Consider the following 57,179-nt stretch of genomic DNA (forward strand, 5'->3'; position numbering starts at 1 on the left):
CTGTAAGCCAGAAAAGATCAGACATGTTCACCGCTCGTTTTCGAACCGTGAATCACGCCGCTATACGGAAATCAATGGGTCCTGAGCCTAGGGGGAAGTAAATACTTCACTTCGCATGCGATAGGATCGAAAATCGCATGCCCAATCTCGGGAAAAAGACCCGGGTCAATTGGATGTTTTGCCGTTGGGTTGTGAAATAGTGTTACCGTGTCACCCCAAGCCTCGTCATAATTCTCACCATCCACGTCTTCGGCGAACGGGACAGTTGTCACTCCGTCGGTATCAACCCAAATTCCAGTTCGGATCATTTTCACATCAGCGCCGCCTAAACCAGATATCTTTCCCATCCTGTTAAAGGTAGTAATCGTCGCGCCGTTGGAGAAAAGGACGCCACTTATGTTCTCCGCATTGGGTTGGTCGAAAAACCGACTCGGTATTACCTTGTGTTTGAACCTGTGCTCATGAATCACCCGGCGCGCAGGTTCCAAACCATTACGCCCCACAATCATCTTTGGGCCAACAACTTCATCCTCCCGTATTTCAACTTCATCCCTTACCCCATAGAGGTAGTTTACGAGGCCAGCTCTCGTCCAAGTCATTGATCCTAGATTTAGACCATCGGCTAAACCATGGTAGTCGTGAATAGCCAATACAAACGGTTTCCCCGCAACGTGTGGTAGTTCCCAATACTGGCGTCTGCGATTTATCTTCGAGAACAGGGCGCTGCCAAACTTGATTGGCGCGTAGTCTTTCGAGAGCTCCGCAACCATCGCAGGGGTATCCGCGACAGCATCGAAATCTGGGTTCGCACCGACGGTAACAGCTTCAACAAATAGCTCTTGGCCAAACTTCTTTAGGTGGAAATCGGGAGCACTATAAGTGTTGTCAATTTCAAAGAGCCCCTTGTGGAAAAGAACATACAAGAATAGCTCCCACAACCTTTGGTCAAACGCGGTAGATTGAAATTGTTCGATATAGTTTCCGTCTAGGTCTATGAAGGAAAACGCGATTTCTTGAATGATTTTTCGAGCTGCTTCCATACGCGGCTCTTCAACTAGAACCCTGAAGTACTGATGCTGTTTCTCAGGGGAAACATGAGCTCCATAGATGTCATGCGGGTTTCCCGTTTCGTCGTCTTGTGGATAACAAGATTGGCCGTCGGCTTCGTACTTCTGCATTGCAAGTGCAAGCGCTTCTTCTGCCAAGTCTGGATTTGAAAACCAATCCGAACTGACTTCAATTGCTCGAAAGAGCTCCCGTGTATCGCGACCCAAAATAATGAAACCGAAATCGCGATCAGTGTAGTCAAGAACAACTATCGCAAGATTTGTCCGGTCGTGAGACTCGTAATGCCGAACCTCCCTCGCCATCAAATGCATATGGGGAGCACGGACATAACAAAGTGCATCAAATCGTCTTGGTGAAATACGGCGCATTCGAGACACCTTCTTTGTTTAATAGCATTCTTAAAATGTGAGAATTTGCGATTCTTATTCGTGTATCGCTGTCCGAAGTTCTAAAGCTCTTGCTGTTGCAATCGCAGATTTTTTTACTCATGAAACGCTGAAGAACCCAATCTTTTAGTAGCCACAAATTCTACCGCCCATTTTCCCTCCGCCCGTACTGCTGACCTCTGCTGTAATTCTTCAATGTCATTGGGTCCAGTTGAGTGAAGTTCTCGTCAACCCAGAAGCTTGCAAAAGCCTGCGGTGAGGTTGTCCGTCTTCCAAATACTGTCGGTACGCCGTGATATTTCACTCCAACCACGTTGCCGTTGCCGACCTGATCCAACTTAACCAATTGTGGGTGACCTCCGGTCAGGTACGACGCCCTAGGAATGCCCTTAACCAGATCGCACAGAGACCAGAAGCAAGTTCTGGCCACGTTCCCTTGGTCACCTTTCGAGATCCAAACTTGCCGCTCTTTGTTTGCACCACCGCCTTTGCCAGAACTGTACACATGCGTCGATACGTCTGATGCCAGTTCGTCCACACCCACCTGACAAACCTTCCACTTGCTGCGTGCTGCGCCCGAATGGTGCAATCGGAAGAGCTTAAATGGGGCATTCATGTTTTTACTGGAACGGACACCGTACAAAACTTCGAGTTCGCATATTGCAGAAGTCGGAGGTCTGGCGCAGGAAAGCGCACTAATCTCATTAGCGCGAGCCATCGAGCCGATTGGTGAAACCAAAGTTCTATTGCCAATCTCAGACAGCAAACGGCGCAAGAAGGAAGCACCCCAAGTGAGGTCTCCCGATAGAGTGAAGATTTCAGGGGTCGATAAGCTGTTAAAAACCTTCTTTTCGCGCAAAGATACGGCTTGACCACTGAAAGGAGAGGTGCCCTGACTATCTGCGCCAAAATAAAGTGTCTTTGTTCCGGTCGCCGATATAGACATCCACGTGGTCACGGTCGTCATGACAACTTCAATCCCCTAATCTACTGACCGCAGACACTACGGCCAATCAAAACTATTTCTAGAAACTCATGTGCAAGTTTTTTTGACAACTTTAGAGAATGCCTGCCATCAGAGCTTTCTAGCTATTCTCGTTTAGATGCTTTCGTCAAAAAGGTGGTGCTATTTTTCCATAATCAGGCCGCATCTGAAAATACGTGCTCATTGGTTCGAATGTGTTGATAAACAGCTTTTCCAATCGCAAAAGCGAGCGGTACGGGTACTGCATTTCCAACCTGAACGTACTGCGGCCCGATTTTTTCACCAGCAAACCTGAATGAGTCAGGGAAGCCTTGAAGTCTCGCGGCCTCTCTTACAGTGATAGTTCTGTCCTCAATCGGATGAATGTAGGCACCCCAGTGCGGGTCGCATTTGGTTAGAATTGTAGATGCAAAACCATCCTGATGAAGGCGGCCATACCGCTTTGTATGGTCTGTCAGTTTCGCGCGGCGCATTCCCGCTGGTAACAACTCTCTTGGTACGTTCCTCCAATTGCCGCCTTGGGGAATATGAACGACGCGAGCGAGATTGACTTCAGTTAAAATGTGGCCCGCATGGTTAAAGATCACCGGGGCTCGCTTCTGGGCCTCTCTTTGGAAAGCGGTCGTCGCCCGCTTCCAATCTCGGGGCGACTCCTGCGACCCCGGCCCATTGCTCAGAAGCGGCAGGTCTCCAATGGCTTGCCAAACAGTAACTGGTCTTTTGGTCGCGCCTTCCGGTCGTTTTTTGGGATAGCCAACGTGCTTGAAACGCGGAGACCAATGTGTTGGCGAAGGAAGCAATTCGGCTGAAGGTCCAATTCGACTAGCGACGATGAATGCGCGTCGGCGAACCTGCGGTGTCCCAAATTCTTCGGCCGAGAGGACTTTTACGCAAGGTTCAAAATAGCCTAGATTCTTCAATCCATTGGTGATTTCGTCAACGACCGAACCACTATCAATCGATAGAATGCCGGGAACATTCTCCATGACAATCGTCTTAGGGCGCATGTCCTTAACGATTGAGAGATAGTGCTCAAAAAGGCGGGCCCTGTCATCGACGGCATTTCGCTTATGATTATTGTGACTGAATGACTGACAGGGTGGCCCTCCAATCAGGCAATCCAATTCGCCCACTTCCACCGATGCTTCGGTCAGCATGTCTTTCGCCAGGACACCAGAGATCGAACCTTCAAAAAACGACGACTCTGGGAAGTTCAGGCGAAAGGTCTCGGATGCACCTGCATCCATGTCGTTGCCGCACGCAATACTCCAACCCGCTTGACGGAAGCCAACTGCGAGCCCCCCAGCACCTGCGAACAGGTCAATGCACCTAAGTCCATCAGCGAATTGATTCCTCCTTTTGTGCAGTGTGACACCTGACATGCTCGATCTTCTTTTTTGTCAACATCTTTTGGCGCAACCGCGCAGGATAACAATATCTCGGAACAACACCAAAGCACAGCAAAAACATCTCCTCTTGATATTTCGCCAAATGCTTGCTAGAGCTTGCTCAGGCAAGTTATGCAAGGAACCAAAAGATGGATGATAGCAGCAAGAATTTGGAAAGCCTCCCGCCAAGTGGTGAGAGAATCCTCTATGAGCGGATCGGCAGCGCCGAATGGGAAATGCGCGAGGTGAAGCTTAATGTTAATGACCAAGTAGCGCTTTGGGATGAAAACCCTCGCCTGCAGACAGCGAGAATGGATGGATTCTCGTCTGAAATAGAACTTGAAGAAGCGCTGAGAAGCTCCCGCGGCTATGACGGCCTAAGGAAGTCGATCCAAGAAATCGGCCAAATGCAGTCGATCTACGTCAAGCAAACCTCAACTGGAAAATTCTTGACGCTTGAAGGAAATACCCGAGTTGCTGTTCTTCGTGAACTTGACCGGAAGCATGATACAGGAAAGCTGGCTGGCACTTTTACGCAAGTTACTGCCAAGATCGTTCCACAAAATTTTGGGGATCGAGAAATTGCAATTCTGCTAGCCGGAATTCACGTCCGAGGCTCTGGCGTGAGAGATTGGGAGCGGTACGTTCAGGCTCGTTTTGTCTACGAGACAGTGATTGGTCGTCCAGGCAAACCGCCGATCATGAACCAAACGCAACTTGCCGAGAGCATGGGTAAATCACTTACTTGGGTAAATCGACTGAAGGACGCTTATAGTTTTGCGTTAAAGTTCGTCGAGCACTGCGATGGCGAGGAAAATCCTCGTAAGCTTGCAGCTGAAAAATTCTCTGTTCTCGAAGAAATAAGTAAAGCCCGCGCGATAGGCCCTCAGCTGCGCGACTTTGACAATCCAGCCCATGACAATCTTCGGGACGAAGTCTTTGATATGGTCCGTAACAACGCATTCAAAGAATACCGAGATGCCCGCTTTCTGAAGGAATTCCATGATGATCCTGACCTTTGGCATCAACTCAACTCCGGAGAGCAACACGTCGCGAATAAGTTGGCTAAACAAGTGGAAACCAAGAGCAGCAGCCCAAAGGCAAAGATCTCAGGTCTGCCGCAGTTGATCCGGCGATCATTCGAGCGTGGAGAGACGGTTTTTGATGATGATGACGTCTCTCAGTTGCAGCAAGCGATAGATCTAATCGAAGATCGGGTTCATGATGGTGTCCATCCTTATCGTCTTGCTCTCAAGAAAGCGACAAGAACGCTCAACAAGGCCAGTAGGGCCGATGTGTTGGACCTTGAACCCAAAGATATTAACGAGTTCCGTGACGCCTACGACTATTTTGTTGGTCTGCTAGGTCAGCATTCCCAGCACGGGGGGGCGTAATTTGGGGTTTGAACTTCTTCAACACCAGTCTGACGGCGTAGAGTTCCTAACTGACCGTGGCGTTGGACTGCTTGCGTTCGAACAGGGCCTAGGAAAGACCTTCGTTGCGATTGCAGCTTTCCAAAAACTCCTGCGAAAAGGGCGAACTGACAAACTACTGGTCATCTGCCCCAACTCTTTGAAACGCAATTGGGTCGCAGAATTCGTCAAGTTTGCACCCGAACTGACGGTAGAAGTGGCTGAAGGACCGCCCAAGGTTCGGCGGGCAACGTTTCGGGAAACTAACGCCGACGTGATTGTGACAAGCTACGAAACCGCCCGTTCGGAAACTACTTCACTACTTGCCTTTGCCCAACGCCAACGAACTGTTTTAGTTTTAGACGAGTCGCATGCGGCAAAAAACTGGCAATCGCAGACTTCAAAAGCTGCCAGAACAGTAGCGCCATTCTGTCAGTTTCGTTGGCTGTTGTCGGGAACCCCTGTCACCAACACTGCGACCGACCTATTCACTCAAGTGGAAATCATCGAGCCTGGACAAGGCGCGCTGGGGTCACTTGAAGCATTCAAAGCGCGCCTCGAGGATGATCCAAATGCGTCCTTCGCACAGCCCGTAATAGATCGGTTGGTCCTTCGCCGCACCAAGGAGCAGTGCTTGGATCTTCCCGAGAAATCGTTCGTCGACGTGCGTGTGGAACTTCCCTCTTGGCAACGTCGCCTTTACGACAAAATGCGTGATGAGATGGTGTGCGAGATCGAGTCCATGGACGGCGAACAGTTCCGTGCATATGCAACGACTGCGCTTGCAAGGCTGACACGCCTTGTTCAGCTTGCCTGCAATCCTTCACTGGTTTTCCCCGAGGCCAAGGGGTCTCCAGCGAAATTCGACTCCCTCGACGGGATAATCGAAGACATCCTTTCGGTGCCTAGCCGGAAAGTCATCCTATGGTCGAACTACATTCGAACTATCGAAACGCTTTTGGAAAGGATACCGGGTTCAGTCGCCATTTACGGTGGCACGCCGACAGCTGAACGCCAAGAAATCGCTGCAAGTTTCCAAAACGATCCTACCGTCCGTGTTCTCATCGCGAACCCCGCTGCCGCAGGGACTGGCTTCACACTCACGGCCGCAAGTTACACGATCTATGAGTCACTGTCCTGGCGGTACGATCACTATGCTCAAAGCCAAGATAGGAACCATCGCATCGGCCAGACCAAACCTGTCACCTACCTTCGGCTAATTGCCGTAGACACGATCGAAGAAGCCATCATTTCGGCGCTGGAAAGAAAGTCGGCGCTCGCCCGCAGCCTTCTCGGAGATGAAGGCGCAGGAGATGTCATTTCACAGCTGTCGCAAGTTCAGATGTGCGAACTTCTTCGGTCAAACCGGCTCCCCAAGGAACATTAGTAGTGGATAGGATCAGCCCGGAGCAAAGGTCGCGCAACATGTCCCGCATTAAGTGCCGGGACACTAAGCCAGAAATCCGGCTTCGCTCGGCGTTGCACCGGGAAGGTCTTCGGTTCCGCGTTTGTCGAAACGACCTGCCGGGACGGCCAGACATCGTGTTTCCCCGACAGAAACTGGCAATTCAGGTGCGAGGGTGCTTTTGGCATCAACACAACGGCTGCAAGGCGGGGCGCATTCCTAGCTCAAATCAGAAGTATTGGAAGGCGAAGCTCGAGGCGAATGTTAAGCGTGACGCCGAAAAAGATTCTGAGCTGCGCTCACTAGGTTGGCAGGTGCTGGTTTTCTGGGAATGCGAACTTCAAAAAGTCAGCGCAGTTGAACAGGTAGTCGGGCACGTAAAGACCCAGTTGCGCCCCTCTTTCTCGACGGACGCCCCCAACCTTTAAAGAAGAAAATGAGAAAAAATGATAACGGATACGTTTGCAGCCATAGCCGAAAACACTCCAGCAGTCGCCTCACTTGTATCCGCTCTCGTCGCCGCAGCCGTCGCCTTGCTTGTTGTCATTCTCAATCAGGCATTCACCCGACGGCAGCAACGCGTACAGTTTCTTCAGCCGAAACTGGAGGAACTCTATCTCCTGATGAATGAAGTTTCTGAGCGAAACACACGGCTTTTCAAGCTGCTTGTTGCAAGCATCCATGGCGACATTGATGCCAAGAATGAGTTAGACGCCATGGACGAGCTGTCTGCCTACGGCCACCTAACCGCAAAAAAGGTGGTAATGTTGGTTAGGCTATACTTCCCCCGACTATCCCGCACCCACCAGTTTTTGTTTGCCGCTGAAAAACAGGTTGGACAGTGCATTTGGGAACTCTCAACGGACAGTCCCCCAAGCCTAGAAACAATTCTTGAAGCGTCGGGAGCCGTTGGGCACATGCTTAGACTCATGGAACAGGAAATGGTTGGCAACCAAGACAAACTTCTAAAAATGAACACGTTTCCTAGGCGCTATCGGGCTGTATCCCTCCGAGATATCGAGGATGTCCCTCCGCCGCCAGAGGGGCCTCCGCTCGCTGGCATGAGGGCGTAGGATGAAACTATTTATTACACGTGTCTGGGGATTTGACCCGGAAAGATGGCCCGTCATTACCTTTAGCTTGGAAGGCAATCGGGACAGGCTACTGAAGGAATCTGCCGCCGGCGACCGAGTTGTCTTCGTGGGTACGCTCCGTGATCCTACTCCTGAGCCCATGCGTGGCAGGCTCATAGGCATGGCAGAAATTGGACGCATTCCCGTGGACACAGAAGACATCATTGGTGACCGCGTTCGCAGTTCTCACGATTACGGCGAAACAGGTAGGTTTCACTGGCCAAACGCTATACCAATGGTTCGAGCTTGGCGTTTCGCTCCACCTCCTATGCTTCTCGAAGTGCTGGAAGAACAGCTTCCCTACCATGCCACTTCGCAAGCTGTTGCTCTTTCTCAAGTTGACGCAAACGCTGTTTTGAGTCTGGGCACAACGCAGGCAACTTTGCCTAGTATGGAGGCCCTAGCCAATGCAAAACTACTTGATCAGGCATTGGCACCGAATAATCCAACAACTGGCCCAAGGCCGAGTTCGTGGAGCAGGGAAGCAAGCCGCAACGTGGACAGGGACGCGTTTACCTATGCATTTAGGTTCGGTTCATCTGATATTTGGAAGATCGGCCATACTGTAAATGTTAACGAGCGGCTCAAACAGGTGAACTGCCATATCCCTACAGAACTGTTAACTGAGAAGTGGGACGCCAAGTTTCGGCAGCGCTGGAATTGCGAAACTGACGCGTATGACATGGAGCAACGAGTTCTCAAAAACCTCAAAGATCGTCGTACTGAGGGCGAACGGGTAAGGTGCACGGAAGGGGCGCTTTGGTCAGCTTGGCTGAAAGGTATCGGCGCTTGATTTTTAGAGATTCTTGCCGCTCGCTTTCCGTTACTGGCTGTGGCCCTCGGACCATCGGCAACGTTATGCTGGAACACCGCAAACCGGACAGACTTTCATTCCATCGCAAATCGTCTCTTTTGCTTTCATAACTCGATGAAAAGTCGAGCTTTTTATCTAGACGTGCTTATAATGACTTGTGGCCATAAGGAGGGTCACAATGCCAAATCTACGTCTTACACGTCGTGCCGTTGACGACATCCCATTTCCGCACAGCGGTCAGGTTTTCTACCGCGACACATTGCTCTCAGGTTTCGGCCTGCGGGTCGGTGCCAGTTCTAAGGTTTTCTTTGCCGAAGGTCAGGTGAACCGACGCACACGGAGGGTCACTATTGGCCGTGCAGATGTGTTCGCCCCCGAGATCGCGCGCAAGAAAGCATTGGTCATTCTGGGCGAGATGGCCGAAGGGCGAGATCCCAATGCCGAAAAGCGGAAAGAGAAGCAGGAGCGGGTCACCTTGGAATTGGCAATGGAACGGTTCTTCGAGACGCGTAACACGTTGTCACCCAGCACCGTCGAACACTACCGGCGGACAGTGCAACTGTATCTTAAAGCGTGGCGCAAATTGGAGGTGAAGGAGATTTCCCGTCAGATGGTGCTTAAGAAGCATCAGGATATCGGCAAGAAACATGGGAAAACCACCGCCAACAACGTGATGCGGCACTTTCGCTCGCTCTACAATTTCACGTCTGCAACGCAGGACGAATATCCACCTAACCCGGTTCAAATCCTGACCCAAGCGAGGGCATGGTTTAAGGATCAGCGCCGTCAGACTGTCGTAACTTCAACCGATCTACCCGCATGGTGGAAAGCGGTAATGGCGGAACCGGACTACTCGCGGGACTTCCTGCTAACGACCCTGTTCACAGGAATGCGCCGTAGCGAAGTGCTTAAACTGCGCTGGGAGAACGTTGACCTGTCTGCCAAGACGCTTCACCTGCCAACGACCAAGAACGGCGACCCGTTGACCCTGCCTCTGTCGGAATTTCTGGCGAACCTGCTGGACCAACGGTGTGAATTGAACAAAGGCTCCCCTTGGGTGTTCCCGGGACCGGGTAAGACCGGTCACCTTGTCGAAACCAAGAAGTTCCTCCAACGTGTCACTGCAGGGTCTGGCGTCAGTTTCACCCTGCACGACCTGCGACGCACCTTCATCACTATCGCTGAGAGCCTTGACGTGCCCTACTATGCGCTCAAGCGCCTGCTTAATCACCGGACCAATGGCGATGTGACCGGCGGCTATATTGTGGTGAACGCTGAGCGTCTGCGGGAACCGGTCGAACTGGTGGCCAAGCGCATCCTCGAACTGAAAGAGCCGCGCAACTGATCGTGCGGTAACCCCACCCCATCGACGGCAGTGGTGCTGCGCCCACACCACTGGCCTCCGGTTCAGATCGATTCCACGAGCGCTGTTCGATTGGCCATGCTTAATGATGGAATTGCGTCAAAGTGTTTAACTAGCGTTCCTGTGGTTGCACCTTCGCGCGTGCGCGTGTGTGATAGCTTCAAGCAACTCGCTAGATTTCCACGGGGCCTGACATGTCTATTGAAGATTTCTTGAACTCGGACGACGACTACGAAGGTGTTTTTCAAAAAGGAACATATGACCGTCCATTTCTGGAAAAGCTAGCACTGGCCATTATTGATGCACACCCCACCGGTAAAGACACCAAACAAACCCGCCTTAACAAAGCCATGCAGGCCCTTACTGGGGAAAGCGCCACAAAATTGCCCATGCGGGACGACTTGGACGCTAAGGCCCTAGTTTTGATGGGTCAGGAACATTACGCAGACAAGGCGCGTGTAGGGCTCCATAATTGGAAACACCGCAAGGACCCTAATCCCCCCGATCCACCAAAACCCCGGTCTTTTACTGCCCTCGCCAGATACGCGGTCAACCGGTGTTTTTCTGAACGTCTATCGGAGGAAGAAATAGAAGTTAAGGTCAGTAAACTGAGAAACAAATTTCGTGGCTCCTACGGAGGGGGAACTACGAAAGATGGCCATATCGATTGGCCTGCCACGTATGAATTTTTGGCAACCCAACGAGATTACGTGACAGAAACACTGGAACATCAGGCGCTGGAAGAGATTTGCAAGATTTTGTCAAAGCAGGGAATCAAAACGAACCTCTGAACTGCGCTAAGCGTTCCCTATCTTGCAAAATCTTTACTAAATTGTTTGCAATCTTTTCCTCCACAACGCTCGCAAAGTCCCTCCATACCTAAACGTAACGGAGGGCTAAAATGTCCAATCGCTCAGAACTTCTAACTACGAAGCAGTTGCCTGAAATCACCGGTTTCAGCACCAGCTACTTCGAAAAGGGCCGCATTCAGGGATATGGCCCGCGCTTCATTCGCTCCAAGTCCGGTGGTCGGACTGGCAAGATTCTCTATCGCAGGGTCGATGTAGAAAACTGGATGTCCGCAATGACCTGCGAACCGCAAGGTGGCGCGAATGTCCTTTAATCCTGATCCCAACAAAGCTGTCCAGTTTGTCAACTGGCTCACACAAAACGCACCACTCTATCTGGAACAAATGAGCAGCCGGGGAAAAGCCAACCCAAAACATAAATCCTATGGCGCTGGTGAAACCGCATCCGCTGTTCAGTTCGTATCCGGCAACAACAACGACACCTACCAGCGCAACCTCTATTTTCTGCCGAATGCTGGATATCTTGAGGGTAAACGCAACAAAGCCAACCTTAAGGCGGTTAGCTTTTTGCACGCCGATCTGGACAACAAGGATTACCCCGGCGACGAAAACCAACAAGAAGAACGCATTATCAATTTGCTGATGGAAGAAGGTATTCGGCCCAAAGGAATACCGCATCCATCCGCTATCTGGTTTACCGGTGGTGGTTTTCAGGCGGTTTGGAAACTCAAAGAACCAATCAGCGTAGACGCTGCAGAAGCGCTGAACAAATCTTTGCTGGTCGCACTGCAAGGTGGTCCAGGAACGCATGACGCCAACCGCCTGTTGCGCCTGCCCTGGACTACGAATTGGTTGAACGACAAGAAGCGCAAAAGCGGTCGGGTGCCGAAGCTGGCGCACCCCATTCATCCAATTAACCTCAAGTCTCCTCCGGTGTCTTTCGCCGTGGACGACTTCCAGATGCGCCGCGCAGACCCTGAACCGAAGCTTCCGCAAGCGACTGGTGGCACAACCAACGTGCCGCTGGACTTCGAGGCTCTGCCGTTGCCGGACGACCTGAGTTCTATCATCCCGTTGGATCAGAAATGGGTAGAAGTGCTTATGACCGGTCAGATTCCACCTGACAAAGCATACAGTTCCCGGTCTGAGTTGGTCTTTGCGGCCACACTTTGGATGCTGGGGAAAGGTATGGACCCCGGCCACGTGCTGTCAATCATCACTGACTCTGATTTCGGCATCAGCGCCCATGTGCTCGAAAATCCGAACCCGCTGAAATATGGCCGCCGTCAGATCAAGAGGGCTTACGAACTGCTGGAAACCAAACAAAGTGGCTGGCCCGTGGTTGATGATGACGGAAAGCCAATCCCCCGCGTGCCTGAGAACATCCGCTATGCATTTACTCAGCTAGGGATTGATGTTCAGCGCAATGAATTCACCGAAACAAACGAAGTAACAGGATACAAACTTGAAAATCGCGACCTGAATGAGGTCGGTGACATCCTGTGGAGCGTTTTCAGCCGCGAATTCAATTTTAGTGCTAACCCGGATCTCATTCGGCGAGAAATTGCGGCCGTCGCTCACGAGAATACCTACCACCCCGTCGAAGACTATCTCGAAGGGGTGTCGTGGGATGGCATCCCTCGCATTGATACTTGGTTGGCATCGTATTGCGGGGCAGAAGACACAGAACTGAACCGTGAATTCGGCAGCAAGTTCCTTGTCGCAGCAGTGCGCAGAATAAAACAGCCCGGCGTCAAGTTTGACACCATGTTGGTATTGGAGGGCGCTCAGGGTGCAGGGAAATCCCAACTGGCGGCCATGTTGGCGGTCCGCAGCGAATGGTATTGTGGCAGCCTTGACCTTCGTAGTGATGACAAAACCAAAGCTGAGCTTCTTTCCCGTGCATGGATCGTCGAATGCCAGGAATTGGATGGGATGAATAAGACCACCAGCCAAGGCCTGAAGAAATTCCTCAGCACGAGTGTTGATCTGTTTCGCCCTGCGTATGGAAGAACGGTGCTATCCTTCAAGCGTCACTGCGTCATCATAGGTACCACCAACGAAGACACATATCTGCGTGATCGTACTGGCAACCGCCGGATCTGGCCTGTCAGGGTTGGCGAGATTGATTTGGAGGGATTCAGTGCCACCGTGAACCAACTTTGGGCCGAAGCTGTGGTGCGGGAAAGAGAAGGCGGATCTATCGTCCTGTCCAAACATCTCTGGGGCGAAGCTAGCCGTGTTCAAGATTTACGGATGGTAGAGGACGAATTTGCCGAGGTTCTTACTGACAATTTTGCTAACCGTACTGGCAGAGTTTCGATGGACAGCATTAAGCTTTTGTTGAACCTCGACACATCCCGGATGACTAAAGATAATGCCCACCGCATCAAGGCGGCTATGGATCGTCTAGGCTGGGAATATGGTACCCATCGCCTGCACGATCTGTCTGGTGGGGATAGACGCCCCAAAAAGGGGTTCGCTCGGGGTAGTATTAACGAACGTGCCACTGAACTATTCGCAACCCAAAAGCATGGTGTAGTGGTCGTCGTCGAAGGTCGAGTGACACCGCCGGATACGCCGTTTTGAGGTTAGTGTTGCGGGTGGCGTTACCTGTTACCCGTAACTTGGCCATGTGCTGTTAGTTGTTCCAAAACGGGGGGGTGTTGCGGCCCCCCCGTTTTGTTTGTTACTGTTCAACCTAAAGTTACAGTTACAGGTAACATCCTTAGCCAAACATCAGCAGCGTATTAGCGCCGCGCTGGGCGCTTAATATCGTTTGCTGTGTGCAACCCCTGCCATTGGGCTGCCTACAGACTCAGCGGACGCCAGAGGACGCGCTGGGCACCTCTGCGCCGTGGTGGCCTGCCAACTAGGTTCATTGTCAGTTGGCCAACTAGCCCTGCACGTCCAGAGTCAGGGTTCGCCAACTACCACGCTCGGGATAATACTGAATTGTTCCAGTGAAACTGCCTCGGATCATCGCGCCAAATCCGTTCTGTGCATCGAAGTTTCCGATAACCTGATAAACGCAATCGCCAATGTGCCCGGTTCCCGAACCGTATCGACCGGGAAATTTTGCCGTAGACGGTGAGCGCAGAGAATTTCGCACGTCGGTTTGGATCATCACATATGCATGGCTTTTATTCTTGTCTGTACATTTGGAAAGGCGTTCTGCTTTGGCTTTTCTTGCGCGACGCTCGGCTTCCGCTGCATGGGCATCAGGGTCCAAGGTTCGGGCTTCAGTAAACCAGCGGTTTTCGTCAATGCTGCGAAGCTCGGCGAGATACGCAGCGGGATCAGTCTCACGAAGTTCGGCGAGACGAGCCTCTCGTTGTTCGCTCACTATCCCAGCGCCTTGGAGCGAAAAGAATGTCGCGACCGCCAGAAACAACAGAGCTTTTCCGCGATGCCGGAAGTGAGGGATACCAATGCCTGTTATCAAGGTGAATAGAAACAGTACGAAAAGCAGCATCGCCACAGCGGTTTGGATATCAGCGTCCTGTTTTTGCAATAGGTGAAGCGCAAATCCAAAGGCAATAAGTTCCAAGATCAGTATCTGGAATCGGATGAACCCGCCCACCGCAGACTTGCCAAGTTTTACGGCTCCATGATGATCTGCTGGCTTGGTGATAACCGTTTCAGTGTTTTGGTTGCTCGTGTTAGGTGCCGAAAGATCGTCAAGGTTGCTGCCACAGTGTTTGCATATAATGGCGGCGGCTTTGATTTCTTCCGCACAGAACGGACAGACTCGTGTTGAATTCTTCATGTGGCTCATTCTCTTTAACGAATTGAAAATTAACGAAACACTTCGCCGGTGGAGGCGTCGAGATACAAACGATTGGCGACTGTAGGTCCACCGCAATACATGAAGTATACGGGCCTCGGCTCAAATGAACCCGACCTCACCCATCCTCCATGTTCCATAAACTCGTTCGGTGTGCATGTGCCGTTCTGTACCAACTCGGTGGCAGCGATCAGGAATGCTTCGTAATGTCGCTCCAAATCATCCGACTTGGCGATCCAAGGTTCGGCATCCAATGCATGCGCTGCGTCTGCATACATCACGCCTGCAATCAAATACGAAAGTGCAATTATTCTGCTCATAGCGGCTCCTCAGCTCACGAAATCGGCCACCAGAGTTTCCTCTGGCAGCCGGGGAGTTCGTAAGCCGCCGTCAGACGACTGCGCTGGCCTTTAGGCCGGAGCCCTGGACATACGCCAGTGCCTCCCCGACCATAGGGTTCGAGGAGGTGCATCACGGTCTGCACCGACCGCTGACGGAGGGGTTACGACACCCCGAGATTGGAATTTTACCAATCCTGAACGCAGCCTAGCCCGGATGTCTGAAAATCGAAAGCGCAAACGTCACCTTGCGGGCTTGCCGAAGGTGTTGATTCCAGTGCTAAAATCGGTGTGCTGTCGAAGAAGGGTGGTGCCGCTGATAGGACTCGAACCTACGACCCCATCATTACGAATGACGTGCTCTACCAGCTGAGCTACAGCGGCATCCTTCTTTTTCCGCGGCCCTACTATGGCCCTACTAGTTACTTTGCGCCTTATCTAACCTGCTGGCTTCAAACGTCAATTGCGGATGGACCCGCTACTTACGAAGGACCTGCTCTACCAGCTGAGCTATTGAGGCAAGCGATGGTCCGTTTAAACGGTCGGGGTAGCGCGCGCAAGTCTTGATCTTTGTGATTTTTCCAGCAGCGATTCACAGTATCACACCGCCAACGCAACCAGATCTTTTGACCCGAGCCACGACGCCTGCAAGTTCTGACTGTGAAATTTCTGTAACGGCGCATTTCCCGGATTGTCGTGTCATCATTATTTCTATATTTCATGAAATATGATAGAACAAGTAACTGACCAACTTGCCATCCTCGGGCACCCGCAGCGCATCTCGGTGTTTCGCATGTTGATGCGACGTTTTCCTGACACTGTGCCCGCCGGAGAGCTGGCGGCAGAGCTGGATATCAAGGCCAGCACCCTGTCGAACTACCTGAACGCGTTGCAACGCTCGGGGTTGGTGACGCAGGAACGGTCGGGAACCTCTCTGCTCTATTCGGTCGATATGAAGAACGTGCAGCATATGCTGGATTTTCTGGTCCTCGATTGCTGCCGTGGCCGCCCTGATATCTGCATGCCTTTCAGCCAAGGAAGTGACACCATGACGGACCGCAAGTTCAATGTACTGTTTCTGTGCGTGGGTAACTCTGCCCGCTCGATCTTTGCCGAATCGCTGCTGCGCGAATTGGGCGGCGATCGGTTCAATGTATATTCCGCTGGAACCCAGCCAGCGACCGAGCTTAATCCAATTGCTGTTCAGGTGCTGAGCGACAAGGGGCACGATACCTCGGTCCTGCGTTCCAAGCATATGTCCGAGTTCGCCGCACCGGGCGCGCCCGAAATGGATTTTGTCTTTACCGTCTGCAACCAGGCCGCCAACGAAGAATGTCCGGCCTGGGAAGGCCAGCCGATCAGCGGCCATTGGGGCATGGTGGACCCGGTCAAAGCCACCGGTACCGATGCGGAAAAAAGCCTGGCTTTCCAGAATGCCTATGGCGCGCTGAAGCGCCGGATCGAGGCCTTTACCTCTTTGCCGGTCGAAAGCCTGGACAGGATCGCATTGCAAACTGCTGTCGATGACATCGGCAGAACGTCACTTGAGGACACGAAATGACGACTTACGCTGTAAACGGCCTGGGCCGGATGGGAAAACTGGTCCTGAAGCCGTTGCTGGAAAAGGGCGCAAAGATCGCCTGGACCAATGACGGGGTCGGCGACCCCGAGATGCACGCGCACCTGCTGGAGTTCGACACGGTACACGGGCGCTGGGACGCGGAGTTCTCGCACGACGCGGACAGCGTCACCATCAACGGCACCCGCCTGCCTTTTATCGGCACCAAGAGTCTGAACGATCTGCCACTGGATGGTGTGGACGTGGTGATCGACTGCACCGGTGTCTTCAAGACCGAGGCCAAGCTAGCCCCCTATTTCACAGCAGGTGTGAAAAAGGTTGTCGTCTCGGCTCCGGTCAAGGACGGTCCCACCGCCAATATCGTCATGGGCGTCAACGAAGACACCTATGACCCGGCCACGCATCACATCGTGACGGCAGCGTCTTGCACCACCAACTGTCTGGCCCCTGTGGTCAAGGTGATCCACGAAAACCTAGGCATCCGCCACGGCTCGATGACCACGATCCATGACGTGACCAACACGCAAACCATCGTGGACCGCCCGGCCAAGGACCTGCGCCGCGCGCGTTCGGCGCTGAATTCGCTGATCCCGACCACCACCGGCTCGGCCACCGCGATCACGCTGATCTATCCGGAACTGAAGGGACGGTTGAACGGCCACGCGGTACGAGTGCCTCTGCTGAACGCCTCGTTGACCGACTGCGTTTTCGAGGTGGAGCGCGAAACCACCGTCAAAGAGGTCAACGCCTTCTTCAAAGCCGCAGCCGAGGGCGAGTTGAAAGGCATTCTGGGATATGAAACGCGCCCGCTGGTCTCGACCGATTACACCAATGACGAGCGGTCTTCGATCGTCGATGCGCCCTCAACCATGGTGGTGGACGGGACGCAGGTGAAAATCTATGCGTGGTATGACAACGAGATGGGATATGCGCACCGTCTGGTCGATGTCGCGCTCAAGGTTGGAGCCTTGCTGTGACATCCCGGCCCGAAGGACTGTCGGCCTATTTTGCGGTCACGGCGGCCTATTGGGCCTTTATGCTGACCGACGGGGCGCTGCGGATGCTGGTGCTGCTGCACTTTCATACGATGGGTTTCTCGCCGGTTCAGTTGGCATATCTGTTTGTACTCTATGAAATCGCCGGGATGGGGACGAACCTTGTGGCGGGCTGGATCGCGGCGCGGTTCGGCCTGACTTCGACGCTGTATGCTGGGTTGGCTTTGCAGGTGGGGGCGCTGCTTGTTCTAACCCAACTAGACCCTAACTGGGCGATTCCGGCCAAAGTTGCCTTTGTGATGATCGTGCAGGGGGCCAGTGGGGTTGCCAAGGATCTGGCCAAGATGTCCTCGAAATCCGCCGTGAAACTGCTGGCGCCGACCGAAGGCAGCGGGCTGTTCCGCTGGGTCGCTGTTTTGACCGGCTCGAAAAACGCCGTCAAAGGCTTGGGCTTCCTGCTGGGGGCCGCTTTGCTGGCGACGCTGGGTTTTGTCTGGGCCACGCTGGCTATGGCGATCGTGCTGGCGATCATTCTGGTTGCTGTGATCCTGTTGATGCCACCCGGCCTGCCCAAGGGGCGCAAGGGAGCGAAATTCTCCGAGGTTTTCTCGAAATCGTCAAATGTGAACTGGCTGTCGGCAGCGCGGGTGTTTCTGTTCGGCGCGCGGGACGTGTGGTTTGTGGTCGGCATCCCGATCTATTTCTATGCGGTCCTGTCCGACGGCACCGAAGAAGGCAACCGCGCTGCGTTTTTTATGATCGGCACTTTCATGGCCGTCTGGGTTATCCTCTACGGAGCCGTTCAAGCCAGCGCACCCAAGATCCTGCGTGCGTCGGAGCGCAGCGAAGGCGACCTGATCTTCGCCGCCCGCAGCTGGGCCACTGCCCTATTCTGTGTTCCGGCAGCGCTGACGGTTGCAGTGCTGGTGTCCTCGGGTCCGCAGACATGGCTGACCGTCACGCTGGTTATGGGCCTGCTGGTGTTCGGGGCAATCTTTGCGGTCAACTCTTCGCTGCATTCTTACCTGATCCTGGCGTTTACTAAATCCGAACGGGTGACAATGGATGTGGGCTTCTATTACATGGCCAATGCGACGGGTCGCCTTGTGGGCACCGTGCTGTCCGGACTGACCTATCAGATCGGCGGGCTGGCATTGGTTCTGGGCACCGCCACCGTGATGGTCGCGCTGGCGGCGCTGACGTCGGGCAAACTGACCGATCAGACCACCGAGGCCTACTCATGAGCATTTTCGAACGCTACCTGACCGTCTGGGTCGCCCTTGCCATGGTTGGGGGCGTACTGATCGGTCTGGCCGCACCGGGTCTGGTCGGGTTGATTGCCTCGGCCGAGGTGTCCAGTGTAAATCTGGTGGTAGCTCTGCTGATCTGGGCCATGGTCTATCCGATGATGGTCAGCGTCGATTTCGGCGCGGTTGCGGGCGTGGCACGCCAACCGAAAGGGTTGATCGTGACACTGGTGGTCAACTGGTTGATCAAGCCCTTCACCATGGCGCTGCTGGCGGTGTTGTTCTTCGACTATGTCTTCGCACCGTGGATTCACCCCGAAGATGCAGCGCAATACATAGCCGGTCTGATCCTGCTGGGCGCGGCCCCCTGCACCGCGATGGTGTTTGTCTGGTCGCAACTGACCAAGGGGGATGCGACCTACACGCTGGTGCAGGTCTCGGTCAACGATCTGATCATGGTCGTGGCCTTTGCACCCATCGTCGCATTTCTGCTGGGGGTCACTGATATCGCGGTCCCGTGGCAGACTTTGGTGCTGGCGACCGTGCTTTATGTCGTGCTGCCCCTGATCGCGGGGTTGATCACGCGGTGGAAACTGGGCTCGCAAGACGCCATGGACGCGTTTTCGGCCAGGGTGAAACCGTGGTCGGTGCTGGGCCTGATTGCCACCGTTGTTATCCTGTTCGGCCTGCAGGGGCAGACCATTCTGGCGAAACCGCTGGTGATTGTCCTGATCGCCGTACCGATCCTGATTCAGAGCTATGGGATTTTCGCCCTGGCCTATGCAGCGGCCTATGCATTGAAAATCCCCCATCGTATTGCCGCCCCTTGCGCCATGATCGGCACGTCCAACTTCTTTGAGCTGGCGGTCGCGGTCGCCATCAGCCTGTTCGGATTGAACTCGGGCGCCGCCTTGGCCACCGTGGTGGGCGTTCTGGTCGAAGTGCCGGTGATGCTATCACTGGTGGCGTTCGCCAACCGCACGCGTGCCCGGTTCCCCGAACCTTCCGATTTCAACAGGCTGAGCACCAAGAAACTCAAACCTTAACGCGAGCACCGCAAGTGATCAGTGGGTCCCGCGCGGCACGAAATAGGGATCGATCAGAAGGGTTTCGCTCGCCTTGCCGGGCTCGGATAGCCGGCGTTCAAGCAAGTGGATCACGTGCTCGACCGACTGGTCGATGGGGTTGTTCACGGTGCTCAGATTGAAGGTGGGCCATCGGGCCATTTCGATATCGTCGAAGCCTACAATCGACAGCGCACCGGGTACATCCAGCCCGATTTCCCGCGCCGCGGTCAGCGCGCCGATTGCGCTGGCATCATTGGCACAGACCAGCGCATCCAGGCGGTGATCCCGCAGCAGTTTCATCGACGCTTTGTACCCGGCCTCGACGGTAAATTCCCCGGTCTCTTCCGCGATCAGGGATAACCCAACCTTTTCAAGGACAGCCAAAATACCCGCCCGGCGGTCAGCGGACGAAGCAAAGCAAGTCGCGCCTGCGATGTACCCGAAGCGTGTGCGTCCGCGATCAATAAGTGTTTGCGTCGCGATCCGCGTACCCTCGGCGTTTCGACAGCACACGTTATCGACCCCCGGCGCATCCACGATACGGCCGGATGAGATCATGGGGACGCCGAACTTGCTGCACTGCTCGACCAGCGGTCCGGGCATACTACCGCCGCGCAGAATCAGGGCGTCCAGCGGGTATCGCATCACCTGGTCAATTGCTGCTTCGGCGCGGTCATCACCGCCATCAATCAGAATCGGCCACTTGTTCAATGCGTTCAGCCGACCCACCAAACGGTTCACGAATTCGGAATCGTACGTACTGCGCATGTTGCCGACAAAAACTGCCACCAGATGCGACCGCCCCCCCTTTAACCCTGCCGCCAAAGCGTTGGGCTGATAACCCATGCGCGCGGCTATCTTATGGATTTTTTTTCTTTTGTTTACATCAAGATAAGCGCCCGGCGTAAAGGCGCGTGAGACGGCGGAACGCGACACTCCAGCCGCGTCGGCGACGGCTTGCGCCGTCACGCGGCGGGGCCTTTCGGCGGATTTGCTGCTGTCGTCTGTCACGCCAAATCTGTCCTCTTTTTTGGATTAATTTGTCAATATTGCTAGAAATCTTTCATCGAACTGTCATACGTTAACATTATGTGAGCACGTGTGCAGAATCCAGACACGGCTCGCCATGCAGGTCGGAGGGCTGCACGTTGAACAACGCTGCAGGAGAGCCTGCGCAACAACCTGGCATCTGTTGCCACCGGTCTCTTTGCTGCAAGGGGCCGAAATCGAACCGGAGGATCGAAATGACCAACCTGAAGTTTTGCGCAACAGCCGCAGCACTCGCGTTCACCGCGACTGCGGCCTTTGCAGAAACCGAAATCACCTGGTGGCACGCCCATGGCGGACAGTTGGGGGAAACCGTCAACAAGGTTGCCGAGAAGTTCAATGCTTCACAGGACGAATACAAAATCACTCCGATCTACAAAGGCAGCTACGAAGAGACGCTGACCGCAGGTATTGCGGCCTTCCGCGCCGGAGAACAGCCAAACATCATGCAGGTTTTCGACGCCGGTGCTGCCACCGTGATCGCCGCCAAAGGCGCGACCGTTCCGGTTCAGGACCTGCTGGCCGATAACGGCGTTGATTTTGATATCAACGACTACATCGCTGGTGTTCGCTACTTCTACGCCGACAGCGATGGCAAGATGATCGGCATGCCTTTCAACTCTTCGACGCCGATTTTGTATTACAACGTCGACGCGCTGGAAGCTGCAGGCGTGACGCCGCCGAAAACCTGGGAAGAGTTCCAATCGGCCACCGCTCCGGCACTGAAAGAAGCGGGTTACATTGCGCTCAGCCAGTCACACCTGCCGTGGATCTTTACCGAGAACTTCATGTCGCGTCATGACCTGCCGTTTGCAACCAACAACAACGGCTATGACGGTACCGACACACAGATTCTGGTCAATAACGATGCGATCAAGGCACATTTCACTGCCGTGAACGAGTGGAAAGACAACGGCCTGTTCGAATGGTACGGCACCGGTTGGGGTGACAACGCCAAGCCGTTCGAAGAAGGCAAAGTTGCCATGTGGCTGGGCTCGTCGGGTTCGTTTGGCGGTCTGCTGCAGAAAGACCTTGGCTTCGAATTCAGCGCAGTTGAGCTGCCCTATTGGGAAGCCGTGACCGCTGAGCCGACCCAAACCTTCATTGGTGGTGCTGCCCTGTTCGCGATGTCGGGCAAATCGGACGAGGAAAACAAGGCGACGGCCGAATTCTTCCGCTTCCTCACCGCGCCCGAAACCCAATACTTCTGGCATCAGGAAACCGGTTACGTACCGATCACCGAGGCCGCCTATGAGCTTGCCAAAACAGAAGGCCACTATGACCGTTTCCCGGCCGCCGAAGTTGGTGTGAACCAGCTGCAGGACAAAGCTGGCGAGAACACCAAGGGATACCGCATGGGCTTCTACGTCCAGATCCGCGACATCATGAACCGCGAATATGGCCGTATCCTGACTGGTGAAACCGACGTGGAAACCGCTTTCAAAACCATCGAAGAGGAAGCCAACGAACTGCTGGCCCGCTTCGCCAAGACCCAGGGTTAAGCTCCGGGATCACCCCCAGGGTGGTCGCGTCTTCTCGGCGCGGCCATCCCTTCTATTCTGAACGGACGGGTCATGAAACGCGCGGGCTTCGACAATATCTGGCTACCTGTGGCGCTGCTGCTGCCACAATTGATGATCATCGGCATCTTCTTCTACTGGCCTGCGGGCTGGGCGCTGCAATCATCGTTCTTTCTGCAGGACCCGTTCGGGTTCGGATCGACCTTTGTCGGGGCAGACAACTACACCTCGCTTATGGGCAATGATCAGTACAAGCGCATCGCATGGTTCACCGTTGTCTTTTCTGTCCTGGTCACCTTTTTCTCGCTGGCCATCGCGCTGTTGCTGGCGGTGAAGGCCGACAAAGTGCTGCGCGGGGCCAAGACCTATCGGACGCTGCTGATGTGGGTCTACGCCATTGCGCCGCCGGTCGCGGGCTTCCTTGGCATCCTGTTTTTCGACCAGAGCACCGGCCCGATGACCAAGTTCTTCCAGATGTTCGGCTGGGATTTCAAACTGGGCGTCGATTACAACGCCACCGCGACCGCAATGATCATCGTGTCGGTCTGGAAGCAGATTCCGGTGAACTTCATCTTTTTCCTGTCGGGCCTGCAATCCATCCCGCGTTCCGTGCGCGAGGCGGCGATGATCGACAACCGCTCGGCCACTGGACGGTTCTGGCAAGTCACCTTCCCCCTGCTGGCGCCGACCGCATTCTTCCTGTTGATCATCAACATCACCTATGCGCTGTTTGACACATTCGGCATCATCGACGCGCTGATGAAGGGCGAACCCGGCAACAACCCGATGACGTTGGTCTACAAGGTCTATCTGGACGGGTTCCGGGGTAATGACCTTGGCGGTTCCTCGGCGCAATCCGTTGTCCTGATGGTTCTGGTACTGATCCTGACCGTCTTTCAGTTCCGGCTGGTTGAACGCCGGATTCACTATACCTGAGGGGGCTTGTCATGGCTGACACAACGCTTGAAACAACCGCCGAGACCCGCCCCCGCCGCATTCGCTGGGAAACAGTCGGAGATCACGTCGTCCTGATCCTCGGCTCCCTGCTGATGATCCTGCCGCCGTTGCTGGCGCTGACCACAGCCAGCCACGATGCGGTGACGATCCACCGCGAAGGGTTGCAACTGACGCTGGGCGACGATCTGGGCAAGAATTTCCACGCTGCCATGCTTGAAAAGGGCGGCTTCACCCAGACGGTCGACGGCACATTGATGCTGATGAATTCGTTCATTCTGGGCATCGGTTTTGCGGTGGGCAAGATCATCATCTCGATGATGGCCGCCTATGCGATCGTCTATTTCCGCCTCCGCTTTGCCACGCTAGCCTTCTGGATGATCTTTACCACTCTGCTGCTGCCGCTCGAGGTGCGTATCCTGCCGTCCTACGAAGCGATTCAGAAGCTGGGCCTGACCAACACCTATACCGGCCTGATCGTGCCACTGATCGCTTCGGCGACCGGCACCTTCTTCTTCCGTCAATTCTTCATGTCCGTGCCTGAGGAACTGGCCGAGGCCGCCCGCATCGACGGTGCAGGCCCGTGGAAGTTCTTCATCGACATCCTCGTGCCCCTCAGCCGGACGATGATCGCGGCGATCTTCATCATCATGTTCGTCTTTGGCTGGAACCAGTATCTGTGGCCGACCCTGATCACCACCGATGAAAGCTTCTTCACCCTGGTCCGGGGCATCAAGCAGATCGTACTGTCCTATACTGACAGCCAGATCCCCGAACATGGGCAGGCTTTGGCGCTGGCCATCGTGGCGATGATCCCGCCTGTGGCCATCGTCATCTTTTTCCAGAACTGGTTCGTCAAGGGCCTCACAGAATCCGACAAATAAGGAATACGCGCATGGCTCAGGTTTCTTTAGAGGGCATCCGCAAGGTTTATCCCAACGGCTTTAAGGCGGTAGAAAGCACCAGCTTCACCATTCACGATGGCGAGTTCGTCGTTCTGGTCGGCCCCTCGGGCTGCGGTAAATCCACCCTGTTGCGGATGATCGCAGGGCTCGAGGATATCACCGAAGGTACTCTGAAAATCGGCGACCGGGTGGTCAACGATGTGGACCCGGCGGATCGGGACATTGCAATGGTGTTCCAGAACTATGCTCTGTACCCGCATATGACGGTGCGCAAGAATATCGGCTATGGGCTGAAGAACCGCGGCACACCGGCCGCGGAGATCGCGGCCAAGGTGGAAGACGCCGCCAAGATGCTGAACCTGACCGAGTACCTGGACCGCAAGCCAGCACAACTGTCCGGCGGTCAGCGTCAGCGCGTTGCCATGGGGCGCGCGGTGGTCCGCGATCCGGCATTGTTCCTGTTTGATGAACCGCTGTCGAACCTCGACGCCAAGCTGCGCAACCAAATGCGGATCGAGATCAAGGCCCTGCAGCGCCGCCTTGGCACCACTGCGGTCTACGTGACCCACGATCAGGTCGAGGCGATGACGATGGCGGATCGCATCATCGTTCTGAATGCAGGTCAGATCGAACAGATCGGCACCCCGTATGAAATCTATCACAACCCGGCCTCGACCTTTGTTGCATCCTTCATGGGCGCACCACCGATGAATCTGATCGAGGCTGAGGTGGCTGAACAGCAGGTCCGGATCAACGGGTATGACGGGCTGATGCCCGCCCCCGCCGCCTATGTCGGCCCCGTCACAATGGGCATCCGACCCGAGGATGTAGAACTGGACGATCAGGGTTCCGTCACGTTCCGTGTCGACATTCTTGAAGAACTGGGCGCCCACCGCCTTTTGCACGGCGCGATCGCGGATCAGCCCTTTACTGTGATGGTCGGCAAGGACCACGAAGTTCAAACCGGTGAGATCCGCGTCACCCTCAAGCCAGACGCTCTTAGGCTGTTCGATGTGGAAACGGGAAAAGTCCTTTGATTACTGAAATATTGAAGGTTCTTCCCGCTGTGACTCCGGATCAGCGTCAGGAAATTCTGGACGCGCCACGCACGTCTGAGGCTCACCGGGGCCTGTTGTCCGGCCTGCCCGCCATGAACGCTCTGCAGGTAGGGGGTGACGCTTCGGCTACGCAGTTACCCGCGCAATTCACCGTGGCCGCCTGGAATGTGGAACGCTGTCTGTTCCCCGAAGACACCGCCGCCCACCTGAAACCGATCATTCCGGACGTTGTTCTGTTGTCTGAGGTTGATTACGGCATGGCCCGCACCGCGCAGCGCCACACTACCGAAGAGATGGCGCGCGCACTGGGCATGGTCTACGCCTTCGGGGTCGAATTTCACGAGCTCGACCTGGGCGGCCCGACCGAACGATCCTTCTGCACCGATGCGTTCAACGAATGGGGCTGGCACGGCAACGCGATCCTGTCTTCGGTCCCGTTTGAACGCACTGCCCTGATCCGTCTGGACGATCACGGCCACTGGTTCACGCCCGAGGCCGGCGCGGTCGACCCCGATCAACCCCGTGTCGGCGGTCGAATGGCCATCGCCGCAGTGATCCCCGGTGCCAGCGGCCCTGTCTGCGTGGTCTCGACACACCTGGAAAGCAACGCGGACACGGCGCACCGGCATGCTCAGTTTGAACGGTTGCTGCAAACCGTGGATGCTTTTGCACCCGGTCTCCCGGTTCTCATCGGCGGAGACCTGAACACCGGCAACCACCTTCCGCCCGATTTCGACTGGCGGCAGGAAACCCTGTTCGATCTGGCCGAGGGTCACGGCTATTCCTGGGCTTTCACCCCGCCGGGGCACACGACGCGGCCAAGCCTGATCACCCCGCACCCGAACCGCAAAATGAAACTGGACTGGCTGGCAGGTCGCGGATTCGCACCTGTCGAAAGCGGGCTTCTGACCTCTATTTCCGCCTCAGGCACCCCCTTGTCGGACCACGATTGCGTCTGGAGCACCATTCGCCTGCAGAACGAAACAGCCTGAAACTGGCGACCCCGGCAGGATTCGAACCTGCAACCTGCCCCTTAGGAGGGGGCTGCTCTATCCAGTTGAGCCACGGGGCCGCGCAAGGCCCTCTGTAACGCGGTTTTTTTCGGTTGTCATGAGTTTTGCACAACAGTTGTAAAACGCGTCCTGTTCACGCTACCATCAGGCAAAACAACAGTGCAGGTGCCCTCCGTGACCACAGAAACAAAACGCCCGCTTACCCTTCGTGATGTCTCGGAAGCGTCTGGAGTGTCAGAGATGACGGTCAGCCGGGTTCTGAGAAACCGGGGCGACGTGTCCGACGCCACCCGCACACGCGTTCTGGCCGCCGCGAAAGAGCTTGGATACGTACCCAACAAGATCGCAGGCGCGCTGGCCTCAAGCCGGGTGAATCTGGTCGCGGTGATCATCCCGTCACTGTCAAACATGGTCTTCCCCGAGGTTTTGACCGGCATCAATCAGGTGCTGGAAGATACCGAATTGCAGCCCGTGGTCGGCGTCACCGACTATTTGCCCGAAAAGGAAGAAAAGGTCCTGTACGAGATGCTCTCGTGGCGGCCTTCGGGGGTGATAATCGCAGGGCTGGAGCATACCGAGGCCGCCCGTGCCATGCTGGATTCGGCAGGTATTCCGGTGGTTGAAATCATGGATACCGATGGCAAACCGGTGGACGCAATGGTTGGCATCTCGCACCGCCGGGCCGGGCGCGAAATGGCTGAGGCGATTCTGAAAGCGGGTTACGAACATATCGGTTTCATGGGCACCAAGATGCCGCTGGACCACCGCGCGCGGAAACGTTTTGAAGGCTTCACCGAAGTTCTCGGCAAGAACGGTGTCGAGATCGAGGATCGCGAGTTCTATTCCGGAGGTTCGGCCCTTGCCAAAGGGCGTGAGATGACACAGGCCATGCTGGATCGCTCTCCGGATCTGGATTTCCTTTATTATTCCAACGACATGATTGGCGCGGGCGGACTGTTGTACCTGCTGGAACAGGGCATCGACATACCGGGGCAGATCGGCCTGGCCGGGTTCAACAATGTCGAGCTGCTGCAAGGCCTGCCGCGCAAGCTGGCCACGATGGATGCCTGCCGGTTGGAGATTGGACGGAAGGCGGCTGAGATCATCGCCCGGCAATTGGCCGATCCGGAAGCCGAGATCGACACCCGTGTGACCCTGACCCCCAAGATCAGCTTTGGTGACACTCTGAAACGGCGCTAATGCCATGGCGTTGCCACGGCTGGACAACAAGGCGGCTCGTGCTCTGTTTATGGACCGTCACGCGCTGGCCGAACAGCCTTCGGGTGGGGCCAAGGGTGCGGACCTGCTGGACCTGATACACCGGCTGGGTTTTGTGCAGCTGGACAGCATCAACACCGTCGCCCGCGCCCATGACATGATCCTGTTTTCGCGGCGGTCTTCTTACCGCGCGAAAAACCTCAAACGTCTATATGAGCGCGACAAGGCATTGTTCGAACACTGGACCCATGACGCAGCAGTCATTCCGATGGAGTTCTATCCGCACTGGCACCTGCGGTTTCAACGGGATGCCGATCTGCTGAAATCTCGCTGGAAGAACTGGCGTCGCGACGGGTTTGAACAGCAATTTGCCACTGTCCTGCAACATATCCGCGACCACGGGCCGGTATCGTCCTCCGATGTGGGTAAAGACGAAAAGAAAGGATCGGGCGGTTGGTGGGACTGGCACCCCTCGAAAACTGCGCTGGAGTTTCTGTGGCGGTCGGGGGCCCTGACGGTGATTGGCCGCAACGGGTTTCAGAAACGCTATGACCTGACGGAACGGGTGATCGACACGCATCTGTGCCCGGGCAACATGCACTGCGATGCCGAGGCAACCGCGGACTGGCTGTGCAATGCCGCGCTGGACCGGCTGGGCTTTGCCACGTCCGGAGAGCTGGCGGCGTTTTGGGACACGGTCAGCGTGTCCGAGGCGAAAACTTGGTGCCAACAGGCTCTAACACGCAGGGATTTAGAGGAAATCGAAGTGACCTGCGCCAACGGGCAGGTGCGGAAACTGCTGGCCCGACCAGGGCTGACCGAGACTGACCTGCCCGCATCACCGGGCCGTATCCGGGTTCTCAGCCCGTTCGACCCCATGCTGCGCGACCGCAACCGGGCCGAACGGCTGTTCGGCTTCCGCTATCGGATCGAGGTCTTCGTCCCTGCCGCCAAGCGGACCTACGGGTATTATGTCTTCCCTCTGCTGGAGGGCGACCGGATGATCGGCCGCATCGATATGAAGGCGCAGCGTGACCGGGGTATTCTGCAAGTCAGCGCACTGTGGCCGGAACGATCCGTGCGCTGGTCGGATGCCCGTACTCGGCGGCTGCAATCGGAACTGGACCGGGTCCGCCGGTTTGCCGGGCTGGATGACGTAGAATTTGAAACAGACTGGCTGAAAGACCCTAAATAAGTTCTATTCTGCATCCGTCAGTGTCAATTGGATCGGCTGCAACCCATCAATACCACCGTCTATCACATCGCCTGCCTGCACCGGGCCGACACCGGCAGGTGTGCCGGTCAGGATCAGGTCTCCGGACCGCAGGTGGTAGTAGCCGGGCAGATGGCCGATGATCTCGTCAATCTTCCAGATCAGATCGCTCAGCGTTGCATCCTGGCGGATTTCACCATTCACGCTCAGATGAATGCGGGTGGCATCTTGCGGCGACCAGTCCGCCGCACGAGTCAGCGGCGCAAACACAGTTCCGGCCTCAAGGTCCTTGCCCAGATCCCAGCGACGCTGCTTGTTTCGCTCGCGGATCTGCAGGTCGGGGCGGGTCATGTCCAGCGCACAGCCATAGGCGTAAACCGCATCCCAAGCCTGCGTACTGGTGGCGCAGAAGACGGGTTTGCCAAGGGCCACCGTCAATTTCATCTCGTGATGAAAATCCCCGGTGCCCGGCGGATACGGCAAAGTCGCCCCGGTCAGCACCGCATTTGGGGCGGATTTGGTGAAATAGAACGGAGCCTCACGATCGACCCCGTGCCCCATTTCGGCCGCGTGTATCGCGTAGTTGCGTCCGACACAGAAGATCCGCCCCACCGGATACGCCGCCTGCTGCCCTTGAACCGGAATTGCAATCGGTTCGGGAAGAGAAAACACAGTGACTGGCATCATGGCTTCCATTTATTTCAGGCAGCCCGCTTCTTGGTGCCGCTATCGGGTAGGGCAAGACTCTCGGTATTGCGCATGCCCAAGTGCAGCAGAACAAACTGTCAGTCCAAGAAAACTTGAGCAATATCTGTCACAATCCAGGCGTTCTGCCTTGGAAACCACCGGAACAGTTCTAAATTGATGAGTGGCAGAGCGATTTCGCCGACTAATCGGGGTACGGCGCGCTCTGGCCGCCGCTCACAAGTACGGCGGGTAAACATGCACCCGTCTGGACGTGAAGACATCCTATAATCCCGCGAACCACGCGGCGTTACCGGGTGCGAATACTTCAGAGAACTACGGCCAAAGACTTTACCCCCAAAGACTTTGCGTCAGAGAGCCGGGTTATTCGGTCCGGCACGTTTTCTGAAGCGCAGGCCGGACCGTCGGTATCTATCCGACGCAACCGGCCTCGGGCCAGGCACATAATCCAGTACACGTCTGGCCGCCCCGCCGGAGATAATACCTTTCTCCGGCGGGGTTCGAAGGTGAGGCGTCACGTTTCCAGATCACGCAGTTCATTCAACAGATCTAGCAGCGTCTCATGCCGTTCCGGGCCCAGCTTGGTGCGCAAATCCTCGGCCAGATGAATGGTCACCTGTATGTTGTCGCGGATAATCTGCTTTCCCTTTGCCGAAATGTCGACGATCTGCCTGCGCCTGTCACCGGGGTGGACTTCCCTTAGGATCAGGCCCTTGACCTCGAGCTTTTGCAGAATGCGGGTAAGGCTGGGCAACAGCAGGCACGCCCGGTCCGCAAGATGGGTCGGCTCTTGCGGTCCTTCCTCTTCCAGAACGCGCAACACGCGCCATTGCTGTTCGGTTACACCGACATCCGCCAGCATCTTGCGAATGGGCCCCATGACCCGTTCTCTGGCCCGAAGTAATGCAATGGGCAATGAACGTGACGTCAATGGTACTTCATTGGTCATAGGAAATTCTCGCCGAATTCCGGCTGCACTGCAACGGGCCAATCCGTTTTTCTGGGTGTTTATGCGGATTTAGCCCAAAATAGACACTGAATTGTCATGCGCACTTTACTGTGTTCAGGGCTATTGAAAGGGTACATGATCGAAAGATCGTTGACCTTAGGCCACGGATGACCATCACTGTCGGCGGAGTAAAATCCGGCCAGGTAAGACGTGCGCCGGGTCAATAATGAGGTCTGCGATGAAGTGGGATGAGTTCACTGACTGGGGTAAGAAAATTACCGAATGGGCGCAGGATTACCACCTGACCGTGGGTGACAGGCCCGTTCGCGCCCGGACCGAACCGGGCGAGGTTCTGGACGCCCTGCCCGCCCAGCCACCGGAACAGGCGCAGGCGATGGAGGATATCTTTCGCGATTTCGAGGATATCGTGATGCCGGGGATCACCCATTGGCAACACCCTCGGTTTTTCGCCTATTTCAATGCGAACACGTCGCCCCCGTCGGTTTTGGCCGAGTTTCTGACCAGCGCCATCGCGCCGCAATGCATGTTGTGGCAGACCTCGCCCGCCGCGACCGAGATGGAAACGCGGATGATGGACTGGCTGCGTCAGGCGCTGGACCTGCCCGAAGGGTTTGCCGGCGTCATTCAGGACTCAGCCTCCTCGGCGACGCTGGCGGCGGTGCTGACCATGCGGGAAAAGGCGTTGAACTGGCAGGGAAACCAGCAGGGTTTGTTCGGACAGAAGCCGTTGCGTGTTTATTGCTCGGCCGAAGTACATACCTCGGTGGATCGCGCCATTTGGGTGGCCGGGGTCGGACAGGACAATCTGGTGCGCATCCCGATCAAGGGAGACTGGCGCGGCATGGGCCCCGAGGCGCTGGAAACGGCGATTCAAGCCGACTTAGACTCTGGTCTACAGCCCGCGGGTGTCATTCTGTGTGTCGGGGGAACCGGCACCGGGGCGACCGATCCGGTGGATGAATGCCTGAAGATCGTGCAGAAATACGGGCTGTATTCCCATGTTGACGCGGCTTGGGCGGGGTCGGCGATGATCTGTCCGGAATACCGCCACTATTGGCCCGGGATCGCGCAGGCCGACAGCATTGTGTTCAACCCGCATAAATGGCTGGGCGTGCAGTTCGACTGTTGCGCACATTTCCTGAAGAACCCCGACGATCTGGTGCAGACGCTGGCGATCAGCCCGGAATACCTCAAGACGCACGGCAAGGACGGGATCATCAACTATTCGGAATGGTCAGTGCCTCTGGGCCGCCGGTTCAGAGCGTTGAAACTGTGGTTCGTGCTGCGCGCCTATGGGTTGGAGGGGCTGCGCGAAAGACTGCGCAACCATGTCAACTGGTCCATTGACCTGCATGACCGGCTGGCGGCTGCGCCGGATTTTCAAATCGTCACTCCGCCAATGTGGTCGCTCTGGACCTTCCGCTACATACCCGATGGGCATACGGACCTGGACGATCTGAACTTGCGTTTGATCAACTCGATCAACGATGATGGCCGCATCTATCTAACCCAGACCCGCGTCGATGGTGATCTGGTGATCCGCTTTCAGGCCGGTCAGTTCGAAACCACCGAGGATGACGTCCGCATGGCCTATGATGTTATCACCGAAATCGCCCGCTCACTTACCTAGAGGTTCCCATATGGCTGCACCTGATAACTCGTTTAAACAGGCTCTAATAAAAGGAGATCAGTTGATCGGCTGTTGGAGCAGCTTTGCCGAACCCGTCGTGGCTGAGATCATGGGCACCGCAGGATTCGATTGGCTGGTGATCGATGGCGAGCACGCGCCGAATGACATCCGCTCGCTGCGGGATCAGCTGATGGCGCTTGCCGCCAGCCCCTCGCACCCGGTGGTGCGGGTGCCGGTGGGCGACACCGCACTGATCAAGATGGTGCTGGATATCGGCGCGCAGACCATTCTGGTGCCAATGGTCAACAGCGTCGAACAGGCACGCGAGTTGGTGCGGGCCTGCCGATATCCGCCCGTAGGCCTGCGCGGGGTCGGTGCCGGGGCGGCACGGGCTACGGGTTATGGCTCGGTCTCGGACTATATTCAGACCGCGGATGAGCAGATTTGCCTGCTGGTGCAGGTGGAAAACCGCGCCGGGATGGCGGCACTGGACGACATTCTGCAGGTTGATGGCGTCGATGGCGTGTTCATCGGCCCGGCGGACCTGTCCACCGATATGGGATTTCAGGGCAACAGCGCCGCGCCCGAGGTGCGCGCCACCATCGCCGATGCAATCGTGCGGATCAAAGCCGCGGGCAAAGCGCCCGGCATTCTGGGCACCAATGACGAAACCAATCAGGCTTATCTGGAGATGGGTGCACAGTTTCTGGCGGTTGGGATTGATGTGATGCTGCTGGCGCAAGCCGCAAGGGCACTGGCTGCTAAGTGGAAGGCAAAATAGCGCGCTAACCCTGCATTGCAGCAGCAGCCTGCGCGTAACCGCCCGAAGCCCCGTCAACGAAATGCACATGGTCGTCCCGCATCGCCGAGGGCACAAAACAGGTCATCATCGCCTCGTCCTGTGCGTGCAACCCATAGCGGACCTTGCCCTGTTCGCGCGCCTGTTCCAGCATAATCCTGATTTGCTTGAGCGTCGCCGGATCGCAATCCAGTGTCATCTTCAGCCCGTCATCAAACTTGCGGAAGTCTGCGTTCCGACTGACCATATGTTTATAGTGGCCGGGATCGAACTCACCCAACCGCTTACCGGTTTTGAACAACAGCGCGATGAGCAAGTTCTGCCCCAGCAGCTTTATCCTTTGCCCAAGCAGGTTACGCCCAGCGCGGGAGACACGCGCGTCAAGCTCGACATCCGGGGGTGGCCAACTGATCGGAGGGCCGTTTTCCGGCACCGGGTGGCCGGCACGCTCCAACCGTTCCGAGGCGGTCAGAACCGACCGGGCCAGATCGGCAAAGTCGCTCTCGGTCGCTTTCTGCGTCGGCTGCACCACCAGCGACACGATCTGCCCATGACGCGCCTTGCTGTTGGACCAGCGGCAGGACAGGCCGGTCAGATCAGGCAGTGCGCCCGGTTCGGCGGGCGGCACTTCGAACGCACCGGATTTCATCTGGGTTTCGGCCCAGACCAGCCCGCCGCCCGAGAACATGGCGTAATCCACCCCGTCCGAGGGCGCATAGCGCGCCACTCGCAAGTCCCGGCCCGCCAAGCGGATTTCGGATACCGGCACCAATGCCCCGCGCAATGCGATCGAGAACTCTTCATCGGCCCAGCGCCGCAGCTCGGCCAGCACCGTGCGGGCGGTATCGACGGCGCTTGCGGGGATCGCAAACCCGGCGCCATCGCCACCGAAAACATAGGGAAACTCCTGCCCCTTCAGCGCGTTTATCATGGCCGAGATCACCGCCGCGCCCACCATGTTGACGGTTTTGTAACGACCCCTTGCAATCTCACCGGTGGAATCGACGATATCGGCCACGCCCAGCGCCCAGTCACCCGGCACGGGCGTAAACCGCGCTGGTTGCGCCAAACTGGTGAAGTCCCGCTGTCGGGGAAGGCTGTCATAAAAGGCGGCCTGTGCGTCTTTCATCGGCACCTCGGGATCATGGGTATCGGAACAAATAGCCCGAATGTGAACGCTGTCCGGTGAAAACAGTATAACACACAAGCTTGTGTGGCGCACCGGGACGTGCCAAGCGTTTCTGCGCAGCTTGGGGGAGAAGGGGCGGTTCATGAAGGCAGGTCTGGTAGTGTTGTGCCTGGGCTATGTGCTCAGCCAGTTCTTTCGCGCCTTTCTGGCGGTGCTGAGCGTTGATCTGGGCCGCGATATCGGCGCCACGCCCGAGGATCTGGCCTTTGCCTCGGGGCTTTGGTTTCTGGTTTTTGCCGCCATGCAGTTGCCAGTGGGCTGGGCACTGGATCAGATCGGGCCGCGCCTGACAGCAGCAGTTCTGTTGCTGGTCGGCGGCGCGGGCGGCGCGGCACTGTTTGCCGTGGCCAGTACACCGTTTCATGTCGCTGTCGCCATGGGGTTGATCGGTGTCGGGTGTTCTCCGGTGCTGATGGCATCTTACTACATCTTTGCGCGGGAATACCCGCCCGCGCGCTTTGCGACGTTGGCGGCGGTGATGCTGGGCGTGGGCTCGGTGGGCAATCTGGTGGCCTCCTACCCCACCGCGCTGGCGGTCGAGCTGATGGGGTGGCGCGCGACGATGTGGGTGCTGGCGCTGTTCTCGGGTGCCATTGCGCTGGGCATCTGGATCACCGTGCACGATCCAAAACGGGTTGAGACCGAGCACCGGGGGTCTGTGCTGGACCTGCTGAAGGAACCCGCGCTTTGGGCGATCCTGCCGCTGATGCTGGTGGCCTATGCGCCCGCGGCGGCCACGCGTGGGTTGTGGGCCGGGCCATATCTGAGCGATATCTTCAAACTCAGCACCACCCAGATCGGTACGGCGACGCTGATCATGGGGGCGGCGATGATTGCGGGCACCTTTGCCTATGGTCCGCTTGACCGGATGCTGGGTACGCGGAAATGGGTGATCTTCGGCGGTAATGCGCTGGGCACGGCGGCGCTGGTGCTGCTGTGCCTGTGGATCGACAGCGCGGTCTGGCTGTCAGTACTGCTGATGGCGGTGATTGGCTTCCTGGGGGCCAGCTTTCCGGTCATCATGGCGCATGGCCGCGCCTTTGTGGCTCCGCATCTGGTGGGGCGGGGCATGACCCTGCTGAACCTCTTTGGGATTGGCGGCGTTGGCATTGCGCAATTCGTCACGGGACGCATCCATGCGGCCACAGTGGACATCAGCCCGACCGCGCCCTACACAGCGATATTCGGCTTTTTCGCGATCACGCTTGCCATTGGCTGCGTGATCTACCTATTCAGCCGCGACAGCGTCGACTGACGCTGAAACCGTCAGGAGCACCCATGTCCGACCCGCGCGTCATTGCCCCCAATCTAAAACGCAGGCTTTCGGGCGTGACGGCGACGATTGCCCGGCTGGTGCCGCTGCAGGTTCAATGGATCGACATCGCCGCGACGGGGCCGGGCCTGCCATCGGACATCCCGCATATCCCTCTGGGCCGCCTACCCTTTCTGTCGCGCAAAACCCAGCGTGTCTGGCACGCCCGCCGAAACACCGAGATGCTGCTGGGCCTGTTCCTGCGCAACATCCTGCGGCTGAAGCTGAAACTGCTGTTCACCAGCGCCTCGCAACGGGTCCACACCGGTTACACCAAATGGCTAATCGAGCAGATGGACGCGGTGGTCGCCACCTCGCGCAAGACGGCCGGGTATCTGGAGCGCGACGCGCAGGTGATCATGCATGGCATCAACCTGCAGGAATTCACTCCGCCCGAAGACAAATCCGCTGTTCGGGCAGAACTGGACCTGCCCGAAGGCCTGTTGCTGGGCTGCTATGGCCGCATTCGCCACCAGAAAGGCACCGACGCCTTCGTTGATGCGATGATCGGCCTGTGTGGCCGCTTTGAAGACGTGCACGGCATCGTCATGGGCCGCGCCACCGAGAAACACACCGACTTTCTGGCCGAACTGAAAGACAAGGTCGCCAAGGCGGGCCTGTCCGACCGTATCCTGTTCAAACCCGAGGTGACCGTGGACCAGATCGCCGAGTGGTATCAGGTGCTGGATCTGTTCATCGCCCCGCAACGGTGGGAAGGGTTCGGCCTCACCCCATTGGAGGCGATGGCTTGCGGCGTGCCGGTTGTCGCCACCGATGTGGGCGCGTTTTCCGAGATTGTCACCAACCCGCCGCTAGGCCGCGTGGTGGAGCCCGGTGACATCCCCGCCTTGGCTGATGCCGCCGCCGAAATGCTGACCGACCGCGATTCCCTTACGCAATCCGGCATCGCCGCCCGCGCCCATGTCGAGCAGAATTTCGATATATATGGTGAGGCCAAGACCCTAGTGGCGCTTTACGAACGGCTTCTGAACGACGCCTGACGCTCCTTGCCGCGTAAAATCGGCGTCATTGGGGGAATATCGCCCCGAAAACCCTTTTTTCTTTCTCGCCGCGCGGCTATGAACGCGCGTCCTTAACTTTGGAGACATGAAATGGGCTATCGCGTCGTTGTCGCCGGCGCCACGGGTAACGTGGGCCGCGAAATGCTGAACATCCTGGCGGAACGCCAGTTCCCGGTCGATGAACTTGCCGCCCTGGCAAGCCGTCGTTCGCTGGGTACCGAAGTAAGCTTTGGCGACAAGACACTGACGACCCAGGACATCGACACCTTCGATTTCACCGGCTGGGACATGGCTCTGTTTGCCATCGGCTCAGACGCAACCAAGACGTATGCCCCCAAGGCGGCAGCGGCTGGCTGCGTGGTGATCGATAACTCGTCGCTCTATCGCTATGACCCGAAGATTCCGCTGATCGTGCCGGAATGTAACCCTGAGGCGATCCACGACTACAAGAACAAGAACATCATCGCCAACCCCAACTGTTCGACTGCGCAGATGGTTGTCGCGTTGAAGCCCCTGCACGACCGCGCCAAGATCAAGCGCGTTGTGGTGTCGACCTATCAGTCGGTCTCGGGCGCCGGTAAAGAGGGTATGGACGAGCTGTGGGATCAGACCAAAGCGGTCTACAACCCCACCACCGAGGTTGAACCGAAGAAGTTCCAGAAGCAGATCGCCTTCAACGTCATTCCGCAGATTGACGTCTTCATGGAAGACGGCTCGACCAAGGAAGAGTGGAAGATGGTTGTGGAAACCAAGAAGATCGTCGATCCGTCGATCAAGGTCACGGCAACCTGCGTCCGCGTTCCGGTCTTCGTTGGCCACTCTGAGGCTGTGAACATCGAGTTCGAGGAATTCCTGGACGAAGACGAAGCCCGTGACATCCTGCGCGAAGCACCGGGCATCATGGTGATCGACAAGCGCGAGGCCGGCGGCTACGTCTCGCCGGTCGAATGTGCGGGCGATTTCGCCACCTTCATCAGCCGCATCCGTCAGGACTCGACCATTGAAAACGGCATCAACCTGTGGTGCGTCTCGGACAACCTGCGCAAGGGTGCTGCACTGAACGCAGTGCAGATCGCCGAATTGCTGGGTCGTGAAGTACTGAAAAAGGGCTGAACCCGTTCCAACAGAAATGCCACAAGGGCCACCAAATCCGGGTGGCCCTTTTTCTTTTTCTTGTAGTGAAATAAAGCGCCTGCAACCTTTGCGGGTAGCCGGAACCTTTTCTCTGCGAGCACTTATGAAAAACCTGTTTTATCTGTTGGCGCTTGCCCCGACGTTGCTGTCTGCCGAAACTTTCACAATCGACACCAAAGTCAGCGAAGTGACAGTATACCCACAAGGAGTCGAAGTTCTTCGAACCGGAAGCTATTCGATCCCTGCCGGCACACATCGGCTGGTACTGTTGGGCGTCCCGGCCAGTGATCCGGATACCCAGTTGTCAACGATGCAGGTTCAGGCCGATGGGCTCAGCCGATCCGCGCTCATTGTTCGCGGAGATGATGTGCCCTGGCATGACTACGTCAGCGATGAGGTCAAACAGGCCGAGGATCGCGTCACTGATATCGAAAACCAGATCGCGGCGGTAGAGGACAGGGCCGAAACTGCGCGGCTCAGGGCCGAGGCGGCCCGTCATAAGATCGCATTCCTGTCCAATCTGGGCCGGAACGAGGGTCTGGCAGGTTCAGATGCTGAAAACCTGCGCAGAATTGCTCAAATGGTTGGAGAAGAATCTCTGAACGCCGAGAACACTGCCCAAACCGCCGAAATCGAAGCACGCAAAATCGAAGAGAAACTGGTCGATCTGGAAGAGCAACTGGACGCAGCACAAGCCGATCTGGCTGCCTTGCTGCCAGAAACGGACGAGCGACTGTTCATCGCTGTGGACGTCACTGCCAAAGCGGCGTCCGAGGGCGCTATTTCCCTGTCTTACATCGAATTCTACAACGCGGAATGGCAACCCGGGTACGAATTTGATCTGAAGACCACAGACACGCCCGAAGTCCGGATCGACCGACGCGTTCTGGTGACGCAGGAGACTGGCGAGAACTGGCAGGACGTCAGGCTTAGCGTGTCGACACTTCAACCCGTTGGGCAAAACAGCGCATCGCGTATCTTTTCCCAACGCAGGTCAATCAGCGAATACGTTGCAAATCTTGAAGAACCAGTTGTCGAAGCCCCGGTGGTGGTGGAGGAAACTGCGGGCTTTGCACCCGATCCCGCATCCGTTCAGGGCACCGGCATTACCTATACCTTGTCCGAGCCGATCTCGATCGCGAGCGGGTCTGAAATTGCCGAATTCGCCCTGGACAGCATGACCCAGTCGGTTGAACTGTTTGCGCTGGCAAACCCACGTCGCGATGAAACGGCGTATCGCACAGCACGTTTCACCAATCCTTACGACCAGATGTTGCTGTCGGCGAACTATGCCAGATGGCGGGTCAACGGAGTGTTGGTGGCAGCGGACAGCACCGCAAGCATTGGTCCACGGGAAGAGGTTGAGATGGGGTTTGGCCCGCTTTACGCCCTGACCGTCAACCGCAACATCCTGGGGCGTAGCCAAGGCGATGTTGGTCTTATTTCACGCTCCAATCAAAGTCAGGAACGCGCCCAGATTAAGATTGAAAATCTGACAGGCGAAACCTGGCCGCTCCGCATTTTGGACCGCGTGCCTTTTTCCGAACAGGACGATCTTGAGATCACCTGGACTGCCCAGCCGAAACCAAACGAAGAAAACGTAGACAACCGGCGCGGCATTCTGGCATGGGAGCTGGAGCTGGCGCCGGGTCAATCGGAGACGATTCAATTGGATACCAAACTCAGTTGGCCCGAAGGAATGGAGCTGCACTGATTCGCTCCATCCCATGTCACCTACAGCGCCTGCCCCTCCTCATCAAAAAACTGAAGCTTTTCAGGCGCAAAGTGCAGGCCGATCTTTGCTCCGGCCTTGATCTCGGTATCGCCACCAAGGCGGACGGTGACTTTCTCCTCGGTGCCGCAATCGACAATGACGAACATATCGGCACCGAGGTATTCGACCACCTCGACCAGCCCGTCGCTGTGGCCCGCGCCGGGTTCGACCACACTGATATGCTCCGGGCGAATGCCCAGCATCGTGGCCGTACCGGTGCGGTCGAAAGGTCCGCTGCCGCCGTTTTCCAGTTGGAACTGGTCACCTGACACGGTGCAGGGCAGGACGTTCATTTTCGGGCTGCCGATGAACTGTGCCACGAACAGGTTGGCGGGGCGCTCGTATAGCTCACGCGGCGTACCGACCTGCGCGATTTTGCCGAATTCCAGCACGACGATGCGGTCGGCCAGGGTCATCGCTTCGACCTGATCATGGGTCACATAGATCATGGTGCGATTGAGGCTCTGGTGCAGCTTGGCGATCTCATACCGCATCTCGACCCGCAAAGCGGCGTCGAGGTTGGACAGAGGCTCGTCGAACAGGAATGCGGTGGGGTCGCGCACGATCGAACGCCCGATCGCCACGCGCTGGCGCTGCCCACCGGACAGGTCCTTGGGGCGACGTTCCAGATATGGTTCCAGCTTGAGCACTTCGGCGGCCTTGCCCACACGCTCGGTTATCTCGGCCTTTGGAACACCTGCCACCTTCAGCGAAAAGCCCATATTCTCGGCCACGGTCAGATGGGGGTAGAGCGCATAGGACTGGAACACCATCGTCAGCCCGCGTTTCGAGGGCGGGTGATCGGTGACGTCGTCCCCGTTGATCAGAAGCGACCCGCGCGAGATATCCTCGAGCCCGCCGATCATCCGCAACAGGGTGGACTTGCCACAGCCCGAGGGGCCGACGAAGACGACAAACTCACCCTCTTCGATCTGCAGGTCGATGCCTTTGATCACCTGCACTTCGCCGAACCATTTTTCGACGGATTTGAGCTCGATGCTGCCCATCAGTTCCTCCCTGCCCAATGCAGCCAGACGGCGGCTGTCCAAGTGAACGAATTGCCCCCGGCCGGGCTGCCGGTGATCGGGTCGTAGTATTCCGCAAAGCCGTGGCCCGCGATCAGACGCGCGGTTTTCAGGCGCAAGGTTTCGGCTTCGACGCCGTGGCCCATTTCCGCCAGTCCGAACCCTATCAGCATGTTCATGAAAGCCCAGGTTGGCCCGCGCCAATACCGGCGCTCATCAAACTTGGGCATGTTCGGGTCATAGCTGGGGATCGGGTGCGGGACGGTGGTCAGCACAGTCTTCACACGGTCCAGCATCTGAGGGGCTTCAATCCCTCCAAACCAGCACAAATAGCTCGCGTTAGAGACACTTTCGGCCCATTCGCCAGTATGCGCATTGCGGGCATCAAAGGCAGCCAGCGGCTCATTCCACAGCGACCGTGCACCGGCCTCAAGCCGGACCACATCCGCGTCAAGACCCTCGGCTTCGATCCCCAGTTCCTCACTTATCGCCAACAGATCACGGGCAGCGCGCAGTGTGGCGAAACTCATGGTCGGGTCGGCGACGCGGAACGGGTTGACCTCCAGCAGTTTCTGCTGATCCCAACCAACCTCGCGCCCGATCTTCACCAGTTTGATATAGCAATCATAGTCGTATTTCGTGGGCCGGTCGGCGCTGTTCACATGGCTGGTGTCGCGGCGCTGATACTCGCCCACATCCGAGGCATCGATCCCCGCCATCGCGCCATCCCAGTCCGGCGCATTGTCGCGCCCGGCTTCCCAAGGATGGGTGGTGCAGACAGCGCCGTGCTCATCCAGACGCCACGCCATGAACCAGCGATGCCAGGCCAACATGGCCGGGAACAGAGCACGAAGGCGCACCTCACCGGCCGCACGGTCCTTGTCCCAAACCCGCCGCGCCATAGTGGCGGCCAGCGGTGGCTGGGTGACGCCCGATGACGCAATCGGCCCGGTACCGCCCCAGACATCCGGCCCGGGGAAATAGCCTGGATCGGGCTGATGAAACAGAATGTGGGGCACCATGCCGTTGTCCCACTGGCCCGAGAACAGCGTTTCAAGCTCGACCCAGGCACGGTCAATATCGAATTCTGCAAACCCCAGCGCCGCCACGGCACTGTCCCAGTTCCACTGATAGGGATAAAGGCCGCTGGTCGGGATCGTGTAACCACCCCGATCATTGGCAATCAGAATATTGCGGGCCGATTCACTCGGTGTTGTATAATAGTTCATCTCAGTCATCCTTTGACCGAGCCTGCGGTCAGGCCTTTGGTCATGAAACGTTCAAGCCCCAGGAACAGGGCCATGATCGGAACAGTGGCAATTACCGCACCGGCCATCAGGTGTTGGCGGGGAATTTCCGAGGAGTTCAGCATCGTGACGCCTCGGGTCAGGGTAAATTTCGACGGATCGTCCAGCAGCATGAAAGCCAGCAGGAATTCATTCCAGGCGATCATGAAGACATAGAGCGAGACCGACGCCAGCGCTGGCAGGCTGAGCGGCAGGGTGATTTTCCAGATCACCGCCAGCCGCGACAGGCCATCCATCAGACCGGCCTCTTCCACCTCGGTCGGCAGGCCGCGGAAATAGCCTTGCAGCATGTACAGCGCGACCGGGATCGTGGTGACCGGGTAGATCATGACGATGCCAAGGATCGAATTGCGCAGACCCGTCAGCGAGAACGCGATATAGATCGGCAGTGCCAGCACGATCATCGGCACCATGTAGATCAACAGGATCGAGCGCGAGAACGCTTTTTGCCCCTGAAACCGGAATCGTGCCACTGCATAGGCACCCGGCACGCTGAACAGCAACGTGATGAACACCGTCAGGACCGAGACGTAGAAGGATGTCAACAGGTAGCTGCCGAAATTGAAATCGCGGAACAGCTCGGTATAGCTGCGGAACAAAGCCATGCCCTGGCTCAGATCGACCGAGAAATCCAGCGGGTTCTGCAGCAGTGCCTGCTGCGACTTCAGGCTGGTCATCACCATGACGTAGAACGGGATGACCACGATGGCGGTGAAGAAGATATAGCCGAAGCCGGTGCAGAAGCGGATCACCGCGTCCTCGTATTCGTGGCGGGTCAGCTCTGCAAACGGCAGGTCCTTGAGGATCGCGGCCAGTGACATATGCATTACCACGGCCACCGCGACCACAGTGACCAGCACCGATTGCAAGGTCGTTTCCGATCCGATCAGAACCGGGCCAAAGCCGGTCAGGCAAGACAAGCCCAGCAGGGCTGCCACTCCCAAACGCGAAGGCGCGCGGCGGGCCGCAAAACGGACATAGACCAGCCCGGCAACCGCGCCCCAGATCAGGCTTAGCAGAACCTGCGGTCGAAACGCCGCACCGGTGGCGAAGGACATGGTGACCGCGATTGTGGTGGCGATTACCAGCATCCAAAGCGCGCCCAAAACCGGGCCGGTGATGTATCCTTTGCGCATCACAGACCCTCCTCACGGCTGATGAACTTGAAGAACACGAAACTGAAGGCGATCAGGCACATCAGGATTACGACGGCCACCGCAGCGCCTGCCCCGATGTTCGAGACCGCAAAGGCCTGTTCATAAACATTCACGGTCAGCGTGCGCGTGCCTGCATTGCCGCCGGTCAACAGGAAGATGTCGTCGAACTTGTTGAACGTCCAGATAAAGCGCAGCAGGAACAGCACCGACAGGATACCCAGCAATTGCGGGATACTCAGCAGCCAGAATTTCTGGAACGGAGAGGCACCGTCCATATCCGCCGCCTCATACATACTGGAGTCGATGGACTGCATCCGCGCAAGGATGAACAGGAAGGACAGCGGAAAATAGCGCCAGATTTCGAATACGGTAACCATGATCAGGGCTAAGGGCCGTTCCCCGAAGAAATTGATCGGCTCACTGCTCAGCCCCATCTGCACCAGCAGCGCATTGGCCGAACCCGAGAAAGGATCAAACAGCGTGACCCAGGTGAAGGCCACGGCGATCACCGGGGCCACATAAGGGAAAAGGTAGAGACCACGGATAAAGCCTTGCCCCTTGAAGCTCTTGTTCAACAGCAGCGCGGCAAACAGGCCCATCACCAGTGCGCCGATGGTGCCAAAGACAGTGTAGAACAGCGTCACCCACAACACGCCCCAGAATTCGGAACCGTCAAACACGCGGGCAAAGTTCTCAAGGCTGAATTCCAGATTGGTCAGCACACTCGGCCCGCTGCCGGTCACACGGGGTTCAGACGCTTCGACCAGTTCTTCGAACGCGTCCGGATCGCCATCGAATTCAACCGGAATGCGGATACGCTCACGCTGACCGCCTTCCAAAGTGCCGAAATCGCAGAACAATTTCTGATCATTCAGAACACAGGGCGCGGCGACCTCCCCGGCGGTCACACCGTCGGGCAGCACATCACTCAGGGTCACGCCGTCGATGGCGAACTCCTGACTGGAGTTGCGCAGGCGGTATTCGATCCGCAGATCGTCGCCTGATCCGCGCAGGCTTTCACGCACGACCGGTGCGGGCGGGCGCAAGTCGGACAGGGTAAACGGTTTGAAGCTGATCCAGATGATCGCCAGCAAGGGCAGGATCACCACAAGAGACACGCTGATCACGGTCGGAGCCAGCAGCGCCCAGGCCAGACGCGCCTCGCGTTTGGCAAGAGCCCCGGTTCCGGTCGGTGGGGTGGCCGAAGACATGGGGTACCTCGAAGGGTTGTGCGCAGCGGCGCAGACGCCGCTGCAGGTGCTGGTTGATTACTGAACCTTGGCCAGTTCGTCGTTCATGGCCGCAACGGCGGCGGCGGCGTCGATTTCGTCATCGATATACTGACGCACGATCCGGTTGATGGCCTGAGAGTTGATCATCTTCGAGGCCAGCGACAGCTGCCCCTCGGCCACGCCCCAACGCTGTGCCACGTCCAGACCGCCAACGATTTCGTCGATCATCGCCTGCTCGTAAAGCTCGCCCAGCGGGGCCTTGCGATCCACGCCCACGGGCAGCTCAGCCCATGCATCGGCAAAGGCGGTCGGGTTATCTGCATTGCCGCGACGGACCGGGAATTTGCCTTCGGGCGCAATGGCCAGCGTCTGGGTATAACCCTGATCCATGGCGTATTTCACGAAGTCCATTGCCGCGTCGGTATCCGCGTCGTTGGTGATACCAAAGTAACGCACGTCCCCCCAGGCCGCGCCATCAGGATTCGACGGGCCGGACAGTTTGGTGACAATACCGGTCTTGCCCGCCAGATCGCGCGAGGTCGGGTCGTCGGTGATGGTTGGCGGGGCGCTGTCGCGCAGACCTGCGAGCTCATCCAGAATGAAGGGCGACCAGATAATCATCGCGGCCTTGCCGTCAAAATACAATTCGCGCGATTGCTTCCAATAGAGCTCTCCCGGAGGCGAGGCCTTGGAAATCGCCTTGTAGAAATCCAGAACCTCGGTGGTCTTGGCCTCATCCAGCGGTTTGAACCCATCGGGGCCAACCGGGCTGACGCCGTTGGCGAGGAAGACATGTTCCAGCACCTGGCTCATGAAGTTTTCGTCGACCTTGGTTGCCGAGACAAAGCCGTACATCTCCGGCGGGTTATGTAGGGCTTCAAGCGCGACCTGAATGTCGGCAAAGCTGTCGGGTGCGTCCAGACCGGCCTCATCGAACAGGTCCTTGCGGTAGACGACCATCTGGGTCCAGCCATCCACTGGTACCGACGCGGTTTCACCGTTGAAAGCAGCCATGGCCAACGCGCCAGGGGCAAAAGTGTCGGTGCCCAGTTCCTCGATCACTTCGGTGGCAGCTTCGGTGTCGAGAATGCCGGCTTCTGCCCAGGGCAGAGCGTATTGCAGCGTGTGATAAACTACATCCGGCAGATCACCAGCAGCAAACGCCGCTGTGGCGCGGGTGCCCAGGTCGCTTTCGGTGACGGGGATCACCTCGACCGTGGTGCCGGTTTCAGCCTTGAACTGATCGGCCATCTCCTGCTGTTTGGCCAGACGCTCGGGCTGTTCCTCGGTGGTCCAGAACCGGATTGTGTCAGCCTGCACGGACAGCGCAGTCAGCGCCAGCGCCAACGACGATCCAAGCATCAGCCTGGCGACTTTGGGTGTCAGTTTCATGTGTGGTCTCCTCCCGGTTAGTCTTTATTGAGCTGTGTGCGTTTTACCGCCAGTTCCGCTGATGACAGATGCGGCGGCCCGTCCGATTCTCCTTCGACCAGAGTCGCCTCGGTCAACTCGCGCAGGGTGCCGGGCGCCTCACCCCGGATCTGCCGGATCAGCAAGGTTGCCAGCCGCTGCCCGGCCATGCGGGAATCAACGGCGAAAGTGGTCAGCGCGGGGCGGGCGTAGCGGCATTCCGGAATCCCGTCATAGCCGATCACCGCAACGTCACGGCCAATCTCGAACCCTCGATCTTGCGCGGCCGAACAGAACCCCAAAGCGGCCAGGTCGGTGGCAAACACAATCGCGGTCGGCGGCTGATCCAGTTGCATCAGCGCCATCGCCTGCGCGGCACCGTCTTCCCGCGTCCGGGCGCCTTCGCGGATCAAATCGGGGTCAAGCGGCAGACTTGCCTCGTGCAGACCCTCGGCATAGCCGTCGCGGCGCAGATGGCTGTAATTGAACTTGGGGTCGCTGCCGACATAGCCGATGCGCGTATGCCCGAACCCTGCCAGCCGCAGCACCGCCTTGCGCATGGCGGTTTCGCCCGCGATGTCAAACCACGAGGTCTCCTCCCACGTGTTCGACTGCCCGTACCCGGTTCGGCCATAAAGAATATGCGGCACTTCGAGGTTGCGCAAAAGCCCAACGCGCGCATCCTTGACCATCGTTCGCGGCAGGATGAAGCCGTCCGCTTTTCGTTCCTCGAACAGGCGGCTGAGCACTTTCAACGCGTCGCGCTCCGAGGTCGCCGTGGATATGGTCATCGTCCAATCAAGGTTGCTGGCGGCCTCACAGGCACCGGCCAGAAAATCCTGCAGGAACGGGTTGTGCTGGTCGGGCTCTTCGCTGTTCAGCACCATCGCAATGGCGCGCACCTGTCCGGTTCGGATCGCCTGCGCATGGCTCAGCGGCCGGTAGCCCAGCTTGCGGGCGGCGGTCTCGACCCGCGTGCGCGTAACTTCGGAGATATCGGAATAGCCGTTCAGCGCCCGCGACACCGTGCTTTTCGACAGGCCCAGATGTGCCGCCAATTCGTCCAGCTTGACCCGGCCAGAGACCGAGGTGCGATTCGCGGATTCGAGCGATTGATATGATAGATTCGGAGCCATTTCTTACATTTGTTTGCTCCGAAACCGGTTTCGGCAACAAAAAAGTTAAAAAAAGTGCAAACTGGTCAATTTTTAGCGCCTATGCGGATTTCTTATTCCGTTGCTGCGACTTACCGAGGGGCCGAGGTCTTTAACTCTGTGTTTCGACCAGCATTTTCAAATTGGACAGTCCCCGTTCGTAGTCACCGCCCACCCATTCATCCATCATCAGCCCCATCCACCGCGCCATCGGATTCAGGCCCAGATCGGTGACAAAACCCCAGGTCACCTGCGTCTGATCGCCCTCGGGCACCAGGGCGAACGACGCCGAAGCGGTACCCATCGACCCGAAATCCAGCGCCGTTCTGACCGTTTGATCGGGGACGCTTTCGATGATCTCCTGCGATCCGGTCCCGACCTGCGGATGCTCCGAGCTCCAGTTAAGGGTATTGCCCACCCCGGCCTCGGGGCCGCTGTATGTCAGTTGCGTTTCAGGATCGCGCTCCAGCCAGGGCGACCATTTCTCGGTCTCCTGCATTGAATTCACGTAAGGAAAGATGGCAGCGGGTGGGGCGTCGATCGTGATGCTGCGTGATACTTCGGCTTTTCCGGGCAACAGGTAGGAAACCCCTATCAGCAGCAAAACAAGCACAACCAGAGCCAGAAGAATGCGTTTGATGAATCGCATGATACGTCCCCGATCCAAACCCGGATAAGGCGACTATAGCAAAAAATCGCGCGGAATCAGAGGCCTGATCCCGCGCCTGTCAAAACTGCGGACTATTCCTGCGGATCAGACGACCACGAATTTCTTTTCCTTTGGGTCATAGCATTGCAGCCCGCCCTCACCGATATCGGTCCACAGCCCATGCAGGCTGAGCGAGCCGTCCTGCACCGCCGAGGACACAAACGGGAATGACATCAGGTTCTCGAGCGAGGCGACAACCGCCTGCCGTTCGAACTGCCGCGCCTGATCGACACTGTCTTCGATATCGGCCACCAGCTCGTATTTCGGCTTCAGAATATCCATCCAGCGACCGACAAAGCTGTCTTTGGCTTCCAGTTGCGGGGCCTGGCCCTTGCACATGTCGATGCAACCCTGAACGCCACCGCATTGCGAATGGCCCAACACTATCAAATGTGCCACCTTCAACGCAGTGACGGCGTATTCGATCGCGGCACTGGTACCGTGGTGATCACCGTCCGGTGCGTAAGGCGGCACCAGATTGGCGATATTGCGGTGGATGAAGAAATCGCCCTGGTCCGCCCCAAACATTGACGTCACATGAACACGGCTGTCGCAGCAGGAAATCACCATCGCGCGCGGACGCTGCCCTTCGGTCGCCAGGCGGCGGTACCAGACCTGGTTTTCGGAATAGGTGGTGGCTTTCCAGCCGTGGTACCGTTTGACCAAATAGCCCGGCAGGGGTTTCGCTAAATCCATTCTTCTGTCCATTTTCGAGTTCCTGAAGGCTGCTCTACCCGGAATTCGCAGAAAATTCGAGCCATTATCCTGCGCGGATGCAAGGTTTTGCAAAGGAAATCACGTTCAAAGTCGGTCTGTGCCGTGGGGGCGAAAAGAATTGGGGTGAATGTGGTGGATAAGATACTCACGCTTGAACACAAGGAAACCGTCCGGCTGGATCCGGACCAACTGAACGGATTGTACCGGCAACTTGGGGACAAGAACGCGCTGGACGTGCTGTGCCGCACGGTGGAGGAACTAGCCGTACGCCTGTCGAATTGCGAACGGTTCTGGCGGCAGCGCGACTGGGCGGGGCTGCGCAAATGCGCGCGGTCACTGGTCGCGATTGCGGACCAGATCGGCATGGTCGCGCTGGCCCGCGTCGCCGGGGATGTGGCGCAGACCGCCGACAAGGGCGATGCGGTGGCTACCGGAGCCACCCTGTCGCGGCTGATCCGGGTCGGAGAAAAATCGCTGACCGTGATCTGGGATCAGCAGGATCTTTCCGTCTGACGGGGCTTGCGGACAAGCCGCAGGCGGATAGGCTGGGCGCAAACCGAACCAGTCGAGATTTCCATGACCCTGTCCTTTGCTTCGCCCTCTGACCCCTCGCTGCCGCTGCATGTCGTCGCGCAACCCGATCTGGACGATTGGCTGCTCGACCAGCCGGATCGCGTGTCGAACTGGGTGCAGGCCAGCGGCTTTACCGGCGCACTGGGACAGGCCGCGCTGATCCCCGGTTCGGACGGCGCGCCTGAATTCGCTTTGGCGGGCTATGGCAATGCCGCAGGCCGCGCGCGTAAACGGTTTCCCTTGGCCGCCGCAGCCGAATCCCTGCCCAAAGGCACCTATCACATCGCCTCGGGCGTGCCCGTGGGTGCGTTGGGCACCGAATGCCTGGGCTGGCTGCTGTCCGGTTATGCGTTTGATCGCTACGCCGCGCAATCTCCGGCCAAGGCCCGTCTGGTTGCGCCCGAAGGAATTGATGCGGCGCGGATTGAGGTTCTGGCGCAGTCCGAGGCCCTGACCCGCGATCTGGTCAACACGCCCACCGCAGATATGGGACCGGACCAGTTGCAAGCCACTGCCGAGGCACTGGCGCAGGAGTTCGGTGCCTCCTGCGAGGTGATCAAGGGGCAGGCCCTGCTGGACCAGAATTTTCCGATGATTCACGCCGTTGGTCGCGCCGCCGCGCAAGAGCCCCGCCTGATCGAGATGAATTGGGGCAGTTCCGGCCCCAAACTAACGCTGGTCGGCAAAGGCGTGTGTTTTGACACCGGAGGGCTGAACCTTAAGCCCGGCAACTCGATGGCGCTGATGAAGAAAGACATGGGCGGATCGGCAAATGTTCTGGGTTTGGCGCGAATGATCATGGCTCTGAAACTGCCGGTCCAAATGCGCGTGCTGATACCGGCGGTTGAAAACTCGGTGGCTGGAAACGCGTTTCGCCCGGGCGACATCCTGACCTCGCGCAAGGGTCTGACGGTCGAGATCAACAACACCGATGCCGAGGGGCGGCTGGTGCTGGCCGATGCACTGGCGCTGGCGAATGAGGGCAATCCGGATCTGGTGATCTCGATGGCCACGCTGACCGGCGCGGCGCGGGTGGCCGTCGGCGCTGATCTGGCACCGTTTTACACCGATGACGACAATGCCGCCGAAACACTGGTGCGGGCCGGGCAACAGGCCGCCGATCCGGTCTGGCGGATGCCCTTCCACGAGCCCTATGAGGCGATGATCGAACCGGGTATCGCCGATCTGGACAATGCGCCCTCGGGCGGGTTTGCTGGATCGATCACCGCCGCGCTTTTCCTGCGACGCTTTGTCGGCGACTGCCGCTATATGCATTTCGACATCTATTCCTGGCAATCCAGCAAAGCGCCGGGCCGCAGCAAGGGCGGCCTCGGCCAAGGCCCACGGGCGCTGCTGGCCGCCCTGCCCGAGATTCTGGACCTATGACCAAGCAGCGCATCATAAACCCCGTGGTCGACCTGCTGCGCCACCCCGATGGCCCCCGCGACCGGCAGGTGTTGTTTGGCGACGCCGTAACCGTGACCGAAACCCAAGGCGGCTGGAGCCGGGTCATCGCGGAAAAGGACAGTTACTCCGGCTGGGTGGCCTCGGACCAGTTGGGGGCACCGGTTGCCGATACCCACTGGATCACCGCCCCCGCAACCCATGCCTATGCAGAGCCGGATATGAAAAGCCCCGACCAGGTTTCGCTGAGTTTCGGTAGCAGGGTTCAGGTTCTGTCGGAACAGAACCGGTTTCTGGAAACCGAGCTGGGTTTCATCCCTGCCGTGCACGCCAAGCTCAATGCTACTCACCTGACTGATCCGGTCGCAGTGGCCGAACTGTTTCTCGGCACACCCTATCTGTGGGGTGGCAACAGCCGGTTCGGGCTGGATTGTTCGGGTCTGGTGCAGGCCGGGCTATTGGCTTGCGGCATCCCCTGCCCCGGCGACAGCGGTGATCAGGAACGGGAACTGGGCGAGTCCCTGTCCGCAGGGACGGAACCGAAACACGGCGATCTGCTGTTCTGGAAGGGCCATGTCGCTTGGGTCTATGGTGAAAACATGCTGCTGCACGCCAATGCCTATCACATGGATGTGACATTCGAGCCGATGGATCAGGCAATCACCCGCATTCTTGACCAGGGCGACGGGCCTGTTACATCCCACAAAAGGCTCTAATCAAGGTCAACCGAGCGGATCAGCTTGCGTTCCAGCACTCGCAACACGGTGCGCAGGTCGTGGCCGCGCTTCAGGATGCGGCCATCCATGCCAATCACTGAATACATCCCCTGCCTTTGCCGCAGGCGCGGGTGTTTCTCGACCCGGTAAATCGGATGCTCGGTCGTGCGTCTAAAAATGGAAAACACCGCCATGTCTCGAAGGTTGGAAATTCCGTAATCGCGCATTTCTCCGGCGGCGACCATCCGGCCATAGACGGACAGGATATGGGACATCTCGTGCCGGTTAAACGCGACGGGCATCTGTGCCGAGTTAGCAGAAAACCGGCTGGGAGGCTGCATGTTCATACCCTCAGCCTTGCCGGAAAATGCGTTTGAATCAAGCCCGAGCACAACAAGGTGTGGTTTTTTGGTCAATCGTGACCTAGCGCCGCCCGACCTGACGACAAATCAGAATCACCGGCAACAACCCCACCGCAAGGATGACCAGAGAAGGCACGGCCGCCCCCTCGAGTCGTTCATCCGAGGCCAGCCGATAGGCCTGCACCGCCAGCGTGTCAAAGTTGAAAGGGCGCATGATCAGGGTCGCTGGAAGCTCTTTCATCACGTCGACAAAGACGATCAGCAGCGCCGTCAGCAACGATGGCGTCAGGATCGGCAGATGCACCCGGCGCAACGTGCCCAGCGGTGTCTGCCCCAAGGACCGCGCGGCCGCGTCCATATTTGCGTGAACGGTGCTTTGCCCGCCCTCATAGGCGCTGAGCGCGGCGGCCAGAAAACGCACCATATAGGCAGAGATCAGCAGCCAGATCGAACCGGTCACCAGCAACCCGGTCGAGATATCGAAAGTCTGCCGCATCCACGCATCCAGCGCGTTGTCGAAGCTGGCAAATGGCACCATCAGGCCCACGGCGATCACCCCGCCCGGCACCGCATATCCCAGCCTTGCCAGATAACCCGCGGTGGCCGATCCCCGACCCGGACGCAGGCGTTGAAAGAAGCCTACGCAGATCGCGGCAAACACAGTGACCACCGCCGCTGTACCCGCAAGCGTAAGTGAGTTCTGGATGAAACCGATATAACGGCGCGACAGCAGGTTCTGTTCCGACTGAAGACCCATCTGGATCAGGATGAAGACCGGCAGCAAAAAGCCCAGAAAAACCGGAACGGCGCAGAGCGTGAAGGCCGCCGCAGATTGCCAGCCTTTCAGTTGCGCCGAAGGCAGCGACGCATGGCTTTTACCCGCCTGATAGTATTTCGCCCGGCCCCGCTGTATCCGCTCGGCCATCGCCATGACCAGCGCGAACCCTAGCAGGCACAGGGCAAGCTGCGCAGCGGCGGCGCGGTCTCCGATCGAGAACCAACTGGTGTAAATACCCGTGGCAAAGGTTTGGACGCCGAAATAGGCCACCGTACCAAAGTCGGCGATGGTCTCCATGATGGCCAGCAGGACACCCCCTGCAATCGCCGGGCGCGCCATCGGCAGTGAGACGTGCCAGAAAGCCAGCCACGGGCTTTTGCCCAGTGCGCGGGCAGCCAGAAAGGCGGTGGCGCTTTGCTGCAGAAACGCGGCACGGGCCAGCAAATAGACATAGGGGTACAGCACGAGGATCAGCATCACCGCCGCGCCCTCGGTCGAGCGGATCTCGGGGAACCAATAGTCGCGCGGCCCCCAACCCGTCAGGTCACGCAAGGTGGTCTGGACGATGCCGGGATGATCCAGAATGAAGGTATAGGCATAGGCCAGAACATAGGCCGGAAACGCCAGAGGCAGAACCAGAGCGATCTCAAGGAAGCGCACACCGGGAAAACGACACATCGTCACCAACCACGCCGCGCCCACGCCGATGGAAAAGGTGCCCGCGGCAACCAGAACCACCAGGATCACCGTCGTCAGCGCATAACGGGGCAGAACCGTGTCCAGCAGATGCGAGATCGTGTCCGTCCCACCCGTCACCGCCGCCAGAACAACCGCCACCATCGGCAACAGACAGGCGGCCGCCACCAGACAGGCCACCGTGCCAACCAGCCGGGTGCCAAACACGCCCCTATGGCGTGTTCCGTGTTCTGAAAATTCGATTTCGGCCATGTTTCCGGTTGTGACAGGCAAAGGCGCAGGTTCCGCCTTTAATTGACCAAAACGCTAAGAAACACCAGTGGGCTGCGAAACAAATCTGCGGCGCATACTGCCGCAGAGCCGTTTTTCTGGGTCACTCGTAAACCCGCTGATCCTCGATCACCAAACCGTCCTTGGGCAGTGATCCGGGGGCCACCACCTCGATCGCGCCTTTCAGCTTCAGCACTTCGACCACCGATTTGGCATAGGCCACGTCGTCGTCGCGGGGGCTTTCGATCTGAACGGTCATGGTGTCCATCTCGCCCTGACGGGCGGCGATAACGCGGGCCTTGACGATCTCTTCATGCTTGTCGACCAGCGCGGCCACCTGCTCGGGGCGCACGAACATACCTTTGATCTTGGTGGTCTGATCGGCCCGACCCATCCAGCCCTTGACCCGCAGATTAGTGCGGCCACAGGGGGATACCCCCGGCATAATCGCTGACAGATCACCGGTGGCAAACCGGATCAGCGGATAGTCGGGGTTCAGCGAGGTCACCACGACCTCACCCACCTCACCCTCGGCCACGGGGGTTCCGGTACCCGGTGTTACGATCTCGACTATGACATGCTCGTCGATAATCATCCCCTCCATCGCGGGGCTTTCATAGGCGATATTGCCAAGATCGGCGGTGGCATAGCACTGCAGGCAGGAAATGCCGCGGTCGGCATATTCCTGACGCAAGGACGGGAACAGCGCGCCGCCGCCTACAACGGCTGCGTTGAAGCCCAACGTCACGCCCATTTCATCCGCCTTGTCCAGAATGACCTTCAGATAATCCGGGGTTCCCGCATAAGCAGTGCAGCCTACGTCGCGCGCGGCAGTTACCTGCAACTCGGTCTGACCGGTACCCGCAGGCAGCACTGCTGCCCCCACAGCCCGCGCGCCGCTTTCAAAGATCATGCCCGCAGGGGTCAGGTGGTAACCAAAGCAGTTCTGCAGGATATCGCCCGGACCTACGCCCGCCGCATGCAGGAACCGCCCCATGCGCCACCAATCGGGGTCGGTGCTGCCGGGCTCGTAAATCGGGCCGGGGGATTGAAACACATGGTGGAAATGCCGCGCCGGTTTGACGGTAAACCCGCCAAACGGAGGCCGCGACGCCTGCGCTTGCGCCAGATCGGATTTACGCAAAACCGGCAACTTTACCAGATCCGCAACCGAGGCGACGGCATCGGTGTCGGCCTCGGCCAGATGCGCCTCGAACCCCGGCGCGGACAAGGCCCGCTGAAGCTGTACGCGCAGGGCCTGCGCCTGATCGGAGGCACGTTGGTCGGCTGAACGGGTCTCGAGCGCGTCGTAGTAATTGGTCATGACCATATCCTCCATCCGCTTACAACCACCTCTTGCGGCGGCGATATGAGCGTACGTCGCGGAAGCTTTTGCGCCCCTCATCCGACATGCCCAGATAGAATTCCTTTACGTCCGGGTTTTCACGCAGATCGGCCGCCGGTCCATCCATCACCACGCGGCCTGATTCCAGAATGTACCCGTAATGGGCAAACCGCAGCGCCACGTTTGTGTTCTGTTCAGCCAGCAGGAAGGACACGCCTTCTTTCTCGTTCAGATCCTTCACGATACCGAAAATCTCTTCGACCAGCTGCGGCGCCAGACCCATCGAGGGCTCGTCCAGCAGGATCGTTTCGGGGCGCGACATGAGGGCCCGGCCCATCGCCACCATCTGCTGTTCACCGCCCGAGGTATAACCTGCCTGGCTTCGGCGGCGTTCCTTGAGGCGGGGGAAATAGGTATAAACCAGATCAAGGTCCTGCTGGATCGCCGCTTTCCCGTCCTTACGGGTATAGGCACCAGTCAGCAGGTTTTCTTCGACCGTCAGATGCTCGAAACAATGGCGACCCTCCATCACCTGGATGACGCCCTTTTCCACCAGATCAGCCGGGTCACTTTCATGCACGCTGGTTCCGCGATATTTGATCGAGCCCTTGGTGACCTCGCCGCGTTCTGATTGCAGCAGGTTCGACACCGCCTTGAGCGTCGTAGTCTTGCCCGCCCCGTTGCCGCCGAGCAGGGCGGTAATGCCCCCTTTGGGCACGGTCAGGCTGACACCCTTCAGAACCAGGATGACGTGGTTGTAGATCACCTCGATGTTGTTCACCTCAAGCAGGGTTTCTGCCTGAACTTCGGTGTTTTGAGCCGCATCCAGCATCTGCGCGTGTCCTTGTGCGAGTGTGGGGTTCGGGGCGGCAGTTCACCGCCGCCCCGGTGTTTAAAAGCGCCTTAGTTGCAGCGCGAGTCGATGTTGTTTTCCGCTGCGTAAGCCGCAGAATCTTCGTCGATCAGCGCGCCGATCACTTCACCGTCGGTCGGCTTGAAGTCAGAAACAACATTCCACGTTTGTGCAGATGCATCCCATTGCGTGACACCAACCAGACCGGGGCCACCGTGGTTTTCACAACTGACATCGAATGTCGGGCCAAAGCCGCTCATTCCAAGCTCGGCCATTCTATCCTCGGTGATGCTGAGTGCTTCCATTCCATCGCGCATCATGACAGGCGTGATATCGGCGACGCCGTGAATTTCCTGCGCTGTCCGGATGGCTTCGGCCGCCAACATCGCGGCGTAGACCGCGCGGTTGTACTGAACAGTACCTACCTTGTCACCGGCGCCAGCCGCCTTACCTGTTTCGTGGACGTATTTCTTGATGTCGTCGAAAACAGGAAAATCATCGCCCGTTGCGGTAAAGGCCAGCGCTTTATACCCGTTGGACGCCTCACCCGAAGGGATAACGTCCGGTTCCGCGCCAGACCACCAGATACCGATCATGTTCTCCATCGGGAAGCGGATATTCGCAGCTTCCTGAATGGCAACCTGGTTCATAACGCCCCAACCCCAGAGAATGACGTAATCAGGTCGATCACGACGAATTTGCAGCCATTGCGACTTCTGTTCCTGACCGGGGGAATCGACGGGCAGCAGGGCAAGCTCGTAGCCGTGCTTTTTGGACAGTTCTTCCAGCGTGCGGATCGGTTCCTTGCCGTAAGCCGAGTTGTGATAAACCAGCGCGACTTTCTTGCCGCTAAGATCGCCGCCGTTTTCCTCCAGCAGATGATTGATCGCGCCGGATGCTCCGTTCCAGTAATTGGCGGGGTAGTTAAAGACCCACTCAAAGACCTTGCCATTGGCGGCCGATGTCCGGCCGTAGCCCATTGTGTGCAACGGAATGCCATCCGCCGAAACCTTTGGAATCAACTGATACGTGATGCCGGTGGACAGTGGCTGATACACCAGTGAACCTTCGTTCTTTGTGGCTTCGTAACATTCGACGCCCTTTTCGGTCGTGTATCCGGTTTCGCATTCAACCATGCGGATTGGAACGCCGCCGATGCCACCATCGCGTTCATTGAGCATCGTGAAATAGTCGTTGTAGCCATCCGAGAACGGAATTCCGCCAGCGGCAAATGGACCAGTACGATAGCTCAGATCGGGGATCACAAGATCCGCCAGAGCCGGCCCTGCGGCCATCAGGGCGCCAAGCGCCGCGGTTGCCAGTTTCAATTTCATCGGGTGTTTCCTCCCTTGGTTTATCCGATGTTGGGGTCGGGCTTTTGCACCCGTTATCTGATTGGGCCTGCCCCTTAGTGCGGGAACGGCCAGAGTCTGAGTTTTTCTTTCGCCACGCGCCACAGCTGCGCCAGACCATGCGGTTCAAGGATCAGGAACAGGATGATCAGCCCGCCAACGATCACCAGCTGCAGATGCGCCACGATATCCGTGGGCCAGCCCAGCCAGTCAGCGCCGACCACTTTCAGTACCACCGGCAACAGCACCAGGAACGCCGCCCCCGCGAACGAGCCAAAAATCGAGCCCAACCCGCCGATAATGATCATGAACAGCACCAGGAACGATTTCTGAATTCCAAAGGCCTCGCCGACCTCGACCGCGCCCAGATAGACCGCAAAAAACAGTGCTCCTGCGATACCCACAAAAAACGAGCTAACGGCAAAGGCGGTCAGTTTCGCCTTCAGCGGATTCACCCCGATGATCTCGGCCGCGATATCCATGTCGCGGATTGCCATCCAGCTGCGCCCGGTGGTGCCGCGCGTCAGGTTGCGTGCGATCAGTGCACAGACGGTCAGGAAGATCAGGCAGAACAGGTAGGTCGCCCATGCGGGCGCGTTCGGCCCGGTGATGATGATGCCAAACACGTCACGTTCCGGCGCGTTGATCTGACCCGAAGCCGAGTAGTTGTAGAACCACGGCACCCGGTTGAACAACCACACCAGAAAGAACTGCGCTGCCAGCGTGGCCACCGCCAGATAGAAGCCCTTGATCCGAAGTGATGGCAGACCGAACAACACGCCGACAAAGGCCGTGATCCCCCCGGCCAGGATCACATGGATGAACATGCTGACATCCGGGAAAGCGGTCATCAGCTTGTAGCAGGCATAGGCGCCCACGG

The 57,179-nt window shown here is 57.6% G+C and carries 52 protein-coding genes and 2 tRNA genes (1 of these 54 running past the window's edge); 29 read left to right on the top strand and 25 right to left on the bottom strand.

Annotated elements, in window-relative coordinates:
• Positions 1-71: 71 nt before the first annotated feature.
• The 3 genes from ACR1XY_RS07495 to ACR1XY_RS07505 form a co-directional block, all read right to left on the bottom strand.
• The gene (locus ACR1XY_RS07495) at positions 72-1,436 is read right to left on the bottom strand and encodes a hypothetical protein (protein ID WP_480591624.1); all 1,365 of its coding nucleotides are present in this window, start codon (positions 1,434-1,436) and stop codon (positions 72-74) included.
• 160 nt (positions 1,437-1,596) lie between these two features.
• Positions 1,597-2,421 carry a hypothetical protein gene (locus ACR1XY_RS07500; protein WP_480591627.1) on the bottom strand — a complete coding sequence of 275 codons (825 nt, stop codon included), beginning with the start codon at positions 2,419-2,421 and terminating at the stop codon, positions 1,597-1,599.
• A 173-nt stretch (positions 2,422-2,594) separates the two neighbouring features.
• Entirely contained in the window at positions 2,595-3,821 is a 1,227-nt protein-coding gene (locus ACR1XY_RS07505; RefSeq protein WP_480591630.1) for a DNA cytosine methyltransferase, read from the bottom strand.
• Positions 3,822-3,976: 155 nt separating this feature from the next.
• Here ACR1XY_RS07505 and ACR1XY_RS07510 point away from each other — a divergent pair, with 155 nt between their 5' ends.
• The 9 genes from ACR1XY_RS07510 (at position 3,977) to ACR1XY_RS07550 (ending at position 13,352) form a co-directional block, all read left to right on the top strand.
• The gene (locus ACR1XY_RS07510; RefSeq protein WP_480591634.1) at positions 3,977-5,221 is read left to right on the top strand and encodes a hypothetical protein; all 1,245 of its coding nucleotides are present in this window, start codon (positions 3,977-3,979) and stop codon (positions 5,219-5,221) included.
• A gap of 1 nt (position 5,222) precedes the next feature.
• Positions 5,223-6,626 (top strand): DEAD/DEAH box helicase, encoded by a 1,404-nt coding sequence (locus tag ACR1XY_RS07515; protein ID WP_480591637.1) that lies wholly within the window; start codon positions 5,223-5,225, stop codon positions 6,624-6,626.
• 2 nt (positions 6,627-6,628) lie between these two features.
• A complete protein-coding gene (locus ACR1XY_RS07520; RefSeq protein WP_480591640.1) occupies positions 6,629-7,072 on the top strand; it encodes a very short patch repair endonuclease in 444 nt (147 codons plus the stop codon).
• Between the two features lie 18 nt (positions 7,073-7,090).
• Positions 7,091-7,717, top strand: coding sequence for a hypothetical protein (locus ACR1XY_RS07525; protein ID WP_480591643.1), 627 nt, complete (start codon positions 7,091-7,093; stop codon positions 7,715-7,717).
• A 1-nt stretch (position 7,718) separates the two neighbouring features.
• Complete coding sequence (locus ACR1XY_RS07530) at positions 7,719-8,570, top strand: GIY-YIG nuclease family protein (RefSeq protein ID WP_480591646.1); 852 nt, start codon at positions 7,719-7,721, stop codon at positions 8,568-8,570.
• Between the two features lie 199 nt (positions 8,571-8,769).
• The gene (locus ACR1XY_RS07535) at positions 8,770-9,936 is read left to right on the top strand and encodes a tyrosine-type recombinase/integrase (RefSeq protein WP_480591650.1); all 1,167 of its coding nucleotides are present in this window, start codon (positions 8,770-8,772) and stop codon (positions 9,934-9,936) included.
• A 212-nt stretch (positions 9,937-10,148) separates the two neighbouring features.
• Positions 10,149-10,745 carry a hypothetical protein gene (locus ACR1XY_RS07540; protein WP_480591653.1) on the top strand — a complete coding sequence of 199 codons (597 nt, stop codon included), beginning with the start codon at positions 10,149-10,151 and terminating at the stop codon, positions 10,743-10,745.
• Between the two features lie 110 nt (positions 10,746-10,855).
• Positions 10,856-11,077, top strand: a complete 222-nt coding sequence (locus ACR1XY_RS07545) for a helix-turn-helix transcriptional regulator (RefSeq protein WP_480591656.1) — start codon at positions 10,856-10,858, stop codon at positions 11,075-11,077.
• On the top strand, positions 11,067-13,352 hold the full coding sequence (locus ACR1XY_RS07550) for a virulence-associated E family protein (RefSeq protein ID WP_480591659.1): 2,286 nt from the start codon (positions 11,067-11,069) through the stop codon (positions 13,350-13,352). The genes ACR1XY_RS07545 and ACR1XY_RS07550 overlap by 11 nt, the downstream gene beginning before the upstream one ends.
• A gap of 307 nt (positions 13,353-13,659) precedes the next feature.
• Here the strand turns inward: ACR1XY_RS07550 and ACR1XY_RS07555 are convergent, their stop codons facing one another.
• From ACR1XY_RS07555 to ACR1XY_RS07565, 3 genes are all read right to left on the bottom strand, one after another.
• Entirely contained in the window at positions 13,660-14,532 is an 873-nt protein-coding gene (locus ACR1XY_RS07555; RefSeq protein WP_480591666.1) for a hypothetical protein, read from the bottom strand.
• A 29-nt stretch (positions 14,533-14,561) separates the two neighbouring features.
• A complete protein-coding gene (locus ACR1XY_RS07560; RefSeq protein WP_480591671.1) occupies positions 14,562-14,870 on the bottom strand; it encodes a hypothetical protein in 309 nt (102 codons plus the stop codon).
• Positions 14,871-15,196: 326 nt separating this feature from the next.
• Positions 15,197-15,272: transfer RNA gene (locus ACR1XY_RS07565), tRNA-Thr, on the bottom strand.
• Between the two features lie 343 nt (positions 15,273-15,615).
• Here ACR1XY_RS07565 and ACR1XY_RS07570 point away from each other — a divergent pair.
• From ACR1XY_RS07570 to arsB, 4 genes are read left to right on the top strand one after another with little or no spacing between them, the layout of a single operon-like run.
• Positions 15,616-16,449 carry an arsenate reductase/protein-tyrosine-phosphatase family protein gene (locus ACR1XY_RS07570; RefSeq protein ID WP_480591675.1) on the top strand — a complete coding sequence of 278 codons (834 nt, stop codon included), beginning with the start codon at positions 15,616-15,618 and terminating at the stop codon, positions 16,447-16,449.
• Complete coding sequence (locus ACR1XY_RS07575) at positions 16,446-17,444, top strand: ArsJ-associated glyceraldehyde-3-phosphate dehydrogenase (protein WP_480591679.1); 999 nt, start codon at positions 16,446-16,448, stop codon at positions 17,442-17,444. Before ACR1XY_RS07570 ends, ACR1XY_RS07575 begins: the two co-directional genes overlap by 4 nt.
• Entirely contained in the window at positions 17,441-18,706 is a 1,266-nt protein-coding gene (arsJ, locus tag ACR1XY_RS07580; RefSeq protein ID WP_480591685.1) for an organoarsenical effux MFS transporter ArsJ, read from the top strand. Before ACR1XY_RS07575 ends, arsJ begins: the two co-directional genes overlap by 4 nt.
• The gene (arsB, locus tag ACR1XY_RS07585; RefSeq protein ID WP_480591688.1) at positions 18,703-19,755 is read left to right on the top strand and encodes an ACR3 family arsenite efflux transporter; all 1,053 of its coding nucleotides are present in this window, start codon (positions 18,703-18,705) and stop codon (positions 19,753-19,755) included. The genes arsJ and arsB overlap by 4 nt, the downstream gene beginning before the upstream one ends.
• Before the next feature lie 18 nt (positions 19,756-19,773).
• Here arsB and ACR1XY_RS07590 read toward each other — a convergent pair whose 3' ends face one another.
• The gene (locus tag ACR1XY_RS07590; protein ID WP_480591691.1) at positions 19,774-20,787 is read right to left on the bottom strand and encodes a LacI family DNA-binding transcriptional regulator; all 1,014 of its coding nucleotides are present in this window, start codon (positions 20,785-20,787) and stop codon (positions 19,774-19,776) included.
• 233 nt (positions 20,788-21,020) lie between these two features.
• Here ACR1XY_RS07590 and ACR1XY_RS07595 point away from each other — a divergent pair, with 233 nt between their 5' ends.
• The 5 genes from ACR1XY_RS07595 to ACR1XY_RS07615 all read left to right on the top strand — a co-directional run bounded on the left by ACR1XY_RS07595 (position 21,021) and on the right by ACR1XY_RS07615 (position 26,252).
• Positions 21,021-22,325, top strand: coding sequence for an extracellular solute-binding protein (locus tag ACR1XY_RS07595; protein ID WP_480591693.1), 1,305 nt, complete (start codon positions 21,021-21,023; stop codon positions 22,323-22,325).
• A 72-nt stretch (positions 22,326-22,397) separates the two neighbouring features.
• Entirely contained in the window at positions 22,398-23,279 is an 882-nt protein-coding gene (locus ACR1XY_RS07600; RefSeq protein ID WP_480591696.1) for an ABC transporter permease subunit, read from the top strand.
• Positions 23,280-23,290: 11 nt separating this feature from the next.
• A complete protein-coding gene (ugpE, locus tag ACR1XY_RS07605) occupies positions 23,291-24,181 on the top strand; it encodes a sn-glycerol-3-phosphate ABC transporter permease UgpE (protein WP_480591700.1) in 891 nt (296 codons plus the stop codon).
• An 11-nt stretch (positions 24,182-24,192) separates the two neighbouring features.
• Positions 24,193-25,239, top strand: a complete 1,047-nt coding sequence (locus ACR1XY_RS07610; protein WP_480591703.1) for an ABC transporter ATP-binding protein — start codon at positions 24,193-24,195, stop codon at positions 25,237-25,239.
• Positions 25,236-26,252, top strand: coding sequence for an endonuclease/exonuclease/phosphatase family protein (locus ACR1XY_RS07615; protein WP_480591706.1), 1,017 nt, complete (start codon positions 25,236-25,238; stop codon positions 26,250-26,252). Before ACR1XY_RS07610 ends, ACR1XY_RS07615 begins: the two co-directional genes overlap by 4 nt.
• Positions 26,253-26,255: 3 nt before the next feature.
• Here the strand turns inward: ACR1XY_RS07615 and ACR1XY_RS07620 are convergent.
• Positions 26,256-26,332 (bottom strand) — tRNA-Arg (locus ACR1XY_RS07620).
• 115 nt (positions 26,333-26,447) lie between these two features.
• Here ACR1XY_RS07620 and ACR1XY_RS07625 point away from each other — a divergent pair.
• Positions 26,448-27,473, top strand: a complete 1,026-nt coding sequence (locus ACR1XY_RS07625) for a LacI family DNA-binding transcriptional regulator (protein WP_480591713.1) — start codon at positions 26,448-26,450, stop codon at positions 27,471-27,473.
• Positions 27,474-27,477: 4 nt separating this feature from the next.
• The gene (locus ACR1XY_RS07630) at positions 27,478-28,686 is read left to right on the top strand and encodes a winged helix-turn-helix domain-containing protein (RefSeq protein WP_480591718.1); all 1,209 of its coding nucleotides are present in this window, start codon (positions 27,478-27,480) and stop codon (positions 28,684-28,686) included.
• Positions 28,687-28,689: 3 nt separating this feature from the next.
• Here ACR1XY_RS07630 and ACR1XY_RS07635 read toward each other — a convergent pair whose 3' ends face one another.
• Both ACR1XY_RS07635 and hpaR read right to left on the bottom strand, forming a co-directional pair.
• Positions 28,690-29,388 (bottom strand): fumarylacetoacetate hydrolase family protein, encoded by a 699-nt coding sequence (locus ACR1XY_RS07635; protein ID WP_480591721.1) that lies wholly within the window; start codon positions 29,386-29,388, stop codon positions 28,690-28,692.
• A gap of 535 nt (positions 29,389-29,923) precedes the next feature.
• Positions 29,924-30,358 (bottom strand): homoprotocatechuate degradation operon regulator HpaR, encoded by a 435-nt coding sequence (gene hpaR / locus ACR1XY_RS07640; protein WP_480591726.1) that lies wholly within the window; start codon positions 30,356-30,358, stop codon positions 29,924-29,926.
• 238 nt (positions 30,359-30,596) lie between these two features.
• Here hpaR and ACR1XY_RS07645 point away from each other — a divergent pair, with 238 nt between their 5' ends.
• Positions 30,597-32,009: a pyridoxal phosphate-dependent decarboxylase family protein gene (locus tag ACR1XY_RS07645; protein ID WP_480591732.1), complete on the top strand. Its 1,413-nt coding sequence runs from the start codon at positions 30,597-30,599 to the stop codon at positions 32,007-32,009.
• Positions 32,010-32,019: 10 nt separating this feature from the next.
• The gene (locus ACR1XY_RS07650) at positions 32,020-32,790 is read left to right on the top strand and encodes an HpcH/HpaI aldolase family protein (protein ID WP_480591738.1); all 771 of its coding nucleotides are present in this window, start codon (positions 32,020-32,022) and stop codon (positions 32,788-32,790) included.
• 4 nt (positions 32,791-32,794) lie between these two features.
• Here the strand turns inward: ACR1XY_RS07650 and ACR1XY_RS07655 are convergent, their stop codons facing one another.
• Complete coding sequence (locus tag ACR1XY_RS07655; protein WP_480591741.1) at positions 32,795-33,937, bottom strand: DUF3095 domain-containing protein; 1,143 nt, start codon at positions 33,935-33,937, stop codon at positions 32,795-32,797.
• A 142-nt stretch (positions 33,938-34,079) separates the two neighbouring features.
• On the opposite strand from ACR1XY_RS07655, the gene ACR1XY_RS07660 reads away from it, so the two are divergent.
• The 4 genes from ACR1XY_RS07660 to ACR1XY_RS07675 all read left to right on the top strand — a co-directional run bounded on the left by ACR1XY_RS07660 (position 34,080) and on the right by ACR1XY_RS07675 (position 39,179).
• Positions 34,080-35,252 (top strand): MFS transporter, encoded by a 1,173-nt coding sequence (locus tag ACR1XY_RS07660; RefSeq protein WP_480591744.1) that lies wholly within the window; start codon positions 34,080-34,082, stop codon positions 35,250-35,252.
• A 23-nt stretch (positions 35,253-35,275) separates the two neighbouring features.
• Positions 35,276-36,310, top strand: coding sequence for a glycosyltransferase family 4 protein (locus ACR1XY_RS07665; protein WP_480591751.1), 1,035 nt, complete (start codon positions 35,276-35,278; stop codon positions 36,308-36,310).
• 111 nt (positions 36,311-36,421) lie between these two features.
• Complete coding sequence (locus ACR1XY_RS07670) at positions 36,422-37,444, top strand: aspartate-semialdehyde dehydrogenase (protein ID WP_480591756.1); 1,023 nt, start codon at positions 36,422-36,424, stop codon at positions 37,442-37,444.
• Positions 37,445-37,568: 124 nt separating this feature from the next.
• Positions 37,569-39,179 (top strand): DUF4139 domain-containing protein, encoded by a 1,611-nt coding sequence (locus ACR1XY_RS07675; protein WP_480591760.1) that lies wholly within the window; start codon positions 37,569-37,571, stop codon positions 39,177-39,179.
• Positions 39,180-39,199: 20 nt separating this feature from the next.
• Here the strand turns inward: ACR1XY_RS07675 and ACR1XY_RS07680 are convergent, their stop codons facing one another.
• The 8 genes from ACR1XY_RS07680 to ACR1XY_RS07715 all read right to left on the bottom strand — a co-directional run bounded on the left by ACR1XY_RS07680 (position 39,200) and on the right by ACR1XY_RS07715 (position 47,929).
• Entirely contained in the window at positions 39,200-40,246 is a 1,047-nt protein-coding gene (locus ACR1XY_RS07680) for an ABC transporter ATP-binding protein (RefSeq protein ID WP_480591764.1), read from the bottom strand.
• Positions 40,246-41,493: an MGH1-like glycoside hydrolase domain-containing protein gene (locus ACR1XY_RS07685; RefSeq protein ID WP_480591769.1), complete on the bottom strand. Its 1,248-nt coding sequence runs from the start codon at positions 41,491-41,493 to the stop codon at positions 40,246-40,248. Before ACR1XY_RS07685 ends, ACR1XY_RS07680 begins: the two co-directional genes overlap by 1 nt.
• A gap of 5 nt (positions 41,494-41,498) precedes the next feature.
• The gene (locus ACR1XY_RS07690) at positions 41,499-42,707 is read right to left on the bottom strand and encodes a carbohydrate ABC transporter permease (RefSeq protein WP_480591773.1); all 1,209 of its coding nucleotides are present in this window, start codon (positions 42,705-42,707) and stop codon (positions 41,499-41,501) included.
• Positions 42,707-43,939, bottom strand: coding sequence for a carbohydrate ABC transporter permease (locus tag ACR1XY_RS07695; RefSeq protein ID WP_480591776.1), 1,233 nt, complete (start codon positions 43,937-43,939; stop codon positions 42,707-42,709). Before ACR1XY_RS07695 ends, ACR1XY_RS07690 begins: the two co-directional genes overlap by 1 nt.
• A 57-nt stretch (positions 43,940-43,996) precedes the next feature.
• Complete coding sequence (locus tag ACR1XY_RS07700; protein WP_480591781.1) at positions 43,997-45,352, bottom strand: ABC transporter substrate-binding protein; 1,356 nt, start codon at positions 45,350-45,352, stop codon at positions 43,997-43,999.
• A 17-nt stretch (positions 45,353-45,369) separates the two neighbouring features.
• Positions 45,370-46,506: a LacI family DNA-binding transcriptional regulator gene (locus ACR1XY_RS07705; RefSeq protein ID WP_480591784.1), complete on the bottom strand. Its 1,137-nt coding sequence runs from the start codon at positions 46,504-46,506 to the stop codon at positions 45,370-45,372.
• 130 nt (positions 46,507-46,636) lie between these two features.
• On the bottom strand, positions 46,637-47,173 hold the full coding sequence (locus ACR1XY_RS07710) for an SRPBCC family protein (protein WP_480591788.1): 537 nt from the start codon (positions 47,171-47,173) through the stop codon (positions 46,637-46,639).
• Positions 47,174-47,278: 105 nt separating this feature from the next.
• Positions 47,279-47,929: a carbonic anhydrase gene (locus tag ACR1XY_RS07715; RefSeq protein ID WP_480591791.1), complete on the bottom strand. Its 651-nt coding sequence runs from the start codon at positions 47,927-47,929 to the stop codon at positions 47,279-47,281.
• Between the two features lie 144 nt (positions 47,930-48,073).
• Here ACR1XY_RS07715 and ACR1XY_RS07720 point away from each other — a divergent pair, with 144 nt between their 5' ends.
• From ACR1XY_RS07720 to ACR1XY_RS07730, 3 genes are all read left to right on the top strand, one after another.
• Positions 48,074-48,463 (top strand): hypothetical protein, encoded by a 390-nt coding sequence (locus ACR1XY_RS07720; RefSeq protein WP_480592157.1) that lies wholly within the window; start codon positions 48,074-48,076, stop codon positions 48,461-48,463.
• A 63-nt stretch (positions 48,464-48,526) separates the two neighbouring features.
• A complete protein-coding gene (locus ACR1XY_RS07725; protein ID WP_480591794.1) occupies positions 48,527-49,909 on the top strand; it encodes a leucyl aminopeptidase family protein in 1,383 nt (460 codons plus the stop codon).
• Positions 49,906-50,643: a C40 family peptidase gene (locus ACR1XY_RS07730; protein WP_480591797.1), complete on the top strand. Its 738-nt coding sequence runs from the start codon at positions 49,906-49,908 to the stop codon at positions 50,641-50,643. The genes ACR1XY_RS07725 and ACR1XY_RS07730 overlap by 4 nt, the downstream gene beginning before the upstream one ends.
• Here the strand turns inward: ACR1XY_RS07730 and ACR1XY_RS07735 are convergent.
• The 6 genes from ACR1XY_RS07735 to ACR1XY_RS07760 form a co-directional block, all read right to left on the bottom strand.
• Positions 50,640-50,990, bottom strand: coding sequence for a DUF2794 domain-containing protein (locus ACR1XY_RS07735; protein WP_480591800.1), 351 nt, complete (start codon positions 50,988-50,990; stop codon positions 50,640-50,642). The two genes, ACR1XY_RS07730 and ACR1XY_RS07735, sit on opposite strands and share 4 nt — an antisense overlap.
• A 76-nt stretch (positions 50,991-51,066) precedes the next feature.
• Positions 51,067-52,731, bottom strand: a complete 1,665-nt coding sequence (locus ACR1XY_RS07740) for an ABC transporter permease (RefSeq protein WP_480591803.1) — start codon at positions 52,729-52,731, stop codon at positions 51,067-51,069.
• A 121-nt stretch (positions 52,732-52,852) separates the two neighbouring features.
• Positions 52,853-54,073 carry a phenylacetate--CoA ligase family protein gene (locus tag ACR1XY_RS07745; RefSeq protein ID WP_480591806.1) on the bottom strand — a complete coding sequence of 407 codons (1,221 nt, stop codon included), beginning with the start codon at positions 54,071-54,073 and terminating at the stop codon, positions 52,853-52,855.
• A 19-nt stretch (positions 54,074-54,092) separates the two neighbouring features.
• Positions 54,093-54,926 (bottom strand): ABC transporter ATP-binding protein, encoded by an 834-nt coding sequence (locus ACR1XY_RS07750; RefSeq protein ID WP_480591809.1) that lies wholly within the window; start codon positions 54,924-54,926, stop codon positions 54,093-54,095.
• Positions 54,927-54,997: 71 nt separating this feature from the next.
• Complete coding sequence (locus tag ACR1XY_RS07755) at positions 54,998-56,281, bottom strand: ABC transporter substrate-binding protein (protein WP_480591812.1); 1,284 nt, start codon at positions 56,279-56,281, stop codon at positions 54,998-55,000.
• A gap of 74 nt (positions 56,282-56,355) precedes the next feature.
• Positions 56,356-57,179 carry the 3' portion of a branched-chain amino acid ABC transporter permease gene (locus ACR1XY_RS07760; protein WP_480591815.1) on the bottom strand. It continues 253 nt past the right edge of the window, so the window shows 824 of its 1,077 coding nt (coding positions 254-1,077); its start codon lies beyond the right edge, outside the window; its stop codon occupies positions 56,356-56,358.

The sequence above is a fragment of the Ruegeria sp. AD11(2025) genome, assembly GCF_056542405.1.

Bases quoted from the DNA above. Each gene is read 5' to 3' on its own strand.
- ACR1XY_RS07495 (WP_480591624.1), bottom strand. From the start codon at position 1,436: ATGCGCCGTATTTCACCAAGACGATTTGATGCACTTTGTTATGTCCGT.
- ACR1XY_RS07500 (WP_480591627.1), bottom strand. From the start codon at position 2,421: ATGACGACCGTGACCACGTGGATGTCTATATCGGCGACCGGAACAAAG.
- ACR1XY_RS07505 (WP_480591630.1), bottom strand. From the start codon at position 3,821: ATGTCAGGTGTCACACTGCACAAAAGGAGGAATCAATTCGCTGATGGA.
- ACR1XY_RS07510 (WP_480591634.1), top strand. From the start codon at position 3,977: ATGGATGATAGCAGCAAGAATTTGGAAAGCCTCCCGCCAAGTGGTGAG.
- ACR1XY_RS07525 (WP_480591643.1), top strand. From the start codon at position 7,091: ATGATAACGGATACGTTTGCAGCCATAGCCGAAAACACTCCAGCAGTC.
- ACR1XY_RS07530 (WP_480591646.1), top strand. From the start codon at position 7,719: ATGAAACTATTTATTACACGTGTCTGGGGATTTGACCCGGAAAGATGG.
- ACR1XY_RS07535 (WP_480591650.1), top strand. From the start codon at position 8,770: ATGCCAAATCTACGTCTTACACGTCGTGCCGTTGACGACATCCCATTT.
- ACR1XY_RS07540 (WP_480591653.1), top strand. From the start codon at position 10,149: ATGTCTATTGAAGATTTCTTGAACTCGGACGACGACTACGAAGGTGTT.
- ACR1XY_RS07545 (WP_480591656.1), top strand. From the start codon at position 10,856: ATGTCCAATCGCTCAGAACTTCTAACTACGAAGCAGTTGCCTGAAATC.
- ACR1XY_RS07550 (WP_480591659.1), top strand. From the start codon at position 11,067: ATGTCCTTTAATCCTGATCCCAACAAAGCTGTCCAGTTTGTCAACTGG.
- ACR1XY_RS07555 (WP_480591666.1), bottom strand. From the start codon at position 14,532: ATGAAGAATTCAACACGAGTCTGTCCGTTCTGTGCGGAAGAAATCAAA.
- ACR1XY_RS07560 (WP_480591671.1), bottom strand. From the start codon at position 14,870: ATGAGCAGAATAATTGCACTTTCGTATTTGATTGCAGGCGTGATGTAT.
- ACR1XY_RS07570 (WP_480591675.1), top strand. From the start codon at position 15,616: ATGATAGAACAAGTAACTGACCAACTTGCCATCCTCGGGCACCCGCAG.
- ACR1XY_RS07575 (WP_480591679.1), top strand. From the start codon at position 16,446: ATGACGACTTACGCTGTAAACGGCCTGGGCCGGATGGGAAAACTGGTC.
- arsB (WP_480591688.1), top strand. From the start codon at position 18,703: ATGAGCATTTTCGAACGCTACCTGACCGTCTGGGTCGCCCTTGCCATG.
- ACR1XY_RS07595 (WP_480591693.1), top strand. From the start codon at position 21,021: ATGACCAACCTGAAGTTTTGCGCAACAGCCGCAGCACTCGCGTTCACC.
- ACR1XY_RS07600 (WP_480591696.1), top strand. From the start codon at position 22,398: ATGAAACGCGCGGGCTTCGACAATATCTGGCTACCTGTGGCGCTGCTG.
- ugpE (WP_480591700.1), top strand. From the start codon at position 23,291: ATGGCTGACACAACGCTTGAAACAACCGCCGAGACCCGCCCCCGCCGC.
- ACR1XY_RS07610 (WP_480591703.1), top strand. From the start codon at position 24,193: ATGGCTCAGGTTTCTTTAGAGGGCATCCGCAAGGTTTATCCCAACGGC.
- ACR1XY_RS07630 (WP_480591718.1), top strand. From the start codon at position 27,478: ATGGCGTTGCCACGGCTGGACAACAAGGCGGCTCGTGCTCTGTTTATG.
- ACR1XY_RS07635 (WP_480591721.1), bottom strand. From the start codon at position 29,388: ATGCCAGTCACTGTGTTTTCTCTTCCCGAACCGATTGCAATTCCGGTT.
- hpaR (WP_480591726.1), bottom strand. From the start codon at position 30,358: ATGACCAATGAAGTACCATTGACGTCACGTTCATTGCCCATTGCATTA.
- ACR1XY_RS07645 (WP_480591732.1), top strand. From the start codon at position 30,597: ATGAAGTGGGATGAGTTCACTGACTGGGGTAAGAAAATTACCGAATGG.
- ACR1XY_RS07650 (WP_480591738.1), top strand. From the start codon at position 32,020: ATGGCTGCACCTGATAACTCGTTTAAACAGGCTCTAATAAAAGGAGAT.
- ACR1XY_RS07655 (WP_480591741.1), bottom strand. From the start codon at position 33,937: ATGAAAGACGCACAGGCCGCCTTTTATGACAGCCTTCCCCGACAGCGG.
- ACR1XY_RS07660 (WP_480591744.1), top strand. From the start codon at position 34,080: ATGAAGGCAGGTCTGGTAGTGTTGTGCCTGGGCTATGTGCTCAGCCAG.
- ACR1XY_RS07665 (WP_480591751.1), top strand. From the start codon at position 35,276: ATGTCCGACCCGCGCGTCATTGCCCCCAATCTAAAACGCAGGCTTTCG.
- ACR1XY_RS07670 (WP_480591756.1), top strand. From the start codon at position 36,422: ATGGGCTATCGCGTCGTTGTCGCCGGCGCCACGGGTAACGTGGGCCGC.
- ACR1XY_RS07675 (WP_480591760.1), top strand. From the start codon at position 37,569: ATGAAAAACCTGTTTTATCTGTTGGCGCTTGCCCCGACGTTGCTGTCT.
- ACR1XY_RS07680 (WP_480591764.1), bottom strand. From the start codon at position 40,246: ATGGGCAGCATCGAGCTCAAATCCGTCGAAAAATGGTTCGGCGAAGTG.
- ACR1XY_RS07685 (WP_480591769.1), bottom strand. From the start codon at position 41,493: ATGAACTATTATACAACACCGAGTGAATCGGCCCGCAATATTCTGATT.
- ACR1XY_RS07690 (WP_480591773.1), bottom strand. From the start codon at position 42,707: ATGCGCAAAGGATACATCACCGGCCCGGTTTTGGGCGCGCTTTGGATG.
- ACR1XY_RS07695 (WP_480591776.1), bottom strand. From the start codon at position 43,939: ATGTCTTCGGCCACCCCACCGACCGGAACCGGGGCTCTTGCCAAACGC.
- ACR1XY_RS07700 (WP_480591781.1), bottom strand. From the start codon at position 45,352: ATGAAACTGACACCCAAAGTCGCCAGGCTGATGCTTGGATCGTCGTTG.
- ACR1XY_RS07705 (WP_480591784.1), bottom strand. From the start codon at position 46,506: ATGGCTCCGAATCTATCATATCAATCGCTCGAATCCGCGAATCGCACC.
- ACR1XY_RS07710 (WP_480591788.1), bottom strand. From the start codon at position 47,173: ATGCGATTCATCAAACGCATTCTTCTGGCTCTGGTTGTGCTTGTTTTG.
- ACR1XY_RS07715 (WP_480591791.1), bottom strand. From the start codon at position 47,929: ATGGATTTAGCGAAACCCCTGCCGGGCTATTTGGTCAAACGGTACCAC.
- ACR1XY_RS07725 (WP_480591794.1), top strand. From the start codon at position 48,527: ATGACCCTGTCCTTTGCTTCGCCCTCTGACCCCTCGCTGCCGCTGCAT.
- ACR1XY_RS07730 (WP_480591797.1), top strand. From the start codon at position 49,906: ATGACCAAGCAGCGCATCATAAACCCCGTGGTCGACCTGCTGCGCCAC.
- ACR1XY_RS07735 (WP_480591800.1), bottom strand. From the start codon at position 50,990: ATGAACATGCAGCCTCCCAGCCGGTTTTCTGCTAACTCGGCACAGATG.
- ACR1XY_RS07740 (WP_480591803.1), bottom strand. From the start codon at position 52,731: ATGGCCGAAATCGAATTTTCAGAACACGGAACACGCCATAGGGGCGTG.
- ACR1XY_RS07745 (WP_480591806.1), bottom strand. From the start codon at position 54,073: ATGACCAATTACTACGACGCGCTCGAGACCCGTTCAGCCGACCAACGT.
- ACR1XY_RS07750 (WP_480591809.1), bottom strand. From the start codon at position 54,926: ATGCTGGATGCGGCTCAAAACACCGAAGTTCAGGCAGAAACCCTGCTT.
- ACR1XY_RS07755 (WP_480591812.1), bottom strand. From the start codon at position 56,281: ATGAAATTGAAACTGGCAACCGCGGCGCTTGGCGCCCTGATGGCCGCA.